Source organism: Vallitalea sediminicola, assembly GCF_054408565.1.
This window is the reverse complement of the sequence record NZ_BTPT01000083.1, coordinates 1-46537: the sequence shown is the minus strand read 5'-3', so window position 1 is coordinate 46537 and position 46537 is coordinate 1. Positions and strand designations below refer to the sequence as shown.

Sequence of the window (46537 nt, the reverse complement as noted above, 5' to 3'; positions counted from 1 at the left end):
GTAAGTATACCCTTGGCCTTACCTCCATTGGAAGAGATGGAGAAGAAAAAGATATGGTAACAGGCACTAACAAGCCGAGAATATACGTCGGCAAAAATACTTTTGTAGCGACAGCTAAGCAATGTCTGATGACAAGTGATGTAACTATGGAGATTATTGATACTACTGGTATTGATACCCCAATGGGAGAAATTATTATTACTAGGTCGTTAAGTGATGGTTATATTGAACTTGCTGGACCTTCAGTAAATACTTCAATGAAAGAGATTTGCATTAAGTTAAGAGATTATGGATGTGACTATGTATTGTGTGATGGCGCTGTTTCAAGAAAAACATTTGCATCACCAACAATTACTGACTCAACAATTTTATGTACGGGTGCATCAGTCAACAAAGATATTTATAAAGTTGTTGATGAAACCGTTCATACAGTAAATCTTCTATCTATCAAAAGTGCAGATACTGATTTATCAAAATTATTATGGGGAAATAATGATTACAAAGTATGTTTGATTGATAAAAACCATGATATAAAATATCTTCCTGTTCTAACATCATTAGAAGCATCAGGAGATATTGTTGAAAATATTGATGAGCATACAAAATATATAGTTATAAAAGGTATTATATCAGATAGATTACTTCTAGGAATCATAGGGAGTACACATCTATATAAAAATATTATAATAATTATTGAAGATGGTACTAAGATGTTTGTTAGCGAAAAAGTATATGACATGTTTATAAGAAGCGGGGGGATGATTGAAGCATTAAATAGTATAAATCTAATTGGAGTTACCATTAATCCAGTATCTCCGTTTGGTTATGAATTCGAAAAGGGTAGACTGGAGTCCTTAATTAGTAGAGAGATAAATTTGCCTGTTTATAATGTAAGGGAAGATAAAAATTACTAGGGAGGTGGTCATAATAAAATATCTAGATAATAAAATAAAGGAAGAGATTGGTCTTAACTATGTATTTAATGAATTATATATTATTACTCCCTATGGAATGACCAGGAAGAAAAAGATTAGAGTCTATAATAGAATGGAAATGGATTTACTCCATAATGAACTAGATAATGTTGAAAATATAATTGATAGTCTGCAAAGGAACAAAGAGTCATATAGTGAAATTGAAAGAAATATGATGGAGTTTAAGGATATCACTAATCTTATTAAAAGATACAACAGGAATTATATATTAGATGAAGTAGAATTATTTGAAATCAAAAGTTTTGCTATAAATATCCAAAAGTTGTTAAGCACATATAAAACTCTTGAATTAGATATAGATATTGAATTATATTCCATGAAGAAAATCATCAAACTATTAAATCCTGAGAATAATACTTCCCATACTTTTTATATATATAATGCTTATAGCGGGGAGCTTGAAGGTATCAGAAATAAGAAAATGCAGTTAGAAAAAATAATATTCAAAGAAGAAGACCAAAAAAGAATTAAATTATTAAAAAATGAAAGATTGGATTTAGTAGTAGAGGAAGAAAAGTTAGAGAGTATCATCAAAAGGGATTTAAGTACAAAAATGTATGATTATATAGATAAAATCAAACATAATATTGATGCATTAGGTAGATTAGATATACTTATCGCAAAAGGAAAGATAGCAATAGAGTATTCAGCGGTAAAACCTAAAATAATGGAAAACATTAATATTTACTTTAAGGAAATGAAAAATCCCAAAGTAATAAATCATTTAGAAGAGAATAATAAAAATTACATACCTGTAAGTATTAGTTTGAAGAATGGAGTAACTGTTATTACAGGAGCCAATATGGGAGGAAAGAGTGTTACCATAAAAACCATGGTGCTGAACTTATTATTAGCCCAAATGGGTTTCTATGTATTTGCAAAGGAAGCTGAATTTTCTGTAATGGACTTTATCTACCTGATATCAGATGATATGCAATCCATAAGTAAAGGACTTAGTTCTTTTGGTGCAGAGATCATTAAGATAAATGAAGCTGTAAAAGATATTAAGAAAAGTAATGGATTCATAGGATTAGACGAATTCGCAAGAGTCACCAATCCGGGAGAAGGGTCCATTCTTTTGAGAGCTTTATGTAAATTTCTAAAAGGTTACAACACTATAAGCCTCATATCAACACATTATGATGGTATCATTGATGAAGATATGAAACATTATCAAGTAATAGGTCTGAAGAATGTTGATGAGTGTATATTAAAGAATAAAATAAATATAGATAAAGAAGACTCAACTCGCATTATCCAAGACAAAATGGATTATAGATTAGAGGTTGTAGATGAAAATTGTACTGTTCCAAAAGATGCTATAAAGGTAGCTAAGCTATTAGGACTTGATGAAAAAATATTAGACTATACAGAATCTATTTATTATCTAAAGAAGGTTGGTGGGTATAATGGAAAGTAAAATAAATCTTAATGTGGAGTTAGTTGATGATTGCAGAAATGCAGCAAGAAATATTGCTATAGAGACGCAAGAATTTATTGAAAGACATACGACTGTCTCTGTGGAAAGAACTGTATGCAGATTATTAGGAATTGATGGGGTAAATGATTATATGGTACCACTTCCTAATGTTGTGGTGGATAATATTAATAAAGGTGGAGGGTTATCAATTGGTGCGGCAATTTACATAGGTAATGCCATGATAAAGTATTCTTTGACACCACAAATGGTAGCTGAAAAAGTAGCAAGTGAGGAACTTGATTTAACGAAAATTCCTATGGGGGATATATTTGATATAAAAGTAGTACTTGATAAAACAGCAAAAGAGACAGTAGCTAAAATAAGAAAGAATAGTAATAGACGTGAAAAGCTATTAGAAGAATTTGGTGATAAGACAGAACCTTATCTATACGTAATAGTTGCTACTGGTAATATATATGAAGATATAACTCAAGCTGTAGCAGCAGCTAAACAAGGAGCAGATATAATAGCTGTTATAAGAACAACAGGGCAGAGTCTTCTTGATTATGTTCCATATGGAATAACTACAGAGGGATTTGGAGGTACTTATGCTACACAAGAAAACTTTCGCTTAATGAGAGAAGCTCTAGATGAAGTTTCTATAGAGTTAGGAAGATATATAAGATTGTGTAATTATTGTTCTGGATTATGTATGCCTGAAATAGCAGCAATGGGAGCTGTTGAGAGATTGGATGTAATGCTTAACGATGCCTTATATGGAATACTGTTCAGAGATATAAATATGCAGCGAACTATGATAGATCAGCATTTTTCTAGAATAATCAATGGATATGCAGGTGTAATAATTAATACTGGGGAGGATAATTATTTAACAACTTCAGATGCAGTAGAAGAAGCGCATACCGTTCTTGCTTCACAGTTTATTAATGAACAATTTGCCTTGTTGGCAGGATTGAAGGAAGAATTGATGGGTCTCGGTCATGCATTTGAAATGAATCCGGAATTAAAAGATGGATTTTTGATGGAATTGGCTCAAGCGCAGATGGCAAGAGAGATATTTCCGAAAGCACCATTAAAATATATGCCTCCAACAAAATTCATGACTGGTGATATCTTCAAGGGTCATGTTCAAAATACATTATTTAATATGGTTTCAATATTAACTAATCAAAAAATACACTTGTTAGGTATGTTAACAGAAGCTATTCATACACCTTTTATGGCAGATAGAGCGTTGTCTATAGAAAATGCCAGATATATTTTTAATAATATGCATTCTCTAGGAGATGAAATAACTTATAAAGAAGATGGCATTATTCAAAATAGAGCAAAAGAAGTTCTTAGTAAAACTAATGACCTATTATTAGAAATTGAGAAAGAAGGGCTTTTCAAGACTCTTGAAAAAGGTATATTTGCAGGTGTTAAGAGACCTATAGATGGTGGTAAAGGATTAGATGGAGTTATGTTGAAGGATAGAGAATACTTTAATCCTTTTATTGAATTGATGTTAGATAAATAGATAGGAGTGAGATACATGAGTGGTGGTTTATATTCTATGGAGAAAAGGGATTATGATACAACCCTTGATCTATGTAAGTTAGCTCCTTACGGAGATACAATGAATGATGGTAAGGTACAGTTAAGTTTTACATTACCAGTTGTTGATGATGAAAATGGAATGGAAGCGGCTAAGATTCTGGCTAAGAAAATGGGTATTACAGAGCCTTCAGTGGTTTGTCATAATGCTCTGGATAAAGAATTTACTTTTTATGTTGTATATGGTGGTGTGAGTCATAGAGTGGATTATACAAAAATCCATGTTGAGCGTATTGAAGTGAATACAATGGATATGAAAGAGATTAATAATTACATAAGAGAGCATATCAAAAGAAAAGTTGTAATAATTGGAGCGAGTACTGGTACCGATGCTCATACTGTAGGTATAGATGCAATTATGAATATGAAGGGTTATGCTGGACATTATGGATTAGAAAGATATGATATGATTGATGCTTATAATCTTGGCAGTCAAGTACCTAATGAGGAATTTATAAAAAAGGCTATAGAGTTGAAAGCTGATGTTCTTTTGGTTTCTCAGACAGTTACACAAAAGAATATACATATAGCTAATTTGACTAATCTTGTTGAATTACTGGAAGCTGAAGGATTAAGAGATAAGATTATACTTGTATGTGGTGGGCCAAGGATTACGCATGAGTTGGCGAAGGAAATAGGTTTTGATGCAGGGTTTGGTCCAGGTAAGTATGCTGATGATGTAGCTTCTTTTGTGGTAACACAGATTAAGGAGAGGAATTAATGTTAGTTTAAATAAGTCAGAAAAAGTGTTTTGTTCGGACTTGGGTTCTGCAAAATAGTATATGTATATACATATACTATTTTGCTTCTAATGATCGTTAATTTAGTCACAAAACACGTTTTCTTCTGAGTGCAGAATAATTAGTTTGTTTTTTTGATTATAGTTGAAGTTCTATAAGTGATTTATAATAATTAAATATTAAATTGGCTTGAAGTTTTTACAGGCGTCTACGTAAGCTAGTATATTTTCCCAGGGTACTTCGGGTTCTAATAAATGGGTTGGAGCACATATTAATCCGCCTTTTTTTCCGGCTAGAGTTAAATTTTTGATTACTTCTTCTTTTATTTCAGTAGGAGTTCCAAAGGGCATAGCAGTCTGAGTACCAATGGTACCGAAAAAAGAAATTTTGTCGCTGTATTTTTCGTGAATTTCATCAAAAGTCATACATTCCGGTTGAACTGGGTTAAGGACATCTACACCTACGTCTATGAGATGTGGTATGAATGGGGTGATGAAACCACAGCTGTGATAGAAGATTATTATATCAGGATTAATCTCTCTAACAGTATCTATAATCTTTTTTAATCTAGGTTTTAACCAAGTTACATACATATCTTCGCTGAGCATTATGCTGTTCTGCATTCCTACGTCGTCTCCGAAGAAGAGCATATCTGCTCCAGCTTTGACGAATGAAACTGCTCTTATAATGGATAATTCAGTTACACGGTCAAGTATAAATGTTGCTTTCTCAGGGTCAGTGATCATATCCATCATTAGTTGTTCCATACTGCGTAGATACCATGATAGTTCCCAAACTGTACATTGCATGTTACCCATAGCGGCTAAGCCTTTTGCGTGATATTCATCACATTGTAATCGTTGATGTGTATGGTCAGCATTAGCAAAATCGGGGAATGGATATGATTGAAGTTCTTCCATGATTGTCAGATCTTTCATAGGATGACGCATATATGTCATATGCATAGCTGCTTCGCTGCCTGGTTCATGAGCAACTCCCCATTCATCAATATAAGTCCCTTCTTTTAGTTGGAAGTTATAGTAAGAACGATATTTTTCAGTATCATGATTAATTAGTTTTCTATCTTCAATACAACGCCAAGGCATATCAAAGTATTCTTGATAAGATGTATTAGAATTAGTTTCCATTTTATATTTTTCTAACAATGATGGACATAAGTCGAAAAAAACAGGAGCCTCTTCATAACCTTGTCTTTTGATTAATGAGATTAAATTTTCTTTTTTTGTCATTATTTATACCTCCTTATATGTATAATATGGTATTATATTAATAAGTATAAATGCTGTTAATATAAATAAAAATGATATAAATGGTAAAATTAATGTAAAAAATGGTATGGAGATGGTGTGGTGAATATGCCTAAGGAACTTTTTGTGACAGATACTTGTTATTATCATATTAATCAAAAACCTATTGAAGGAATAATATCATGTGGATTTTTAACAAAAAACAATGAAAAAAGATTACATAATTTCATTTATTATGGTGGCTTCATTGTTCTAAGCGGCAAAGGTAAATATATTGGTGAAGATGGCAAGGTGATAGAGTTGAGACCTGGTTATTTTGTTCAGCGAAGACCAAATGTAAAACATACAACAGTTGTAGAATCAACTGAACCTTGGTTGGAATTTTATATTTGTATGGGTCCATCAATATATGAGTTATTAGGAGAAATAGGTATTATCAATACAGTTGATCCGGTTTTTAAGATTAAGCCAAATCATATACTTGTTAATCAGTGTACTAAATTATTAACAAGTTTTAAGGAAGCAAAAGAAAAAGATGTAAAGAAATTATTCATCAAGGTTCAAAATTTATTGATGTTGATTAATTCTCTCTATGAGCAATTAGATATCTTGAATGAAGAAGATAATTGCATTGATATGTTGTGTGATACATTAAGTCATGGGTTCCAGAGAAAAATAGATTTAAAAGAAGAAGCCAAGAAATATAACATGAGTTATGAAAAGCTGAGAAAAATTTTTAAACAACGAATAGGAGTTTCGCCACATAAATATTTAATTACAAAACGTATTAATGAAGCTCAGAGTATGTTGCATAATCCTAATCTTACCATATCTGAAATAGCTGATATGTTGGGTTTTTATGATTCGTATGCGTTTTCTAACCAGTTTAAAAAGATTGTTGGTGTATCTCCAAAAAAATTTCGGGGACAATCTAATTAATTTGACAAATGGTAAAATATTACAGAAATATTACAATTCCAAATAAAGGTTGCAATTTATTTGATAATAGGATATAATAGTTAACGGTTAAGATATTAAAAAACGAAAGAAATGTAAACGAGAAAAAGGAGGTTGTGTACAAATGTTAAACATGATAAAAATGAACTCAAAAGAAACTTCATATTGTAGTAATATTATACACGACTTGGACCTTTCAATATTTGATAGATAATTTATTGATTATAGATAATAGTAGCCGTAGGTCATGTATGATGCCCTAGGGTCTTTTTATGCATAAAAAAGTATTCAAAAAGCCATAGGGTAGCCCTATGGCTTTTTCTATGTTTGTAACCTTAATAGGATTACATAGAATTCTTATGATAAAGGAGGTTGAATAAATATGATGGTGATAAGATTTTAACTAGTAATTAGGGTAGCTAGAATTTTATGGGAGGATACTTATGAATATAATAGACGGAACATTGGGATTAAATATGTAGAAGCAAAGAATTGGTGAAAAATGTAGAATGAAATTATAAAAAATCAAAAAATAACAGGAGTTGATATTATGAGTGACATATCAATAATACAAGATATAGATAATATGGATAGTACAGATTATAAGGACAGCATCAAGGAGGGAATAAGAATGTCGACTATAAGTATGGCAATGAATATAGGTATATTCAAAGTGAATTTGACGGTTAATAAAAGTGATGAACTACTTAAAAAGAAAAAAAAGAGTCATCAATCTAAATTAAGGATAAAAGAAGCCATTAGGGCAAAAAATGAAAAGATAGATAAATATTCAATGTGTAATTTTATGATATAAGATAATATATAAAATTAGAATAGGAACTAGAATATATAGCCTGTATATAGGCATATATCTAGTTCCTATTTAATTAAAATGATATGTTTCAATAGTTAGAAATATTATTTTGAAATAAAAGTTATTGTATTTTGATAACTATCGGTGCTACAATGTATATTATAAATAAATATGCTGTAAATTAGCGAAAAATGTTATAAAATTAATGGTAAATGTTATTAAATGGAAGGATAGTCATATGAATAAGATTGTGCAATACATAAAAAAAACCCTGGGAAATATAAGTCTTAATCATAAATTTTCGATAATTATTACTGTTTCTGTCTTGATATGTGTTGGAGTGACATCTATATTTTCATTTTATATATTTGGAAAGTATAATCAGTTGTTATATCATAACACATCTCATATTCTAGAAATGACGATTGTTAATATAGAAAAAGACCTCAAGCAAATAGAAAGAATAACGGATTCTATTATTGGCGATCGTGTCATTCAAAATCAAATGCCCACTATACAAACAAAAAAAATGAATATTATGTATAGCGAATCGATTACAAATATTAGTAAAACCCTGAATGAATACTACTCAGATGAAAATATCATTTCCATGGCAATTTATACAGATAATCTACGTATTAATTGTGGTTGGAATTTTTTGGATGATAAAAATGAAGTAATACAAAGAGCAATTTCAGAAGCTAAAAATGCTGGTGGTAAAACAGTATGGTTATCAAGTGAACGTAGGGACTCAAGTGTAATATGTGCAAGGGATATAAGACAGGTAAAAAATCTTACTTTAGAAAGTATGGGAGTACTAGTTGTTCATGTTGATTTGAAAGATATATTAGAGAAACAATTGGTTTATTATAAAAAACTTAAGTATAACCCATTGATAAGTATAGTTTCACAAGAAGAAGTTTTATATAGTAACCTTGATATAGATTTGAAAATTAAAAGAAAAAGCTTGGATAATACTTATAGCATTATGAAAAATGGTAGAAATGAATACTTTGTAACAGAGATAGAGAATCTTTTCTTGCCATGGAAATATACAATATATATTCCTTTTGATTCTATAGGAGGTTCAATAAAATCTCTTAGATTAGTAATGGGAATAGTACTTGTCATAGTAATGCTTGGGGCATTTGGATTAAGCCTCAAAATAGTATCTCAGATCATAAAACATTTTGATACTCTAGTTGATAAGATGCATACATTCAAAAAAGGTAATTTTACTATTGATTGTGAATATGACTATACCAATAGAAATGATGAATTGGGATTTGTACATAGAAGTTTTGATGAAATGGTTAATGATATTAGGAAATTAGTAAATGATAATTATGTAAAACAACTTTTGATTAAAGATGCTCATATAAAATCGTTACAACAACAAATTAATCCACACTTTTTATTTAATATATTACAAACGGTTAATTGGATGGCAAAAGCCAATAATCAGACAGAAATATCTATCATCGTTGAATCTGTAGGTAAAATGTTGAGATTTGCATTAGATGAACAGAATAATGTAGTAGTGCTAGAAAAAGAATTAGAGAATACACAAAATTATATAGTTGTTCAAAAAATAAGATATAAAGGTAGATTAGAAACAGAGATAGATGTTTCGGATTGTTTATATAATGAAAAAATACCTAAAATGGCATTACAGGCTATTGTAGAAAATGCGATCAATCATGCCCTTGAGAACATGTTGGAGACCTGTATTATCAAGATTACCACTCAGGATACAGATAACTCATTTAATTTAATAGTAGAAGATAATGGTCCTGGAATTCAGGAGGATATGCTGGAAAAACTGGAAAATAAAACAGTTAAACCCTCTGGGCTAGGTATTGGGTTAACAAATATTCATAAGCGAATACAATTATTATTTTCAGATGAATATGGTCTTGAACTTCAAAATACAGGGCATGGAACGAGAGTAATAATAAAATTACCAAAAGGATAGTTTAAAACATTAATAATACATTTTACAACTATTATGATTAGTAAATTTACTAGGAGGATTATCATGTATAAACTATTACTAGTTGATGATGAAAGTATTGTAAGAGAAAGTATAAGTCAATTGATTAATTGGGAGAAATTTGATATAAGTCTTGTTGGAAGTTGTTCTAATGCTTTTGAAGCAATTGATATAGCAAAAAAAGGTAGAATAGATATTATTATTACAGATATCAAAATGCCTGTGATGAATGGTATAGAACTGATAAAGAATATAAAATCACTTGGTATCGATTGTGAATTCATTATTTTATCAGGTTACAACGAATTTGAGTTTGCTAAAAATGCAATGCAGGAGAACGTTAAGCATTATATATTGAAACCTTGTAGTGAAAAAGAAATTGAAGAAGCATTACTAAAAACTATTTCGGATATTAATGATAAGAGAATAATTCAAAAGAAGATGGAAGCTCAACAATTTGTTCAACATATCTTTTTGCAACAATTCATTAATCTGGTATTACAGAATAGGGAACCAGATCTGGAAATGGAACATTGGTTGAACATATTATTTTCAGAATATGATAAATTATTTTGGGTTAGCTTCAATTGTGATAATGATATAAATAATCCAAAAGGCGTCTATGATACTTTTCTAGAATTTGCTGATTCAACATCGTCAACGGTGATTTCATCTGTTATGAAAATTAATAATACATTAGGATGTTTCTATTTTTCAACAAATAATGAATTGCCTTATAATAAATTGACGTATCTACAGAGAAGACTATTGGAGAAATTAGGTAGTATGCCTGTGCTTAATAAAGTATTAAGATGTTCACCTAATGAACTATGCGATAATATTACTAAGATCTACAAAGACTCATCATACTATCTAATCATAAATAGGGATGGCATAAACAGATGTGATATAAAAGGAGCTTACAACGATGTAGACATTGCTGATATTCAAGAACAATTTATAAGATATATTACACGAGGTGATAAGCAAAGTATTGATAACCATATACAATCGTTGTTTTATAAATATGACAGAAATTTTTCTATTATGGTGTGTACTAAATTATTAATTAAATATTCATCGGCAGGTTTACTTGACACTAAGTATTTGACTAGCATTCTAAATAAAGTATACACGATAAATGAAATAAAAGAAGTGATTGGAATTTTCAGTGAAGTTATCAGTAGCTTGATTCGTATCGACGATAAAGATGAAAATTTTATTGATAAAATAACTAACTATATTAATGAACATCTAGATGATTCAAATCTTACTTTGAAGTGGTGTGCAAAAGAGTTGGTTTTTCTTAACGAAGACTATATTAGTAGAGCATTCACTAAACAAGTAGGTCAGAATTTTAAATCTTATCTTAATCATAAACGTATTGAAAGGGCTAAGAATCTAATAAGCCTCATGAGAGAAGATGAGAAGATATATACGGTAGCAGAGAAAATAGGATTAGGTCATAATCCACAATATTTTAGTAAGATATTTAAAAAAAGTACAGGATATACACCAAAGGAATATAGGGATTTATATAATTAATGTCGGATTTGTACACAAAACACCACATCTTTGTTTATTTATATAAATATTTATATCGGATATTATATATATATAGCAAAGAAGGGTGAATGAATATGAAAATATGTGTATATAATTTTTTGAAGTGCTATTTATCTCATTGATTTATCCAAGAAACATTTAATTTCTTAAAGAATAAGAAATTGTATTTATAGTTGAGAAGACTAACGGTTGTGTTGATAGGGGAGATGCCTTACTCCCATTTAGAGATCTTAACTATTTGATAAATGTTTGATTGGAGCAGGGGACAATTACAAAGTGCTGACTATATCGCATATTATTCAAGAACAAGAAATTACCCATGAAGATATGGGGCGTTTTTAAAAAAATATTCTTCATCCTTCAAGATTCAAGTTGCTTATAATGGTATGAATATATTAAATAACTAAAAACATGGAGGATCGGATAATGAAAAACAAGAAAAGCTGTTTATTAATAATATTATTAATAGTTAGTATGGTACTATCTGCATGTGGTACTGGAAAAAGCACATCAAAGGACAATGACTCCGACAAAGATAAAGTAAGTCAAGAAGATTCCCAAGTAATGACACCATTAGGTAAATACCCTGAAATGGTAACTCTAAATGTTGCAAAAACAATTGCAGCCAATCCTAATCTAGTTGATGGACAAACTCCAGAGGACAATATTTTACTTGATTGGATTCGTGATGAGTTAAATATTGATGTAAAAGTTGCATGGCAATCAGAAGGAAGTGAATATAATAATAAGCTTTCATTAAACATTGCAGCAGGAGCTTTACCTGATATGTTCATTATTCCAGCAGAAAACTATTTAACATTTAGACAAATGGTAGATAATGATTTATTAGCAGATTTAACAGATATATATGATAAATGTGCTGGTGAGTATATGAAGAGTACATACGAATCATATAATGGCAAGAATCTAGAGCCTTTAACTATTGATGGAAAATTAAGAGCTATTTCTAGTGCTAGCTTAGGATATGGACATAATGTTCTATGGTTACGTAAGGACTGGATGGATAAACTTGGGTTAGAAGAACCTAAGACTATGGATGATATTAAACATATATTAAAAGAATTCATTGATAAAGATCCAGGAAACAATGGCGCTGGTAATACAGTTGGTTTAGCATTAAGCGCAACTAAACCTGTTGGTGGATATGCAAACCAATATGGAGCTGAACCAATATTCCACAGTTTAGGAGCATTTCCTTCACAATGGATGCAAGATGAGAATGGAAAAATATTCTATGGTTCAACAGCACCTGAAGTAAAAGAAGGATTGAAAATTCTAAGAGACATGTATAGTGATGGTTTAATAGATAAACAATTCTTAACACGTCTTGGAACAGGTGAAACAGAAGCATTATTGACTGCAGGATTAGCAGGAGCATATTTTGGACCTTGGTGGGCAGTGCCTGGTGACATAATTAAAACAGATCCTAATGCTGAATTTATTGCAGTTAATGCACCACTTGATGCAAATGGAAAATTCAATCACCTTAATCCATCACCAACTGGTGACTTATTAGCAATTAATAAGAACTTCAAAAATCCAGAAGCACTATTTAAGATTGTTAACTTATCCTTTGATATGTATAGAGGATTTAATGTAGAAGGAAATAAAGCAATCCAACCACTAATTGATAAAGGAATTAGTAGAGTAGCGTTATTCCCAACAGGTAATTTTAATATTGATTACTACGATGTAGTACCAAAATTAGGTAAATTGACAAAAGACCTTGTCGAAACTGGTGAATTACATAAAGATGAAACTACATCAGATTATGATATAGCCCAAGCTCAATATGCGAAAGATTATGTAGATGGTGTCAGTAAAGACAAAAACCATTTTAAAGCATATGAAAGAAGATATTTATCATCTAATATTTTAGATACACCTGAAAATAATCCAGTAGATGTAGCATACGCTTATACAACTGAATCTTCAGCAAGACTAAAACCTACTCTTGATAAATTAGAAGATCAAATATTTTTACAAATTATTATTGGAGAAAAATCACTTGATTATTTTGACGAATTTGTAGAACAATGGTACAAATTAGGTGGAGATGTATTAACTAAAGAAGTAGAAGACATTTTGAACTAATATAGATTCAATTAATATTAATCGCCTATAATATTAGGCGGTTAATATTATAATAGGGTAGAAATTAAATAATAATATAATTATATATAAAATATCCTTGGTTGTCTAAGATGGTGTACTAAATTATTAGGAGGAACATATTTTGAAAAGTAAGGTTAATCAGTTATATTATCATGCTATGTTATTACCAGGGATGGTAGCATTAATAATTTTTAGTATCATTCCTATGGGTGGAATAATTATGGCTTTTCAAAATTTCCAACCTGCAAAAGGAATTTTACATTCGGATTTTGTTGGATGGGATAATTTTAAACGTATTTTATTATTACCTGATTCAAAGCAGATTTTTTTCAATACAATAATAATTGCAGTATCTAAAATATTCATAGGAATGATAATTGCAGTTGTTTTTGCTCTTTTATTAAATGAATGTAGAATATTATTATTTAAAAGAGCGGTACAGACTATTGTTTATTTACCTCACTTCTTATCATGGGTAATATTAGCAGTTATGTTCAGTAATGTTTTTTCATATACAGGTATTGTTAATCAAGTTGTTACATTTTTTGGTGGAGAACCATCCATGTATTTGGTCAGTAATAAGTGGTTCCGGTCTATCATGATTGGTGGAGACGTTTGGAAAAACTTTGGTTATAATGCAATTATCTATGTTGCTGCAATGACTAGTATAGATCCTACACTTTATGAAGCAGGAGATATTGATGGTGCTAGTCGCTGGCAAAAAATAAAAAGTATTACATTACCTGGAATTTTACCTACTATTATATTGATGACTACACTAAATATGGGTAAAGTGATGAATGCAGGTTTTGAGCAGATTTTTAATATGTATAGTCCTTTGGTATATCAAACCGGAGACATTATAGATACATATGTTTATAGAGTTGGTTTAGTTAATCTACAATATAGTTTCGGTACGGCAGTAGGTTTAATGAAATCGGTAATCAGCTTTGTGTTGCTTGTTGTGTCATATAAATTGGCAGCTAAGTATTCGGATTATAGAATTTTCTAGGAGGAACTAAAATGAGAAAAAAAATTACAATAGCTGATGTTATAATAGGTATTATACTCATTTTCTGTGCTTTTTCCTGCTTAATGCCTATACTTAATACCATTGCCATATCTTTTAGTGATAGAACTAGTGCAGCATTAGGAAAAGTATATTATTGGCCAGTTAATTTTACTATAGCGGCTTATGAAGCTATGATACATGAGAGTCAGTTTATAATATCATTTTTAAATTCAATATATAGAGTGTTAATAGGTGTGTCCATCAATATGTTGCTTTCAATTTTAATGGCATATCCATTAGCGAAAGATACAAAAACGTTTAAATACAAAAAAGTTTACATGTGGATAATAATAGTTACGATGATGTTTAATGGTGGTTTGGTGCCTACATTTTTGGTTATCAAAAATTTAGGATTAATGGATACAATATGGTCATTGGTTTTACCAACGGCTGTTCCAGTATTCAATGTAATACTTCTCATGAACTTCTTTAAAGGTGTGCCTAATTCATTAGAAGAAGCGGCTGAAGTAGATGGAGCTAATCCAATGCAGATATTATGGAAGATATTTGTACCTATTTCAAAACCTGCTTTAGCTACGATTGGATTATTCGCTATAGTAGCTCATTGGAATGCATTCTTTGATGGTAAAATTTATATTAATTCTCCAGCAAAATTACCATTACAGACTTATATTCAATCATTAACAGTTGATCTGAATCCTGAAAGAATGGCTAACATGACGCCAGATCAAATTGAAAGACAGATGGCTATGTCTAGTTTAACCTTCAACTCAGCTAAGGTTATTGTTTCCATGGTGCCTATTCTGCTGATATATCCATTCATACAAAAATATTTTGTAACTGGAATTGTTGTAGGAGCGGTTAAAGAATAAGAGAATATTTAATATTGAAATAAGGTATTGAGATTACATTATATACAATACCTTATTTTGATTTATAATAAACATAAGAAAGGAAGATTATTATGAAAATTGATTTACATGTACATGCTAAGGAACGTTCAGCTTGTAGTATAGCAAGCGAAAAAGAACACATAGAATCTGCGATAAGATTTGGGTTGGATGGATTGGTTTTTACAGACCATAATAGGATTTCTTCAAAAGAGCATATTAATGAATTAAATAAGAAATATAAGCCATTTAGGATATACAGTGGAATTGAAATCACTATAAAAGATAAAGGCGAAGATATTTTGGTTATTGGGATAAATGACAAGATATTGGAAGAAAAAGACTGGTCTTATGATGAACTATATAAATATGTTAGAGAGAATAATGGATTTATTGCATTAGCTCATCCATATAGATATAAAGATCATGTTAATGTAGATATAGAGAATTACATACCAGATGCTATAGAAATTCATTCAACTAATATTGGTAAGGATGATGAGCAGAACATTAAAAATCTAGCAAGAAGATTAAAGACAAAGCTGATAAATAATTCTGATGGACATGACTCCCAGCATGTGGGTATTTATTATAATGATTTGGAGTATACTCCACAAGATGATGCTGAACTAGTGGAGATATTGAAAGCAGGTAAATATAGATGTGAACCAAGTAGCATTAGAGTAAAGATATTCAATGAAAAAGTGAAAAAGCAGGAAGAGATAATAAGAGAACTTATAAAAGAAGGAAAAGATAAAAAATATTATCAAGAAACTACAGGAAATTGGGAAGGTCAATTTGATAGAGTTGCAATGGGAAAATCTTATGAAATTTAACCTGTAATTAGATAAAAAAAATATTAATTTAATAGAGCGATATATTAACTGTAGTATGTTAATATAATGCTCTATTTTTATGTTTAACAGGACTAATCAAATTTAGAGTTTTGTTAAATATAGTTAATTATTATGTTAAAGTTATTTTATTCTATTGAAAAAATTTCATAAGTTTATTATCATATAAAATGTAGATTATTGATTTGCTTAATTTATTTATGAATAAATATTAAGGAAGAAGGATTATTATGGATTCTAGAATGAAATGGTTAGCAGAGGATAAAATAGCTCATAGAGGATATCATAATAGCAAGTATCCAGAAAATTCAATGGGGGCTTTTAAAAGAGCCATGGATCATGGATTTTCAATTGAGTTGGATATACATATGTTATTAGATGGTGAAATAGTTGTTTTTCATGATGACAATTTGAAAAGGGTGACAGGGGTAGATAAGGATATTGAAAAGTGTACATATAAGGAAATAAAAAATCTTAAGTTATTACATTCTGATGAGACTATTCCTTTATTCCAAGATGTATTAGATGAAGTAAATGGAAAAGTTGGTATTATGATAGAATTAAAGAATATGAAAAAGGCTGGTTCATTAGAAGAAAAGAGTTTTGAAATGCTTAAGAATTATAAAGGAAGATTTATAATACAATCTTTTAATCCTTTATCAGTAGCCTGGTTTTATAAAAATGCACCAGAAATTATTCGAGGTCAGCTTTCGGGTTATTTCAAGAATGATAAGGTATCAATTGTATCTAAGATGTTACTGAGAAACTATTTGTTGAATTTCTTAAGTAAACCTGATTTTGTTAATTACGATATTAATTATCTGCATAGATTACCAGTAAAATTATTAAGGGCTAAAGGCAAGTTTGTTTTTGGTTGGACAGCTAGGAGTAAGACGGAATATTGTAATGCGTTAAAGAGATGTGAAAATGCTGTATTTGAAGATTTTAATCCTTGTGAGTAAATATAGGTGAATATAGATTACTATAAATAAATAATTAACAACAATCTAAGCTAGATTTTAACTAGCTTTTTTTGTATGGAATTTTTAATTATATAGAAGAGTAAATTTGGTAACATTTAATCAAATAATTAAAAATTGTAAAAATCTAGGTATGGTTAATTTATTAAAACATAAGCAACTATCAAGTTAATAATAGTTATTAATTTATGAAGTAATTTATTTAAAATAAAGATAATTTTATATTGAGAATATTCTTGAAAATATTACCCTATCACCTCTTTATCATGGTAAAACTCTAACTTATAATAGAAATTTCAAAAAATATTGATTATATTCTTGGGATGGTTTACAATTTAATTAGACACTAAAAAAAGATTATTTACAAAGAGGAAAATATCATTTTGTAAATATAACGGCAAAACATTTCTAAAGAATATACTAAAAAATAAGTGGGGTGTTTTTATTGAATACGGTTTATGTTGACGGAAATAATTTAACATTAGAAGAAGTAGTAAATGTTGCTAGACACAACAAAAAAGTTGGGATTTCAAAGGAAGCAATAGAGAAAGTGAATAAGTCTAGAAAATATGTTGATGAGATAGTTGACAAAGAAAAAATTGTATATGGAATCACAACTGGATTTGGTAAATTCAGCAATGTAGTTATTTCAAAAGACCAAGTTGAAACTCTTCAAGTAAGTTTAATTAAAAGTCATGCTTGTGGCGTTGGTAATCATTTTCCAATTGAAACGGTTAGAGCAATTATGCTCCTTAGAGTTAACGCACTAACAAAAGGTTATTCAGGTATCAAGCTTACGACTCTTAATACATTGGTAGAGATGATTAATAAAGGGGTGCATCCAGCTATTCCAGAAAAAGGTTCTCTTGGTTCAAGCGGTGATTTGGCTCCATTGGCACATATGGTACTAGTAATGTTAGGTGAAGGTGAAGCTTATTATAATGGTCAACTAATAAGTGGTAAGGAAGCTATGAATCAAGCAGGTATTGAACCAATTAGCTTAAGTGCAAAAGAAGGTCTTGCGTTAATCAACGGAACTCAAGTACTTACAGCAGTAGGGGCATTAACTACATACGATGCATTAAAACTTGCAAAATTATCTGATGTATCAGCCTCTCTTACTTTTGAAGCTTTAAGAGGGATTACAGATGTTTTTGATGAAAAAGTACACCTATTAAGAAATCATATAGGTCAGATGAAGTGTTCAAAAAACATGTTGAAAATATTAGATGGTAGTAATCTTACAACAAGACAAGGGGAAATAAAAGTACAGGATCCTTACTCATTAAGATGTGTTCCTCAGATACATGGAGCAAGTAAGGATGCAATAAATTATGTATTAGACAAGGTAAATAAAGAAATAAATGCAGCAACTGATAACCCATTAATATTTCCGGACGAAGATGAAGTTATATCATGTGGTAATTTTCATGGTCAGCCTATGGCGCTAGCATTTGATTTTCTTGGTATCGCACTTGCTGAACTAGCTAACTCAGCTGAGAGAAGAATTGAAAGATTAGTAAACCCTAATCTCAGTGGATTACCAGGATTTTTAACAGAACATGGAGGACTTAACTCAGGTTTCATGATTGCTCAATATACAGCGGCTTCATTAGTATCTGAAAATAAGGTATTAGCCCATCCAGCAAGTGTTGACTCTATACCATCATCGGCCAATCAAGAAGATCATGTAAGTATGGGGTCTATAGCTGCAAGAAAAGCGAGAGATATACTCTATAACACTACAAGGGTTATTGCCATAGAACTTCTATCAGCTTCACAAGCATTAGAATTCAGAGAAGAAAAGAAATTGGGAAAAGGTACAGAAATAGCATATGAACTAGTTAGATCAGAAGTTGATAAATTGATGGAAGATAGAATTATGTATATTGACATTGAAAAAATTATTGGTTTGGTTACAAGCAACAAAATGATTGATGATGTAGAATTAGGTATAGGAGAATTGCTGTAAACTAATTTTATTATATTAAGGGGATGGTTTTTTGTTAAGTAATTCAGAAGTATTTAATATGATGGATATCAAATTGGATTTTAAAGAGGGTTTACCAGAATATCCAAAGTTTCAAGATGGAATAAGAAGAGCACCTAAAAGAGAGTTTACACTAACACAGGACGAGACCGAATTAGCTCTGAAAAATGCATTAAGATACATTCCAGAAGAATATCATGAAGAATTAGCACCAGAATTTTTACATGAATTATTGACTAAAGGACGTATATATGGTTATAGGTTCCGTCCAGAAGGTAAAATCGCAGGAAGACCTATTGAGGAATATGAAGGTAAATGTGTTGAAGGTAAAGCTTTTCAAGTAATGATAGATAATAATCTGAATTTTGATATAGCTCTATATCCATATGAATTAGTGACTTATGGAGAATCTGGTAGAGTATTTCAGAATTGGATGCAATACAGATTAGTCAAGAAGTATCTAAAAGAGTTAACAAAAGATCAAACATTGGTTATCGCATCTGGTCATCCACTTGGATTATTCCATTCAAGGGAAGAGGCACCCAGGGTTATGATAACTAATGGTCTAATGGTGGGGGCATATGATGATTATGATAATTTCAATAGAGCAGCTGCACTAGGGGTTGCTAATTATGGACAAATGACAGCAGGGGGATGGATGTATATTGGACCTCAGGGTATCGTTCATGGAACATACAGTACCCTTCTCAATGCTGGTAGATTAAAACTTGATATTGGAGAAAATGAGGACTTATCTGGTAAATTATTTGTTACTTCTGGACTTGGAGGCATGAGTGGTGCACAAGGAAAAGCAATAATAATATCCGGTGGTATTGGTATCATTGCTGAAGTAGATTATTCAAGAATTAAAACTAGATATGAGCAAGGTTGGATAAGTGAAATTACCAGTACTCCAAAAGAAGCATTTTCTCTAGCAAATGAGTGCAAGGATAATAATAAATCATATGCCATAGCGTACCATGGAAATATTGTTGATTTACTACAATATGCAGTAGAAGAAAGTATTCATATAGACCTACTATCAGATCAAACTTCTTGTCATGAAGTGTATAATGGCGGATATTGTCCACAGGGAATTACTTTTGAAGAAAGAACAAGAATGTTAGAAAATGATAAGAAGAATTTCAAGATATTGGTTGATAAAACACTTAAGAATCATTTTGAAGTTATTAAGGAATTGGTATCAAGAGGAACTTATTTCTTTGACTATGGTAATTCATTTATGAAAGCTATATATGATTCAGGTATCATGGAGATTTCTAAGAATGGCAGAAATGATAAAGACGGATTTATATGGCCTTCATATGTAGAAGATATACTTGGACCGGGACTGTTTGATTATGGATATGGACCTTTTAGATGGGTTTGTTTAAGTGGCAAAGAAGAAGATTTGACTCAAACAGATAAAGCTGCTATGGATTGCATAGATCCTTCAAGGAGATATCAAGATAGAGATAATTACATTTGGATAAAAGATGCCAAGAAAAATAAATTGGTTGTTGGAACTAAGGCGAGAATATTGTATCAAGATGCTTTTGGAAGATTGAAAATAGCACTTAGATTCAATGAAATGGTTAGAAAAGGGGAAGTAGGTCCTATTATGCTAGGTCGTGACCATCATGATACAGGAGGAACGGATTCTCCATTTAGAGAAACTTCTAACATAAAAGATGGTAGCAATATTATGGCTGACATATCTACTCATATATTTGCTGGAAACAGTGCTAGAGGTATGAGCTTGGTTACTCTACATAATGGTGGTGGAGTAGGCATAGGTAAGGCAATAAATGGTGGATTCGGAATGGTTCTTGATGGAAGTAGAAGAGTGGATGAAATCCTTAAAAACGCAATCTTATGGGATGTTATGGGAGGTGTGGCTAGAAGAGCTTGGGCAAGATGTGAAAATGCAGTAGAGACTTGTGTTGAATATAACGAGATGATGAGTGGACTTGACCATATTACACTACCTTTTATAGCTGATGATGAAATGATTTCACAGGAAGTCAAAAAAGTTTACGGTAAATAGGGAGGATAAAACTATGCAAAACAAGATCGTAGAATGTGTACCTAATTTTAGTGAAGGAAGAGACCTTGATAAAATTGAAAAGATAGTTGAACCATTACGTGGTAAAAAAGATGTGAAATTGTTAAATTACGAGGCGGATAAAGACTATAATAGAGTAGTTGTTACAGTAATGGGAGAACCTGAAGCAGTTAAGAATGCAGTAATTGAAGCTGTCGGAGTAGCTACAAAGCTAATTGATCTTAATAAACATGAAGGTCAGCATTCAAGGATGGGGGCCACAGATGTAGTTCCATTTATACCCATAAAGAATATGACTACAGAAGAATGTGTTAAGCTTGCTAATGAAACAGGAAAAGAGATAGCTGATAGATATGGTATTCCAGTGTTTTTGTATGAAGATGCCGCTAATTCTCCAAGTAGAACCAATCTAGCAAAAATAAGAAAAGGTCAATTTGAAGGTATGAAGGATAAGATTAAGAAGGAAGAGTGGAAACCAGATTTTGGGGAAGCTAGAATCCATGAAACTGCCGGTGCAACAGCTGTAGGAGTTAGAATGCCATTAGTAGCTTATAATATTGATTTGGATACTCAGGATGTTGAAATTGCTAATAAGATATCTAAATGTATAAGACATTCAAGTGGAGGATTCAGATATATTAAAGCTGGTGGAGTTAAGGTGGAAGAAAGAGGTATAACCCAAGTTACAATGAATATAACCAATTATACCAAGACTTCAATCTATCGTGTGTTTGAAACAGTCAAAATGGAAGCTAGGAGATATGGTGTCAATGTTCTAGGCAGTGAAATAGTTGGATTAGTTCCTATGGAGGCTTTAGTTGATGTGACTGCATATTATCTAGGGTTGTATGGATTTTCAATGGATAAAGTTATTGAAACAAATCTAATGGAGTAGTTAATGAAAACATGTTCCTAGTAATCTAAGTTAATAATTAGTAAAGGGTGGAAGATTATGAAAAGGATGATTATTAAAAATGCTAGTCAACTAGTAACATGCAGTGGATTTAAGGCTAAAATGGGTCAAGAAATGAATGATTTGGGTATAATTGAAAATGGTGCTGTCGTTATGGAGGAAGGTATCATAAAATGGGTTGGCAAGACACAAGACATACCTAGACAATTTGAAAAAGTTGCTGAAGTAATTGATGCAACAAACAAAACTGTTCTTCCTGGATTTATTGATTCACATACTCATTTTGTATTTGGTGGTTATCGAGAAGAAGAATATTCTTGGCGATTAAAAGGTGATGACTACATGGAAATAATGCAAAAGGGTGGGGGAATAGTAAATAGTGTAAGACAAACCCAAGAAGCTTCCAAAGATTATTTGATTAGAATAGGTATGAAAAGACTAGATTCCATGCTTGCTTTTGGAGTTACAACTGTAGAGGGTAAGAGCGGATATGGCTTAGATTATGAGACTGAGATTAAACAGTTGGAAGTGATGAAAAAACTTAATCTGAGACATAAGATTGATGTAGTACCTACTTTTTTAGGAGCACATGCTGTACCACAAGATTATAAAGGTAAAGAAGATAAATTTATAGACTTGATGATTAACGAAGTGTTACCTCATGTGGTAGATAAAAAATTGGCGGAATTCTGTGATGTTTTCTGTGAAGAAGGAGTTTTCTCTTTAGAACAATCAGAAAGAATGCTGTTAGCAGCTAAGAAGAAAGGATTGAAGTTGAAACTTCATGCTGATGAAATAGTCAGGTTAGGTGGAGCTAATCTAGCAGCAAAGTTAGGTGCTGTATCAGCGGATCATCTACTAATGGTATCTGATGAAGGAATAAGAGAAATGGCTGAGAACAATGTTGTTGCTACTCTTCTTCCAGGTACTGCATTTAGTTTGAAAGAAGATTTCGCTAGAGCCAGAGATATGATTGATAATAACTTAGCTGTAGCCTTAGCCACTGATTTCAATCCAGGCAGCTGTTTTACAGAGTCTATTCCACTAATAATTGCACTAGCAACTCTATATATGAATATGTCCATAGAAGAAACAATAACAGCCCTTACAATCAATGGTGCTGCGGCTCTTGATAAAGCTAAATATATTGGAAGTATTGATGTTAACAAAAAAGGTGATGTTGTTATACATGAATATCCTTCCTATAAATTTATTCCTTACCATATAGGGGTTAGTACAGTTGAAAGAGTTATTAAAGATGGCCAAGTGGTCTATTATAAATATGAACAATAGTTATTATAAGGAATTTTTTGTATGTAAAGGGAGGGTAATAAAATGTTAATAGATAAAAGTGTCTCTCAGTTTTTGGATGCAACAGCGTCTAATGATCCAGTTCCAGGTGGAGGGTCAATAGCGGCAAGTAGTGGTGCAACAGCAGCAGCTTTGGTAGAAATGGTTGCCAACTTAACTATAGGGAAGAAAAAATACGAGAATGTTAATGAAGAGATGAAAGATATAGCCAAGAAAGCTAATGATTTAAGACAGCAATTATTGAGATATATTGATATTGATTCAGAAGCATTTAATAGAGTTATGAATGCTTATAAATTACCAAAAGAAACAGAGGAACAAAAAGTTGTAAGAAAAATGACTATACAAAATGCCATGAAATATGCTGCATCTGTTCCCCTAGAAGTTGCAAAGAAATCTTATGACGTTATGGAACTATCTATGAAAGTTGTAGAAAATGGAAATAAAAACGCAATTACAGATGGAGCTGTGTCAGCAATGATGGCTAGAACAGCTATACTATCAGCTATATACAATGTTAGAATAAATCTTTTATCTATAAAAGATAACATCTATGTTGAAAAAGTTGATACAGAAGTAAATCAACTGGAAATGAATGCAACTAATAAAGAGAAAGAGATATTAAGTAGAATAGAATTATAGTGATTCACAGTATTTTACAAAGCATAGTTTCAGAGTCCATTAGGAGAACGCATGTATAAATTAGCTTTTTGTTGGAATATTTTTGACAACATATTATTTAATTTAAGGGTTAAATTAGCTATTTTGTATAAGCATTCTCCTGCTAAATATATTTGGTGTTATTTTATTGTGATTTTTAACAAAAAATAAAATATAATCAACATATCTTTACGTGTATTTTTTTATAATACCCTAGCGCATATATGAATCATGTACAAAATTACATTTGCATTAAATATGTAATAATTATATAATGAAAGAATGGATTTACATATTTTGGCTAAAGACATGACATTGTGGCAATAAATAAATAAAATGACTTAATCTTGACTGTTGATTCTGCTGGGGGTATAAGAATGCGAACATTTCTAAGAGTAAAACCGTTATCATATATAAGAGAAATTATATTTTTATTTATGATAATTATATCATTATCTATAACCCTTTTCATTATTACCATGTCATATAATAAATTTGAATCGGATAGTAAAAAAATAAGAGAACAATATTATTTCCAACACAAAAAGATTATCAAAAGTGAAGTTGATAATATATGTAAATATATGGATTATTATATTAATAAATCAGAAGAGACATATAGAAATAATATTAAACACCAGGTAAATACAATCTATGATATTATCACTAATCATTACACAACTAATAATTTTAAATCTAAAAAAGAAATAAAAAATGAAATATTGGATATTCTGAGTAAAGTAACTCCAAGACCATTAACAAATTATTTTGTGATTGAATTGGATGAAGAAAAAATGATAATACCGATTATTGAATCTGATAAAACTAAAATCAAAACGATAGAATTAGAAAGATATCAAGAGATTAGTGGTATTATAGATTTAGTAAGAAAAGAAGGAGAATCATTTACTAGTTTCAATAGTTCTATATTAGAACAATCAGGTGATAATACTCAAAACGAACTATCGTACATTAAATATTTTGAGCCACTGAATATTCTAATAGGTTCCAGTATTAATGCTGAAGACATAGAGAATGAAGTGAAAAAGGAATTGCTGGACACTATTGAGGATATTAAATATGATATTGACGGATACTTTTATGTTGCAGATAATGATGGAATTGCTCTAACCTTTTCAGATAAGAATTATATTGGAAAAGATATTACCCAAATCGAAGATATTGACGGTACTAATATATATAAAGAAATACTTCACAAGGTAAATGAAAAAGGAGAAGGGTATTTTGAATATTTTTGGACTAAGCCAACGTCTGAGGGTATATTTTCTAAGCTATCATATTTTAAATCATATGACAAGTGGAAATGGGTCATTGGAACAGGTGTATATAAAAATATTATCGAAGATAATATACTAGCTATTGAGGTAGACCTTAAAAAAGAGATGAGAGGTAATTTATTGAGAGTACTTCTAGTTATTGGTTTATTGGTATTTATGTTACTATTATTTCAATTCTACTCAACTATTACTGAATTATCAGTTGATGGAATACTAATAATTAATTCAGGTGGACAGGTACTTGATATCAATAAAAAAGGTCTTGAACTAATAGGTATAACTCGTAGGCAAGTAAATGATACTAATATTTTTGATATGTTCAGTGATAACATAATATCAAAAATGGATAATAGGAAACATGTTTATATTGACAGTATATTAGAAAATAAAAAAGGTAAAGAAATTCCTTTAGAAATACATATAAAGTTAACTAAAATAAGAAGAAAAGAGTATTATATTGCCTATCTAAGAGATTTGACCAAAAGAATAAATTATCAAAAAAAATTAGAAAAGCTAGCTTTAATAGATGAACTGACAGGTGTATATAATAGAAGATTCTTGATTAGTCAGATTAAAGATGATGTAAACAATCATAGAATAAAAGATGAACCAATTTCATTAGCAATGATTGATGTTGATTTATTCAAATCAATTAATGATACATTTGGTCATGCATATGGAGATGAGGTATTAAAATATTTTGCAGAAACTTTTAAAAAAAATATTAGGGATATGGATTATATTGGTAGATATGGAGGAGAAGAATTTATCATAATTTTTCCAGGAACCAATAAAGAATCAGCTTATGCAATTTTAGATAGAATAAAAAATATTATGAAAAGTCACTCTTTCAAAGAAAAAGAGTTGAAATTAACTTTTAGTGCTGGTATAGTAGAAATTGATACGGATAATAATCAATTCAATATATCTGAGGATATAAAAAAGGTTGACCGATTATTGTATAGAGCTAAGGGAAATGGTAGAGATAGAATTGAAATATAAATATACACATTTTAAAGATGTCAAGTAAATAATAGATTTAAAGTATGTATAAAATTGCGAGAAAAGGAGAGATTCAATGAAGTTTAAAAAATTTGGAAGCAAGTATGTGATAAGATTTGATAAAGGTGAAGAAATCATAACTACACTTACTGATTTATGTAAAAAAGAAAATATCAAGCTAGGTTCTGTAAGTGCTATTGGTGCAGCTGGTGAAATTACATTAGGTATATTTAATACTGTTAATAAAACATATAATTCCAATACTCTTAAAGGAGATCATGAAATCACAAGTCTTATAGGTAATATATCTACTATGGATGGTGAAATCTATTTACATCTACATATCAATGTTACTAATCATAATAAGCAGATATTCGGCGGACATCTTAACTCAGCAGTTGTATCTGCAACTTGTGAGATGATTATTGATGTTATTGATGGAGAAGTGGATAGAGAATTCAGTGATGAAATAGGACTTAATTTATTCGAATTCTAATTATGTCAGGACTGTCATATGACGGTCCTGTTGAATTTATCTTATAGGAGATATTTTACTATACCATTCTTAGTTTAACGGTAAACAATTGCTTGACATATGTGAGGTTTAGCGGTAGTATTACTAACATATATATAAATCAATTGAAGGGGAAAAATATATGACTATAAAAGATATTGCCAATGCTGTAGGGGTTACTCCTACTACAGTTTCCAATGTTATTAATGGAAATTATCATAAAGTTTCACAGAAAACTATTGATAAAGTTCAAAAAGTAATAAAAGAATCAGGATATGTTCCTAATAAAAATGCTAGAGCTCTTGCAAATAATTCCTCAAAAATAATCGGTGTCATATTTCCAAAAACAACAGAAGGATTTATGCAGGATCCTTTTCATTCTCAAATACTAACGGGTATTGAAAAGATTGTAAGTTCTAAGAAATATGATCTTATGATAAAATCTATAGACAATTATGAAGATATATATGAACTAATGAAAAATTGGAGTGTCGATGGTTTTATAATACTTAGTCTAATAGGTTATCAACTTCCCCAGTTAGAAAAATTCAAAAGCGTACCAGCAGTTTTTATTGATACCTATTTTGAAGAACTTAAATACATAAATGTTGGTTCTGAAGATTATCAAGGAGAATTCAAAGCTGCTAATCATTTATTAGAAATGGGACATGAATCAATAGGTTTCATATCTTATCATATAGACTATCCCAGCGTTATTAGTATGAGATTAGATGGATTTAAAGATGCTATTGAGACTAGAGGATTACCATTTGATTATACTGAGAATGTTTTAGAAATAGTAGGATTTGATCCAATAGGTAAAGATTGTGAAAATAAGATACTGGACTTCGTTAAAGATAAAACTGGTATTTGTATAAGTGCAGATATATTAGCAATAGAAATTATGGAATTGTTAAGAAGTAAAGGTTATAGTATACCAGAAGATATTTCAATAATTGGATTTGATAATGTGTATCTATCTAAACTTGTCAATCCGAAACTGACAACTATTAATCAAGATATCATAGCAAAGGGAAAAATAGCTGCTGAAAACTTGATCAATATGATAGAAAAGAATAATCAGGAGAAGCCTAATATAAAAATCCCAACAAATCTTATTATTAGAGATTCCGTTAAAAGAATAGATGTTTAAAGCAATTGAATAATAGATTGAATATTAGTAAATATGTGCCTTAAGAGTAACTTTTAAGGGGCATTTTTTATTTTGCCCATAAATTATAACCTGAATAACCCATTTGAATAATCTTTGTTTTTGTGGTATTATTTTGTATATATAACATAATCAAAAATAAAAAAAGATAAACAAATAGTATAAAAACCAAGGTAAATACAAATATATATCTTAGGAGGAGAGGTATGTATAAAATTATTATTGTTGAAGATGAAATACCTGTTAGAAATGCTATATGTAATATTATTAAGTGGGAAGAATTGGGTTATGAATTGGTTTGTGTTTCAGGTGATGGACAAGATGCATTAGCGTATATTGAAAATAATCAAATTGATGTTATTTTAACTGATATTTGTATGCCTTTTATGGATGGTCTAGAACTATCAAATGAAGCAAAAAAAATGTTGCCTACGGTAAAAATAGTTATTATTACGGGATATAATGAGTTTGAATATGCACATAAAGCGGTAGAAATAGGTGTGGACCATTATTTATTGAAACCAATAACTGCTGATGAGTTTACAAAAATGCTTATTGAAATAAAAGCTGAATTAGATAATGATTTTGCAAAGAAAAGAAATCTATTAGCATTAAAAAAACAAGTAGAAACTAACAAAGATATTTTAAGAGATAAATTTTTGATGAACCTATTATACAATAAAATAAACGCAAATGTAATAAAAGATAAAGTTCATAATCTTGGGATTGAATTAGATGGAATCAAATATATTATTGCGGTATTACAACCAGAAAACATAAAAGAAGTAGCTAATCTAAATTGGGAATGTGATCATCAATTATTAGAATTCGCTATTCTAAATATTTGTAATGAAGTATTAAATAATTATGGACAAAATATTTGTATTCTAGGGAATGATGACCAGTTAATAATATTTTTTGTTAATGACAAACAAGATGAGATGGAGTTTCGTAATATAATTGCTGAAATATTAAATAAGATCATTATATGTGTTGAGAAATTCTATAACATAGGTATGTATATTGGTGTAGGTGATAATTATAGTGAGTTACAAGAACTACATTTTTCTTATAAAGATGCTTTGAATGCACTAGAATATAGAGTGTTGAATGGAAGTAACAAGATAATCTATAAAATGGATGTTGAAAAAAGTTCATCTTTTTCTTATCATAAAATTGAGGAATCTCTTAGAGAATTAGAATATGCCATAAAAATCGGAGGAAATAGAACCGATAAAATTATTGATTATATATTTAGCATTATAATATTTTCTAATGTTCATATATCACAGTTTAGAACAGTACTTCTTAAGATAACAACAACTATAATAAAATCTTATGAAGATATTTGTAATGGACCATCCAATAATGTGATAATTGATTTTAATCTATTCAATGAAGTATTTGGAAAAGAACGAATAGATGAAGTGAAGACTTATTATAAAAAACTTTGCAAGAATCTATCTAATGAAATAAACAAAGAACGAATAGATATCAAAACGTCTCAGATGCAGAAAGCGTATCAATTCATATATAATAATTATCAAAACAAAAGTCTTGATATCAACATGATTTGTAATCATCTTAATATAAGTTCCAGTTATTTTAGTCGTATTTTCAAAACAGAAACCAATCAAACATTTATGCATTATCTAACAAAAGTAAGAATGGAAAAAGCTAAGGACTTACTCATTAATTCATATTATAAAGTATATGAAATATCTGATAAAGTAGGCTATGAAGATCCCCATTACTTTAGTTATAATTTTAAGAAGAAGACAGGAGTAAAACCAACACAATATAGAAAAAAAGAGGTGGAATGTTGAAGAATCTACTTGTCAGATTAGTTGATAAATACAATCTAAAAAGTATTCAGGTACTTATAACATTCTCATTTTCCTTATTGATATTTTTTATCATATGTACAATAGCTTTTTTGTCATATCATATTACAGGTACAGTTGTGGAGGAAAATACCAATGAATACGTTTATCAGTTGGTAAAACAAGTTAATAATGATATTGATTATTATCTAAAAACGGTTGAAACCATTGCAGAGAATATACGATATAATAATGATTTGAACGATTATGTGAAAACTGAAAACAAAGATTTGGAAAAGGATATAGTATCAGACCTAAATACATACGTTGAATCGAGAAATGACATTATTAATATTGTTTTCATTTCTAATGAAGGTAATGTATTTCACAATAATCAATATCTTAAGTTAAAAGATGATATCAATTTTGAAGAATTTGAGTGGTATAAAAAGGCTAAGGATGAAGAAAAATTTGTAGTATCGGAATCACATATTCAAAGATTATTTGAATCAAGGTATAAATGGGTTGTTTCTTGTAGTACATTACTTAAAAGTCCTTATTATGATGAAAATCTTGGAGTACTTCTTGTGGATATAAATTATAATCTTATAAATGATATGGTCAGTTCCATTAAATTAGGGCAAAAAGGGTATGTATTCATTGTAGATAATAATGGAGATATAGTATATCATCCAAAACAACAACTTTTGTACAGTGGGTTGAAATCAGAAGATATGAATACCATATTGAATTCTGAAGATGGGACAAAAACAGTAAATGAAGATAGAAAAAAGAAACAGTATACAATTACTACATCTAAATATTCAGGATGGAAGGTAGTCAGTTCAGTATATATGGAGGATATCTTATCCTATAAACCTAACTTGGTTCGTTTCTTTTTTATAATGGGGACTCTTGCAATATTTATATCTATATTTGTATCTGTACTCATATCAAGAAGTATTTTGCATCCAATTAAGAAATTAGTCAACACAATGCATCAAGTAGAAGAAGGCAATCTGGATGTAACCATAGATATAAAGAATGATAATGAAATCGGAGAATTGGCAAAAGCTTTCAATCTTATGACTAATAGAGTTAATAATCTAGTCAATCAAAACAAAAAAATTGAAAAGAATAAGAGAAAAAATGAATTAAGGGCATTGCAGGCTCAGATAAATCCACATTTTCTATATAATACTCTGGATTCAATAATTTGGATGGCAGAATCTAAGAATTATAAGGCAGTAGTGACTATGACCTCAGCTCTAGCAAAATTATTTAGAATTAGTATAAGTAAAGGTCAACAATATATAACCATAGCTGAAGAAATTGAACACGTAGAAAATTATTTGAAGATACAGAAGATAAGGTATGGTGACCATCTGGATTATCATATTGATGTAGAAGAAGATATTAAGCAGAATAAGATTATTAAGCTTATAATACAACCAATAGTTGAAAATGCAATCTATCATGGAATTAAAAATGTTTCTGGTGGTGGTATGATAGAGATAAGTGTAAAAAAATATGATAACAAGATATTAGTAACAATTGCTGATGATGGTGTTGGTATGAGCGAACAAGAAATCAATATGTTATTCAATAAAAATAAAGAGTTGCCAAAAGAGAAAAAACTAGGTGGTGTAGGAGTTAGGAATGTGGATAACAGGATTAAATTATATTATGGGGAAGATTATGGACTTGAAATTGAGAGTGAGATATATGAAGGTACTACCGTAAAAGCTTGGTTACCCAATATATAAATTATAGGAGGAGATAATATTTGAAAAAATATATAGTACCCTTAAGTATTTGTATTTTATTAGCGATGTTATTGATAATAGGGTTTGATTTGACAAAATCGTTCAAACATCATACCAAAGAAAAACCTGTAATATATATGATTGTTAAGTCAAGTAAACCAAGTGAAGGTTTTGAATTCTGGGAAATAGTAAAAATGGGGGCTGATGTAGCAGCGACGGAATTAGATGTTGATGTTGTATTTACTGGTCCTGAAGATGAAACTCAAGTTGACGAACAGATTAAATTAATAAGAGATGCAATAAAGGAAAAACCTACTGCAATAGTTCTTGCAGCTACCGACTATAAGAAGTTAAGGGAAGTGGGAGAAGAGGTAATATCTAATGGAATAACTTTGATTACTATTGATTCAGAAGTGGATGTTGAAACTAATCATAGTTTTATAGGAACTGATAATATTCGAGCGGCTAAAACCATTGCAAAAGAATTAGCTGATATGATAGATAATAAAGGCAGAGTGGCTGTTTTGTCATATGTATACGGAACATCTACATCAATTGAAAGAGAGGCAGGTTTTCGAGAAATTCTAGAAGACTATCCTAATATTGATCTTATTGAAGAGACTTGGTATAATAATGGCTCAATAGAAATTGCTTACGAAAAAACAAAAGAAATATTAGGAAAATATCCTGATACAAAAGCTATATTTGGTGCAAATGAAATATGCATGGTAGGAATAGGAAGAGCAATCGAGGAATTTGGTTTGAAAGATGAAGTAGTTGTAGTTGGATTTGATTCTAATGAAGAAATAGTAAATAGGATAGAATCAGGTGTCATTGATAAGATAGTTGTTCAAAAACCATTTAACATGGGATATCAAGGAATAAAAGAAGCGATTAAAATAGCTAATAAAGATAAAAAACCAGAAGTGATTGACACAGGGGCAGTACTGATAGATAAAAGTAATTTATATACACCAGAAAATCAAAAATTATTGTTTTCATTTGAAAACAAATAGATAAACTTAGAAAATCGCCTTATTAAAGGTGATTTTTTTTGTACATAAATTTCAACTTTTAAGGTAGGATATTCAATTTTTTTCTGGAGAAATAATTATATAATCTTATTATAGATTTCCTTTAATTGATATAAATGATAACGAGAAGAAGTAGAAGTCCTGTATTTATCTCGTAATTAAAGAAAATATGAAAGGAGTTAAGTATATGGAGGATTCCTTGGTTTTAATGGAAGGTATAGATAAAAGTTTTCCAGGTGTAAAAGCTCTTGATAATTGTAGATTTCAATTATTGAAGGGAGAGATTCATGCTTTAATAGGAGAAAATGGAGCAGGAAAATCAACATTAATGAAAATTCTCACAGGTGTTTATAAAAAAGATGCAGGAAGAATTTTTTATAAAGGTGAAGAAATAAATATCACTAATCCTAGAATGGCAAGAGATCTGGGTATAAGCATAATCCATCAAGAGTTGAATCTTATGCCTGATCTGACAGTAGCTCAAAATATTTTTATTGGGAAAGAACCTAAGAAATGTTTGAATCTTTTCTTGGACAATAAGGAAATTAATGATAAGGCAGTTGAACTATTGAATCAGATGAACCTTAATATCAGTCCAGAAGAAAAAGTGGAAAATCTGTCAGTAGCTAAACAGCAAATGGTGGAAATTGCAAAAGCATTATCTTATAACTCAGATGTACTTATCATGGATGAACCAACTGCAGCATTGACAGAACTTGAAATTGAAGAACTCTTTAGTATTATAAAAGAACTAAAAGAAAAAGGTGTGGGAATAGTTTACATATCCCATAGAATGGAAGAACTAAAGCAAATATGCGATAGAGTTACAGTAATGCGTGATGGAAGCTATATTGATACAAAAAAAATGGATGAGGTAACAATAGATAAAATAATTAATATGATGGTGGGGCGTGAGTTATATGTGTCCGCATCTGAAGAAATTACACATTCGGATGAAGTTGTATTGGAAGTTAATAATCTGAATCTAGGTAACAAAGTGAAAAATGTGAGCTTTCAAGTGAAAAAAGGAGAAATATTAGGATTTGCAGGTTTGATGGGAGCTGGAAGAACTGAAGTAGCTAGAGCAATCTTTGGTGCAGATAAAAAAGATTCAGGAGAAATCATATTAAATAATAAAAAAATCAATATAAAATCTCCAAAAGATGCAGTAAGAAATGGTATTGGATATTTATCTGAGGATCGTAAGAGATATGGGATTGTCTTAGGGGTTGATATTGAAACTAATATTGTTATGGCTAATTTCAATGAGTATACTAATCCATTAGGATTTGTGAAGACCAATAAAACGTCTGAATCTGCCAATGAAAGAGTCAAAGAATTAGCTATAAAAACACCTAGTATATCTCAAGAAGTTAAGAACTTGTCTGGTGGTAATCAACAAAAAGTCGTCATAGGAAAATGGTTAACAAGAGATTGCGATGTTTTGATTTTTGATGAACCGACAAGAGGTATTGATATTGGAGCAAAAGGTGAGATATATAAGCTTCTTAATGAGTTAGCGAGTAGGGGTAAGTCAATTATAATGATTTCTTCAGAATTACCTGAGATTCTTAGAATGAGTCATAGAGTAATTGTAATGTGTGAAGGAAGAATAACAGGTGAGCTTAATAATGAAGAAGCTACCCAAGAAAAGATTATGCAGTTTGCAACGGCAAGATAGATTAACACTATAGATTATGGAAGTTAACTAATTATTATTTGGAGGTAGGGAAATGGATAAAATTGGATTAAAGAAAAAATTGTTTAATTCAAATACTACGCAAAAACTATTGGCATTTAGTAGTTTGATATTGCTATTGATTATTTTTTCTATTGCATCACCTAATTTTTTTACTGGAACGAACATAAAAGGTATACTGTTGGCAACAGCAGTTAACGGTGTATTAGCGGTTGGAGTGACTTTTGTTATTATAACAGGAGGGATTGACCTATCAATTGGAACTGTTATGACATTTTCTTCAGTAATTGCTGGAGTAATCATAACTATGTGGGGGTTACCTATATGGTTAGGACTTCTAGGAGCAATATTAGTAGGAAGTTTATGTGGTTTTGTTAATGGTTTCAATGTTGCCAAGTTTCGAATACCTGCCTTTATTGCTACATTAGGAATGATGATGATAACGAAAGGGCTATCACTTGTTATATCTAATGCCAAACCAATATACTTTACTGGTGCTAAAGGCGTATTTATAGATAAATTCTCAGATATATCTACAGGGACAATTATAGGAATACCTAATGCCGTTATTATATTATTTGTGGTTGCAGGTATTGGAGGTATTCTTCTTAATAAAACATTACTTGGAAGATATACTTTTGCTATTGGTAGTAATGAAGAAGCTACTAGGTTATCAGGAATCAATACTGATAAATGGCTGATAATTGTACATACACTTACAGGGGCTTTTTGTGGTGTAGCAGGGATATTGATGGCAGCGAGACTTAATTCGGCTCAACCTGCATTAGGTCAAGGATATGAGCTTGATGCGATTGCTGCCGTAGTTATTGGTGGTACTTCACTTAGTGGAGGTAAAGGAACAATCTTAGGTACTATTATTGGTGCATTCATTATGAGTGTATTGATTAATGGATTAAGAATACTATCTGTTCCACAAGAATGGCAGACAGTGGTTACAGGCATAATTGTAATTGCTGCAGTAGTTGCTGATGTTGCAAGAAAAAACAAAAAATAATATAAATTCAAGGAGGAGTTTTATGAAGAAGTTAATTTCATTATTATTGATTATTTGCATGATGGGTGTTATTGCAGGTTGTGGATCTAAGGATACTAAAACTAGCAATTCTGGTAATGACAATGGAGATTCAAGTAGTGAAGAAAAAATATATATACCTGTAATATCAAAAGGATTCCAACATCAATTTTGGCAAGCGGTTAAATTAGGGGCAGAAAATGCTGCAAAAGATTATAACGTAGAGATTACTTTTGAAGGTCCAGAATCAGAAGCTATGGTTGATAAACAGATTGAGATGTTAGAAGCTGCATTAAATAAAAATCCTAGTGCTATATGTTTAGCAGCCCTTGATAGTCAAGCTGTTATACCATTACTAGAACAAGCAGATAAAAGAGGTATTCCTATTATAGGATTCGACTCTGGTGTTGATAGTGAGATTCCTATTGCTACAGCGGCAACTGATAATATTGCAGCAGCAGCAGAGGCAGCTGATAAAATGGCAGAACTTATTGGTGGCGAAGGTGAAATAGCATTAGTGGTTCATGATCAGACTAGTCGTACTGGTATAGACAGAAGAGATGGTTTCAAGAATAGAATAGAAGAGAAATATAAAGATATTAAAATTGTAGATATTCAATATGGAGAGGGAGACCAATTAAAATCTACAGATATAGCTAAATCAATTATTCAGGCTCATCCAAATATCAAAGGTATGTTTGGTGCTAATGAAGGTTCTATCATCGGTGTACTCAATGCAGTAAATGAACTTGATAAAGTTGGAGATATCGTAGTGATAGGATATGATTCTGGTAAGCAACAACAAGAAGCGATTAGAAATGGTCAACAAGAAGGAGCAGTAACACAAGATCCTATAGGTATTGGTTATAAAGCTGTTGAAGCTGCTGTAAAAGCTATTAATGGTGAAGAAGTAGAGAAGAACATAGATACAGGATTCCATTATTATGATAAGACAACAATTGATTCAGATGATATAAAAGCGTTATTATATGAATAAAAAATAGTATTGAAAAATACTTGCCTAATCAGAGCATAAGTTCTGGTTAGGTTTTTTAATTCTAATAAACAGTGGTTAACTTGAGTATATAGAATTAAGTTATGATAATAAAATAGTATAAAAGCATTGAAATATAATAAAAGCTATAGTATAATTAACTTAGTTAAAACAATGAATTAAGTAAGTTGTATTAGGAGGAATAAAATGATTTTAACATCAAGAGAACGTGTACGTATGGCATTAAACCATGAGGAACCTGATAAAATACCTATAGATTTTGGTGGAATGAGATCATCGGGTATTAGTGCAATTGGATATAATAAGTTGAAAAAATATTTAAAAATGACAGATGGAGCAACAAAAGTATACGATGTATTTCAACAATTAGCTGAACCGGAAGAAAAATTAATGAAAAGAATGGGAGCAGATGTCATTCAGCTACATAGACTATGCCCTACTTTTGGATTAGACATAAGAGAGTGGAAAGAAAGTATACTTCAGGATGGCTCAAATTGTATGGTACCAAAAGACTTTAACCCGATTACTAATAATGAAGAAGGATTAGATATAGTAAAAGATAGTACAGTAATAGCGAGAATGCCAAAAGATGGTTTCTATTTTGATCAGATACACCACCCTTATGCTAATGTGCAAACAAAAGAAGATATCGATAACATCCCAATGGAAAAAATTACAGACGAAGAATTAGATTATCTAAGTAAAACAGCAAAGAAACTATACGAGGAAACAGATTATGCTATATTAGGTGCATTTGGAGGAAATATACTAGAATCAGGTCAAATTGATTGGGGATATGAACGGTTTTATATGGAGTTGGCATTGAACCCAGAACTAGTTCATTACTACTTGCAAAAATTAACAGATATTTATTTATATAATCTAGAAAAATACCTTAAAGCTGTTGGACAGTACATAGATATTATCCAATTTGGGGATGATCTAGGTACACAGGAGAATCTACAATTATCTGTTAATATGTATCGTGAGATGATTAAACCCTATCACAAACAACAATTCCAATATGTACAACAGAATTATCCAAATGTTAAAGTGTTGTTTCATTCATGTGGTGCAATATATAATATTATACCTGATCTAATTGATGCAGGTGTACAGGCATTAAATCCAATTCAGCTATCAGCAAAAGGTATGAACCCAGTTAAGCTAAAAGAAGAATTCGGTAAAGACCTTGTTTTCTGGGGTGGTGGTGTTGATACACAGCAAACTGTTACATCTGGAACAGTGGAAGATATTCAAAATGAGGTTAAACAACAGATTGAGATTTTTGCATCTGGTGGAGGGTTTGTATTTACACAAGTACACAATATCCAGTCTGATATTGAACCAGAAAAAGTTTTGGCAATATATGATAGTGCAATAAAATATAGAGACTATCCTATATTATCAGGAGGTCATGAATGAATAGAATAATGAACAATGAAAGAATGAAAATAATGAATGAACAGGCTATATTCAGTACTATTCATAAGGAAAAATATATTTCAAGAAAAGGAATAGCGGATATAACAGGATTAACAAAATCATCTGTTACGAATATAGTAAATAAATTCATTAATCATGGATATTTAATAGAGAAGGGAATGGGACAATCTACTGGAGGAAGAAAACCAGTAATGGTCACTCTCAATTCAGAATCTTGTTGGATGATTGGACTGACATTAGATACCCAAAGAGTCAGTGGAATAATTACTAATTTATCAGCAGAGAAGAAGTTAGAATATAGTAGTAAAATTAATAATCTATGGAGTAAGGAAGAGATATTAAAGGTTATTTTTGATGTAATAAAAAAAATGTTGTTATTTGATAGGGAAACTAAAATTATTGGTATTGGTTTAGCTATGCCAGGACCTTATAATCATGAGAATGGTGAATTATTGGATTTGCCTAATTTTAAACATTTCAAGAATATCCTTATAAGAGACATTATAGAAAAAGAATTTCAAATTCCTACATTTATGGAAAAAGAAACACAGGCAGCTGCACTGGGAGAATATTTATTCGGGCAGGTTAATGAATCCAAGAATATATTTGTATTAGTAGTCAATTATTTAGGAATAGGTGGAGGAGTACTCCTTAATGGTAAAAGCTATCGTGGTTTTGCAGATGGTGCTGGAGATGTGGGTCATATGATAATTGATAGAAAAGGACCAGAATGCAGTTGTGGTAAAGTTGGATGTTTTGAAGCTTTAGCCAATGGAATTCATATGTATAATGAAGTAACCAAGGCTATAGAAAATAAAACCTACAATGAAGAGCTACCAGAACAAGAATTAAAAATAGCAGAGTACTTATATGAAAAAAGCCTGAAGGAAGATATGGTTTGCAATGATATTTTAGATCAAGAAGCAGAGTATCTAAGTATCGGTATAACTAACATAATTCAAGTTTTCAGTCCCCAAACTATAATTCTTGGGGGAGATATAATACTAGGATGCCCAACTCTTTATCAAAAAGTGCTTGAGAGGGTACGAAAAAATGTTTATCCCTTAATTCAAAAGGACATTGATATAAAATTAACTTCATTTGGACAGGATTTGTTAACTGTTGGTGGAGCTAGCTTGGTTATTCAAGAATTTTACAACAGAAATCCTAAGCTTGTATAAAAAGAGCCATACAGGCTCTAAACATTTTTACTAATTCCCAGATTATTCCTTGATCAAATTGTCTTTGAAAGCAGATGGGGATAGGTTGGTAACGGATTTGAAGATTCGGCTGAAATAGTATTGATTAGAGTAGCCAACTATTTCAGCTATTTCTTTTAATTTCATGGAGGGATCTTTTTTCATGAGATCTTTTGCAACATCAATACGTGTTTGGGTTAAATAGTTCATTGGAGATATTTTTTTGTACTGTTTAAAAGATTTGCTAAGATAACATGGATCCACATTAAACATAGTAGATATATCATTAATGGTAATCTGATCAGAGTAATGTTTTTTGATATAGGTTTCAATTTGTTCAACAATCTCATGGATAGCTTTGTTAGTATTTTGTTTCAATTGATTCTCGAAAAATGAATTGAAATAAGTAGTTAAATTTTTGTGGAGATTAGAATAATCATTATTAAACATAACTATTTCTTCAATATCAAGTTGATAGTTATCTATATGTAAATCTTTTGAAGAGTCAACCATAATTCCAAGAATTTTTTTTAGTTTACTTTCAAGCCTTGTTTGAGTGTAATGTAGATTATTGGATGAATCTATGAATTTAGAAAGTTCATCCATAAATGTGATACGATCTTTCTTTTTATAAGAAAGAATTAGGTTATGTTCAATATCTGTAATTTTATTTGTATAGAAAGAAGTAGGGGTTTTTTCTTCTAATATAACACTTGAATAGCCAAATAATGTGTTTTTTCTCAAAGATTTATTAAGAGATGAAACGCTCTTAGATATATCTTCCAGTTTGGTTATAGTTTTTGATAATAAGACTGTAATTGGAAAATCTTGTTTATCAAGTTCATTAAATAATAGTTGTACAGTTTTTTGAGGGTCGAATGACATACCTTCAGGTACACAAAATATACCTATCATTTCATTCAATTTTGAAGTTGATATAGGCCAAAAGAAAATACTAGGATGTAAAATTCCTTTGGTTAAATGTTGCAATTCTTCTTCAGAAACAAAAAAGTTATGAGGATGAGAGTAATTTAAAGGATAATGAGAATATGAACCACCACAAAATAAAACTAAATAATAGCTATTATAAACGTTAAAATAGTCACCAAAAGTTTCTGAAGGTATATCTTTATTAAGAATATCATAAATAAGTTTTTGACGATTTGTATTTTTTTGTATATAGATATCCGATGTTAATTTATGAAGAATTTTATCTAATTCATTTTGGTCAACTGGTTTAAGTAGATATTCATTTACACCTAATTTCATTGCTTGACGAGCGTATTCAAATTCATCATGACCGCTAATGATGATAAATTTAACATTAATATCCATCTTAAGCACTTCCGTAATCATCTCAAGACCATCCATTATGGGCATGCGTATATCCGTAATAATAATATCTGGTTGATTTTCTTTTATGGATTCTAAGGCCTCTATCCCATTAAATGCTTCTCCTGTAATAAATATATCAGAGCTGAAACTTTGCACTTTTTGTTTTATACTCCAAAGTATTGGTGGTTTATCTTCAACAATTAATACTTTAATCATCTTATTAATCATCTCCTGTATGTTTAATCTCAAGTTTAATATATGCTCCATTAGGTACATTGTTTTTCAATTCAAAGGTGAAAGTTGATTTATAATGAATAGCAAGTCGAGTATAGGTGTTCATAATACCCATGCCACCAATTTCAGCATTCTGCTGGAAATGACCTTTTCTCAAGTTTTCTTTATAGTCATTTATTTTCCTATATAATTTATCAAGGGTTTTATCTTCGAACCCTGAACCATTATCAATAATTGTTAATGACCAATTGTTTGGTGATATATATTTACCTGTAATACTAATATGCCAAGGTGGCATAGTGTCTTTGAACCCATGATTGATTGAGTTTTCAACTAATGGTTGAAGGGTCATTTTAGGTATTTTTAACAATAACATTTCATCTGGTAAATTTATATCATAATCAAGATAAATATTATTAGGATTATTATAGTCTTTGTAATGGGTCTTCATTAAATCTAAATAATCAATAGTGTGTTTTATTTCTTCTGACAATGACACAAATGTTGATTTTGAGTTGGAAACATATCTTAACATATTTGATAGTTTATTGCATATTATGGTTGTTTCTGATATACCATCTCTTTCAGAAGAAGCACTAATTACGCTTAGAGTATTGTATATAAAATGAGGATTCATTTGAGCTTGTAAAGCAAGTAAATTAGCATTGATTTCTCTTATCTTAGATTCATAGATCTGATTGATTGAGTCTTTAATGTTATCAAACATAATATTAAAAGAATCATTAAGTAAATCTATTTCATCGTTACCTTCATTTGGTAGATTTAAATACATATTATCAATACTGACTTCTTTTACATGAGTCATAAGATTATAGAGTGGTCTTGTTAATTTTCTTATAAGTAACGAAAAAGCTACAATTACTAATATCAAAATCAATAGACTAAATGAAAAGAAGAAGATACGAAAAATCTTTTGAGATTCAATTAAGGTACTTGGATAACTGATTGAAACAGTAGTCCAATTGGTAAAATCAGAATGATGCTTACTGCATATATACTGACGATTATTTATTTTTATTAAGTCAGATTGATTATCTATCTTAGAATAAGTATCTTCTGGATTATAAGTTTGAATAATTTTTTCATAAGAATCACTATGAATATAAGGATAAATTAAATCTCCATCTTCATTGAAAATGAGTACTTTTGTGTTTCCATTACCATTATTGCCTTCACAGATATTTTCTAGATTCCAATATGGAATATCAAATTCCAATAAGCCATAATCATAACCTTTATTTGACTTGATTGACCGTATGATGGATATGACAGGGCGATTGATTGTGACCCAAAAATCTTGGTGAGGTGGTAATATTTTTAATTGGTTTTTATCAGGAATAAGACTGTTATACCATTCAAGGTCTTCAAGATGTCTTGAAACTTCATCTTTATTATCAGGTAGACCTGAATGAAAGTAAAAATCATATTTTGCATTAAAAAGAGTTACATTAGTGGTGTTAGGAAAGTAGTAAGTAAGGATATTAAGTTGACTCCTAATCTTCCCTGAGTTTTCAATCATTTCGTATTCAGATATATCTTCTTTGGTAAATATATCATCAAGAATTTCATGAATAAAATCATTCTTAGAAATATACAAACCAGACATGGACATCTGATTAAATAATAGATCTATTTGTGAAGAAGTTTTTTCTGTAGAATGATTTAAGGTAACATATTCATTATCTAGAGAAACTTTCGAATAATAATTATAAAAAACAAGAAATAGTATAGAAAACACGACGAATATTATACTTGTCAATCCAATAAGGAGTTTTTTGTTGAAATTAAGTTTAATCATCTGCTCACCCTCATCAATTATTAAGTAATAGGTAAAGGACTTTGACAAGTTTAGTATAGCATAGGAAATTTATTTATACAAATAATCAATTACTATCCTACAATTTTACAAAAATGTATATGGTTAATAGACAGATATGTGCATTTTAAAAGGAGCCAAAAAGAGGTATCTTTAGTATAAGAGATAGGTAAAGAGCTTATAGAATCAATGTAAATATGTTGAACTTTAATTGACAAAAAGGGCTGGTTCAATATATGTAAACAGTAGAGAGGAGTGATATCGTGAGTAACTATATATTGGAGATGAATGGCATCAGTAAATCATTTCCTGGTGTAAAGGCACTCCAAAATGTTTCTTTAAAAGTAAAATATGGAGAAGTTCATTGCTTGATGGGAGAAAATGGTGCTGGTAAATCTACGTTAATTAATATACTAGCTGGATTGCTTCAAAAAAATACCGGAGAGATATTAATTGATCAGAGACTAGTCAATATAAATAACCCTCATGATGCATATAGAAATGGTATTAGTTTTATATTTCAAGAGTTGAGTGTTGTTAATACATTAACAGTTGAAGAAAATATGACTCTTGGTTTTGAGACATCTTATGGAAGTATAGTTAATAAAAAAGAAAATATTAAACGCGTTAAAAATATTTTACAGAAATTGAATATTGATATTTTATACAATAGTTATGTTGGAGATTTGACTGTTTGTGAAAAGCAGATGATGCTTATTGCAAAAGCACTATCTCAGGATTCTAAAATTATTGTTATGGATGAACCAACTGCTTCATTAACAAATAAAGAAACAGATGAATTATTTAAAATGATAGAGTCTTTAAAAGAGGAAGGAGTTACTTTTATTTATGTGTCTCACCGATTTGAAGATATTTTTACTATTGGCGATAGTATAACAGTATTTAGAGATGGGAAAAATGCTAAAGACCTTATTGTAAAAGATACCAGTGAAGAAGAAATCATCCGTTATATGGTAGGAAGAAATATCGAGGATACATTTCCTAAAAGAAACCATGAAATTGGAGAAACAATATTAAAAGTTGAAAAAATATGCGCCAAAGAACTTATAAAAGATGTTAGTTTCCAGCTGAAACGAGGACAAGTACTTGGAGTATCAGGATTAGCCGGAGCAGGAAAGACAGAACTTGCTAGAGTTTTATTTGGAGATAATCCTATAATTTCTGGGGATATCATTTTGAAAGGTCAAAAGATTAATTTAAACAAACCTCAAGATGCTATTAAATCTAAAATAGCTCTTCTTCCGGAGGAAAGAAGAACTCAAGGTATAGTAGGTAAAATGACAGTAAGAGAAAATATATCTTTGGTAGTTAGCAATCGTCTATCTAAGTTATGTGTTATTAATAGAAAGAAAGATCGTCTACTTGCTAAGAAATATATTAAAGATATTAATGTTAAGACACCGACTTCTGAACAAATTATTCGATTTCTAAGTGGTGGTAATCAGCAAAAGGCAATTATTGGAAAATGGCTGGCAACTGAGGCAGATATTTTTCTGTTAGATGAACCAACTAGAGGGATTGATATTGGTGCAAAAAGCGAAATTTATGAAATAATTAATGGGTTGACAAAATCAGGTAAAGCAGTATTATTATTTTCATCTGAATTACCTGAGTTACTAGGTGTATGTGATGCTATTATGGTTATGAATAACGGAAGATTAGCTGGTATATTAAGTAACGAAGAAGCTACTCAAGAAGAAATAATGAGATTATCAGTAGGGGGAAGTAACCATGAATAGTAAATTAAATAGCAGATACTTACAACGATTTATGATTATTGGTATATTGCTAGTTTTATGCGTCGTATTTGCAGTAATGAGCAAAGAATTTTTCACATATGTCAATATTAGAAACATTTTGAGACAGCAAAGTATGGTTGCAATTACTGCAGCTGGGGCAACATTTGTTATGATAACAACTGGTTTGGATATTTCGGTTGGTAGTACTATAGCCTTATCAGGTGTTGTTTTTGCTAAACTTGTACAAGGTGGTATGCCATTATTGCCTGCTTGTCTTATTGCTATTCTCGTAGGTGGTATAGTTGGGCTAATAAATGCATCAATGATTGTTGGGGCTAAAATCAATCCAGTTATTGCAACTTTGGGTAGTATGTATGCAGTAAGAGGTATTGCTTATCTAGTAGCTGGTGGTACAACTATTGCGAATGGTCTTCCAAAAAGTTTTAATGTTTTAGGAAGAGGCTATATTGGACCAATTCCTATACCTGTTGTTATTATGATTTTAGTATACATAGTGTTTCATTTTGTATTAAGTAGAACATTGCTAGGTAAATATACTTATGCAATTGGTGGTAACAAAGAAACCGCAAGATTATCAGGCATATCAGTTCCAAAAGTTATGGTTTCCTTATATGCCATTACAGGATTGTTAACAGGATTAAGTGGTACCATAATGGCTTCAAGGCTGACTTCAGGTAACCCACAAATAGGAACGGGCTTTGAGTTTGATGTTATTATAGCAGTATTTTTAGGGGGCGTAAGTACAACTGGTGGTGAAGGAACTATAGTTGGGACATTTATTGGTGCAATGATAGTTGGTGTACTATCTAATGGATTAAATCTTCTTGGAGTAGATCCATTTTATCAATATATTATTAAAGGTATAGTACTTGTATTAGCAGTAATGCTTGACATGGCTTTAAAAGGAAATGGATTAAGTTTTAAATCTTTTAACAAAAGAATATTAGCAAAATCTTAATATATTAATTAATCTCAGGTAGATGGGATGTGATAACAAACTTATTGATTTTGTTAATATATACATATAAAATATAAAATGAAAAGGAGAATGGGATAATGAAAAAAATATTAAGTATAGTGTTCGTAATGATTATAGGAATAAGTTTATTGGCAGGGTGTAGTAAAAAGGAAGTAAAAGATAAAACAGAAACTCAAGAAATTGAAAGTGAAAAAGATAATAAAAAACCTCTTAAAATTGGTGTTATTTACTTAACAGCAGAGCATCCTTATTATCAAGCACATGCAATGCATACACAAAATTATACAGCAAAAAAAGATATTAAACTTATTGAATTAGATGGTAAAGTAGATCAAGCTAACATGGCAAACCAAATGGAAAATCTTGTTTCACAAAAAGTTGATGGTATCATTTATTGTCTATTAGAAGGAACAGCAGGATCAGCAGATATTAATATGGCACAAGAAGCGGGTATTCCAGTAATTACATTTGCAATTAAACATGATCCAAAAACAGCAGATGCAACATTTGTTGGAATTGATGAAAAATCAGCTGGTGCATTAGGTGGAGTTGAAGCAGCCAATAAATTTATGGCTCAATTCCCAAATAAAAAAGCTAAGATAGCTGTTATTGAAATGACGGGTGTATCAGCATCAACTGACAGGTCAGATGGATTTATTGAAGGCTTCCAATCAGTAATTACTGATGCAGAAGTAGTTGTAAGATTAAATGGTGAAGGTAAAAAAGATAAGGCAATGGCAGTTGTAGAAGACGCTATTCAAGCTAATCCAGATATAAACGTATTCTTTGGTGCAAATGGCGACCAAGGATTAGGTGCATTAGCAGCACTTGAAGCTCAAGGAAGAGGAACTATTGAAACAGAAATAGTTATTAGCCATGATGGTTCAGAACCTGAACTTTTAAAAATTGCTGATCCAGATAGTGCTCTTAAAATTGCAAATGCAAACTTACCAAAGGATTTAGCGGAAGCAACAGTAGATACCATTTTAGAAATAATCAACGGTGAAAGAGAAATGAAAAACACGGATGATATTTTCGTTCCTTCAGCCGTAATAACAGGAGATGATATTGAAGCAGCACAAAAATTCTTAAAAGAGCAATATAATTCCGATACAAAATTATAATAGATAATATCTTCATTGAAATCCTCAATATAATAGCTGTCTCAA

The 46537-nt window shown here is 30.4% G+C and carries 35 protein-coding genes; 32 read left to right on the top strand and 3 right to left on the bottom strand.

Going from position 1 to position 46537, the window contains the following annotated elements; all coding sequences use genetic code 11:
- The 4 genes from kamB to kamE form a co-directional block, all read left to right on the top strand.
- The coding region (gene kamB / locus ACX6CF_RS24420) for a lysine 5,6-aminomutase reactivase subunit KamB (protein ID WP_458787990.1) at nucleotides 1-914 on the top strand (914 nt) is incomplete at its 5' end.
- Between the two features lie 4 nt (nucleotides 915-918).
- Nucleotides 919-2415, top strand: coding sequence for a lysine 5,6-aminomutase reactivase ATPase KamC (gene kamC, locus ACX6CF_RS24415; protein WP_458787989.1), 1497 nt, complete (start codon nucleotides 919-921; stop codon nucleotides 2413-2415).
- Nucleotides 2405-3955, top strand: coding sequence for a lysine 5,6-aminomutase subunit alpha (gene kamD / locus ACX6CF_RS24410; protein ID WP_458787988.1), 1551 nt, complete (start codon nucleotides 2405-2407; stop codon nucleotides 3953-3955). Before kamC ends, kamD begins: the two co-directional genes overlap by 11 nt.
- Before the next feature lie 15 nt (nucleotides 3956-3970).
- Nucleotides 3971-4753, top strand: coding sequence for a lysine 5,6-aminomutase subunit beta (gene kamE, locus ACX6CF_RS24405; RefSeq protein ID WP_458787987.1), 783 nt, complete (start codon nucleotides 3971-3973; stop codon nucleotides 4751-4753).
- A 198-nt stretch (nucleotides 4754-4951) separates the two neighbouring features.
- Here the strand turns inward: kamE and ACX6CF_RS24400 are convergent, their stop codons facing one another.
- Complete coding sequence (locus ACX6CF_RS24400; protein ID WP_458787986.1) at nucleotides 4952-6022, bottom strand: uroporphyrinogen decarboxylase family protein; 1071 nt, start codon at nucleotides 6020-6022, stop codon at nucleotides 4952-4954.
- A gap of 126 nt (nucleotides 6023-6148) precedes the next feature.
- Here ACX6CF_RS24400 and ACX6CF_RS24395 point away from each other — a divergent pair, with 126 nt between their 5' ends.
- From ACX6CF_RS24395 to ACX6CF_RS24275, 25 genes are all read left to right on the top strand, one after another.
- Nucleotides 6149-6979, top strand: a complete 831-nt coding sequence (locus ACX6CF_RS24395) for a helix-turn-helix domain-containing protein (protein WP_458787992.1) — start codon at nucleotides 6149-6151, stop codon at nucleotides 6977-6979.
- Between the two features lie 568 nt (nucleotides 6980-7547).
- Nucleotides 7548-7811 carry a hypothetical protein gene (locus ACX6CF_RS24390; RefSeq protein ID WP_458787985.1) on the top strand — a complete coding sequence of 88 codons (264 nt, stop codon included), beginning with the start codon at nucleotides 7548-7550 and terminating at the stop codon, nucleotides 7809-7811.
- 238 nt (nucleotides 7812-8049) lie between these two features.
- Entirely contained in the window at nucleotides 8050-9786 is a 1737-nt protein-coding gene (locus ACX6CF_RS24385) for a sensor histidine kinase (RefSeq protein WP_458787984.1), read from the top strand.
- A 63-nt stretch (nucleotides 9787-9849) separates the two neighbouring features.
- Complete coding sequence (locus ACX6CF_RS24380; RefSeq protein WP_458787983.1) at nucleotides 9850-11349, top strand: response regulator transcription factor; 1500 nt, start codon at nucleotides 9850-9852, stop codon at nucleotides 11347-11349.
- Nucleotides 11350-11796: 447 nt separating this feature from the next.
- Nucleotides 11797-13485: an extracellular solute-binding protein gene (locus tag ACX6CF_RS24375; protein WP_458787982.1), complete on the top strand. Its 1689-nt coding sequence runs from the start codon at nucleotides 11797-11799 to the stop codon at nucleotides 13483-13485.
- A 142-nt stretch (nucleotides 13486-13627) separates the two neighbouring features.
- Complete coding sequence (locus ACX6CF_RS24370) at nucleotides 13628-14518, top strand: ABC transporter permease (protein WP_458787981.1); 891 nt, start codon at nucleotides 13628-13630, stop codon at nucleotides 14516-14518.
- Nucleotides 14519-14529: 11 nt separating this feature from the next.
- Nucleotides 14530-15411 carry a carbohydrate ABC transporter permease gene (locus tag ACX6CF_RS24365; protein ID WP_458787980.1) on the top strand — a complete coding sequence of 294 codons (882 nt, stop codon included), beginning with the start codon at nucleotides 14530-14532 and terminating at the stop codon, nucleotides 15409-15411.
- A 92-nt stretch (nucleotides 15412-15503) separates the two neighbouring features.
- Nucleotides 15504-16265, top strand: a complete 762-nt coding sequence (locus tag ACX6CF_RS24360) for a PHP domain-containing protein (RefSeq protein WP_458787979.1) — start codon at nucleotides 15504-15506, stop codon at nucleotides 16263-16265.
- A gap of 248 nt (nucleotides 16266-16513) precedes the next feature.
- Nucleotides 16514-17245 (top strand): glycerophosphodiester phosphodiesterase family protein, encoded by a 732-nt coding sequence (locus ACX6CF_RS24355; protein ID WP_458787978.1) that lies wholly within the window; start codon nucleotides 16514-16516, stop codon nucleotides 17243-17245.
- Between the two features lie 454 nt (nucleotides 17246-17699).
- Nucleotides 17700-19235 carry a histidine ammonia-lyase gene (gene hutH, locus ACX6CF_RS24350; RefSeq protein ID WP_458787977.1) on the top strand — a complete coding sequence of 512 codons (1536 nt, stop codon included), beginning with the start codon at nucleotides 17700-17702 and terminating at the stop codon, nucleotides 19233-19235.
- Between the two features lie 61 nt (nucleotides 19236-19296).
- On the top strand, nucleotides 19297-21300 hold the full coding sequence (locus ACX6CF_RS24345; RefSeq protein ID WP_458787991.1) for a urocanate hydratase: 2004 nt from the start codon (nucleotides 19297-19299) through the stop codon (nucleotides 21298-21300).
- Nucleotides 21301-21313: 13 nt separating this feature from the next.
- Complete coding sequence (ftcD, locus tag ACX6CF_RS24340) at nucleotides 21314-22213, top strand: glutamate formimidoyltransferase (protein ID WP_458787976.1); 900 nt, start codon at nucleotides 21314-21316, stop codon at nucleotides 22211-22213.
- A gap of 57 nt (nucleotides 22214-22270) precedes the next feature.
- The gene (gene hutI / locus ACX6CF_RS24335) at nucleotides 22271-23524 is read left to right on the top strand and encodes an imidazolonepropionase (RefSeq protein ID WP_458787975.1); all 1254 of its coding nucleotides are present in this window, start codon (nucleotides 22271-22273) and stop codon (nucleotides 23522-23524) included.
- 42 nt (nucleotides 23525-23566) lie between these two features.
- Nucleotides 23567-24184, top strand: coding sequence for a cyclodeaminase/cyclohydrolase family protein (locus ACX6CF_RS24330; RefSeq protein WP_458787974.1), 618 nt, complete (start codon nucleotides 23567-23569; stop codon nucleotides 24182-24184).
- Nucleotides 24185-24579: 395 nt separating this feature from the next.
- Nucleotides 24580-26502 (top strand): cache domain-containing protein, encoded by a 1923-nt coding sequence (locus ACX6CF_RS24325; protein WP_458787973.1) that lies wholly within the window; start codon nucleotides 24580-24582, stop codon nucleotides 26500-26502.
- A gap of 76 nt (nucleotides 26503-26578) precedes the next feature.
- Entirely contained in the window at nucleotides 26579-26998 is a 420-nt protein-coding gene (locus ACX6CF_RS24320) for a PPC domain-containing DNA-binding protein (protein WP_458787972.1), read from the top strand.
- Between the two features lie 160 nt (nucleotides 26999-27158).
- Nucleotides 27159-28169 (top strand): LacI family DNA-binding transcriptional regulator, encoded by a 1011-nt coding sequence (locus ACX6CF_RS24315; protein WP_458787971.1) that lies wholly within the window; start codon nucleotides 27159-27161, stop codon nucleotides 28167-28169.
- A 224-nt stretch (nucleotides 28170-28393) separates the two neighbouring features.
- Nucleotides 28394-30013 (top strand): response regulator, encoded by a 1620-nt coding sequence (locus ACX6CF_RS24310; protein WP_458787970.1) that lies wholly within the window; start codon nucleotides 28394-28396, stop codon nucleotides 30011-30013.
- Nucleotides 30007-31776, top strand: a complete 1770-nt coding sequence (locus ACX6CF_RS24305) for a sensor histidine kinase (protein WP_458787969.1) — start codon at nucleotides 30007-30009, stop codon at nucleotides 31774-31776. The genes ACX6CF_RS24310 and ACX6CF_RS24305 overlap by 7 nt, the downstream gene beginning before the upstream one ends.
- Nucleotides 31777-31796: 20 nt before the next feature.
- Nucleotides 31797-32792 carry a substrate-binding domain-containing protein gene (locus tag ACX6CF_RS24300; RefSeq protein WP_458787968.1) on the top strand — a complete coding sequence of 332 codons (996 nt, stop codon included), beginning with the start codon at nucleotides 31797-31799 and terminating at the stop codon, nucleotides 32790-32792.
- A gap of 205 nt (nucleotides 32793-32997) precedes the next feature.
- Nucleotides 32998-34491 (top strand): sugar ABC transporter ATP-binding protein, encoded by a 1494-nt coding sequence (locus tag ACX6CF_RS24295; protein WP_458787967.1) that lies wholly within the window; start codon nucleotides 32998-33000, stop codon nucleotides 34489-34491.
- 52 nt (nucleotides 34492-34543) lie between these two features.
- Complete coding sequence (locus tag ACX6CF_RS24290; RefSeq protein WP_458787966.1) at nucleotides 34544-35524, top strand: ABC transporter permease; 981 nt, start codon at nucleotides 34544-34546, stop codon at nucleotides 35522-35524.
- Between the two features lie 22 nt (nucleotides 35525-35546).
- Nucleotides 35547-36539 carry a substrate-binding domain-containing protein gene (locus ACX6CF_RS24285; protein WP_458787965.1) on the top strand — a complete coding sequence of 331 codons (993 nt, stop codon included), beginning with the start codon at nucleotides 35547-35549 and terminating at the stop codon, nucleotides 36537-36539.
- 204 nt (nucleotides 36540-36743) lie between these two features.
- A complete protein-coding gene (locus ACX6CF_RS24280; protein ID WP_458787964.1) occupies nucleotides 36744-37982 on the top strand; it encodes a uroporphyrinogen decarboxylase family protein in 1239 nt (412 codons plus the stop codon).
- Nucleotides 37979-39184 (top strand): ROK family transcriptional regulator, encoded by a 1206-nt coding sequence (locus tag ACX6CF_RS24275; protein ID WP_458787963.1) that lies wholly within the window; start codon nucleotides 37979-37981, stop codon nucleotides 39182-39184. The genes ACX6CF_RS24280 and ACX6CF_RS24275 overlap by 4 nt, the downstream gene beginning before the upstream one ends.
- 42 nt (nucleotides 39185-39226) lie before the next feature.
- Here ACX6CF_RS24275 and ACX6CF_RS24270 read toward each other — a convergent pair whose 3' ends face one another.
- Nucleotides 39227-40753: a response regulator transcription factor gene (locus ACX6CF_RS24270; RefSeq protein WP_458787962.1), complete on the bottom strand. Its 1527-nt coding sequence runs from the start codon at nucleotides 40751-40753 to the stop codon at nucleotides 39227-39229.
- A 4-nt stretch (nucleotides 40754-40757) separates the two neighbouring features.
- Nucleotides 40758-42590, bottom strand: a complete 1833-nt coding sequence (locus tag ACX6CF_RS24265; protein ID WP_458787961.1) for a sensor histidine kinase — start codon at nucleotides 42588-42590, stop codon at nucleotides 40758-40760.
- A 281-nt stretch (nucleotides 42591-42871) separates the two neighbouring features.
- Here ACX6CF_RS24265 and ACX6CF_RS24260 point away from each other — a divergent pair, with 281 nt between their 5' ends.
- The 3 genes from ACX6CF_RS24260 to ACX6CF_RS24250 all read left to right on the top strand — a co-directional run bounded on the left by ACX6CF_RS24260 (nucleotide 42872) and on the right by ACX6CF_RS24250 (nucleotide 46492).
- On the top strand, nucleotides 42872-44368 hold the full coding sequence (locus tag ACX6CF_RS24260; RefSeq protein ID WP_458787960.1) for a sugar ABC transporter ATP-binding protein: 1497 nt from the start codon (nucleotides 42872-42874) through the stop codon (nucleotides 44366-44368).
- Nucleotides 44361-45347 carry an ABC transporter permease gene (locus tag ACX6CF_RS24255; protein ID WP_458787959.1) on the top strand — a complete coding sequence of 329 codons (987 nt, stop codon included), beginning with the start codon at nucleotides 44361-44363 and terminating at the stop codon, nucleotides 45345-45347. Before ACX6CF_RS24260 ends, ACX6CF_RS24255 begins: the two co-directional genes overlap by 8 nt.
- A 98-nt stretch (nucleotides 45348-45445) precedes the next feature.
- Nucleotides 45446-46492 carry a sugar ABC transporter substrate-binding protein gene (locus ACX6CF_RS24250; RefSeq protein ID WP_458787958.1) on the top strand — a complete coding sequence of 349 codons (1047 nt, stop codon included), beginning with the start codon at nucleotides 45446-45448 and terminating at the stop codon, nucleotides 46490-46492.
- Nucleotides 46493-46537 lie beyond the last annotated feature (45 nt).

Excerpts from the sequence above, each read along its gene's own strand:
- kamD (WP_458787988.1), top strand. The coding sequence starts at position 2,405 with ATGGAAAGTAAAATAAATCTTAATGTGGAGTTAGTTGATGATTGCAGA.
- kamE (WP_458787987.1), top strand. The coding sequence starts at position 3,971 with ATGAGTGGTGGTTTATATTCTATGGAGAAAAGGGATTATGATACAACC.
- ACX6CF_RS24400 (WP_458787986.1), bottom strand. The coding sequence starts at position 6,022 with ATGACAAAAAAAGAAAATTTAATCTCATTAATCAAAAGACAAGGTTAT.
- ACX6CF_RS24395 (WP_458787992.1), top strand. The coding sequence starts at position 6,149 with ATGCCTAAGGAACTTTTTGTGACAGATACTTGTTATTATCATATTAAT.
- ACX6CF_RS24390 (WP_458787985.1), top strand. The coding sequence starts at position 7,548 with ATGAGTGACATATCAATAATACAAGATATAGATAATATGGATAGTACA.
- ACX6CF_RS24385 (WP_458787984.1), top strand. The coding sequence starts at position 8,050 with ATGAATAAGATTGTGCAATACATAAAAAAAACCCTGGGAAATATAAGT.
- ACX6CF_RS24380 (WP_458787983.1), top strand. The coding sequence starts at position 9,850 with ATGTATAAACTATTACTAGTTGATGATGAAAGTATTGTAAGAGAAAGT.
- ACX6CF_RS24375 (WP_458787982.1), top strand. The coding sequence starts at position 11,797 with ATGAAAAACAAGAAAAGCTGTTTATTAATAATATTATTAATAGTTAGT.
- ACX6CF_RS24365 (WP_458787980.1), top strand. The coding sequence starts at position 14,530 with ATGAGAAAAAAAATTACAATAGCTGATGTTATAATAGGTATTATACTC.
- ACX6CF_RS24360 (WP_458787979.1), top strand. The coding sequence starts at position 15,504 with ATGAAAATTGATTTACATGTACATGCTAAGGAACGTTCAGCTTGTAGT.
- ACX6CF_RS24355 (WP_458787978.1), top strand. The coding sequence starts at position 16,514 with ATGGATTCTAGAATGAAATGGTTAGCAGAGGATAAAATAGCTCATAGA.
- ACX6CF_RS24345 (WP_458787991.1), top strand. The coding sequence starts at position 19,297 with ATGGATATCAAATTGGATTTTAAAGAGGGTTTACCAGAATATCCAAAG.
- ftcD (WP_458787976.1), top strand. The coding sequence starts at position 21,314 with ATGCAAAACAAGATCGTAGAATGTGTACCTAATTTTAGTGAAGGAAGA.
- hutI (WP_458787975.1), top strand. The coding sequence starts at position 22,271 with ATGAAAAGGATGATTATTAAAAATGCTAGTCAACTAGTAACATGCAGT.
- ACX6CF_RS24330 (WP_458787974.1), top strand. The coding sequence starts at position 23,567 with ATGTTAATAGATAAAAGTGTCTCTCAGTTTTTGGATGCAACAGCGTCT.
- ACX6CF_RS24325 (WP_458787973.1), top strand. The coding sequence starts at position 24,580 with ATGCGAACATTTCTAAGAGTAAAACCGTTATCATATATAAGAGAAATT.
- ACX6CF_RS24320 (WP_458787972.1), top strand. The coding sequence starts at position 26,579 with ATGAAGTTTAAAAAATTTGGAAGCAAGTATGTGATAAGATTTGATAAA.
- ACX6CF_RS24315 (WP_458787971.1), top strand. The coding sequence starts at position 27,159 with ATGACTATAAAAGATATTGCCAATGCTGTAGGGGTTACTCCTACTACA.
- ACX6CF_RS24310 (WP_458787970.1), top strand. The coding sequence starts at position 28,394 with ATGTATAAAATTATTATTGTTGAAGATGAAATACCTGTTAGAAATGCT.
- ACX6CF_RS24305 (WP_458787969.1), top strand. The coding sequence starts at position 30,007 with ATGTTGAAGAATCTACTTGTCAGATTAGTTGATAAATACAATCTAAAA.
- ACX6CF_RS24295 (WP_458787967.1), top strand. The coding sequence starts at position 32,998 with ATGGAGGATTCCTTGGTTTTAATGGAAGGTATAGATAAAAGTTTTCCA.
- ACX6CF_RS24290 (WP_458787966.1), top strand. The coding sequence starts at position 34,544 with ATGGATAAAATTGGATTAAAGAAAAAATTGTTTAATTCAAATACTACG.
- ACX6CF_RS24285 (WP_458787965.1), top strand. The coding sequence starts at position 35,547 with ATGAAGAAGTTAATTTCATTATTATTGATTATTTGCATGATGGGTGTT.
- ACX6CF_RS24280 (WP_458787964.1), top strand. The coding sequence starts at position 36,744 with ATGATTTTAACATCAAGAGAACGTGTACGTATGGCATTAAACCATGAG.
- ACX6CF_RS24275 (WP_458787963.1), top strand. The coding sequence starts at position 37,979 with ATGAATAGAATAATGAACAATGAAAGAATGAAAATAATGAATGAACAG.
- ACX6CF_RS24270 (WP_458787962.1), bottom strand. The coding sequence starts at position 40,753 with ATGATTAAAGTATTAATTGTTGAAGATAAACCACCAATACTTTGGAGT.
- ACX6CF_RS24265 (WP_458787961.1), bottom strand. The coding sequence starts at position 42,590 with ATGATTAAACTTAATTTCAACAAAAAACTCCTTATTGGATTGACAAGT.
- ACX6CF_RS24255 (WP_458787959.1), top strand. The coding sequence starts at position 44,361 with ATGAATAGTAAATTAAATAGCAGATACTTACAACGATTTATGATTATT.
- ACX6CF_RS24250 (WP_458787958.1), top strand. The coding sequence starts at position 45,446 with ATGAAAAAAATATTAAGTATAGTGTTCGTAATGATTATAGGAATAAGT.